The organism is Hydrogenophaga sp. PML113 (assembly GCF_001777155.1).
GTDB lineage: Bacteria > Pseudomonadota > Gammaproteobacteria > Burkholderiales > Burkholderiaceae_C > Hydrogenophaga > Hydrogenophaga borbori.
In genome coordinates this window covers 1-55,827 of record NZ_MIYM01000015.1, presented here as the reverse complement: position 1 = coordinate 55,827, position 55,827 = coordinate 1, and the positions used below count along the sequence as shown (strand labels likewise).

54 protein-coding genes and 1 pseudogene (1 of these 55 only partly in view) are annotated in these 55,827 nt (G+C 69.4%); 20 read left to right on the top strand and 35 right to left on the bottom strand.

Annotated elements, in window-relative coordinates; translation table 11 throughout:
• The 6 genes from gspD to BHU06_RS20175 form a co-directional block, all read left to right on the top strand.
• Positions 1-1,792, top strand: partial view of a type II secretion system secretin GspD gene (gspD, locus tag BHU06_RS20200; protein ID WP_070401025.1) — the 3' portion only. It extends 443 nt beyond the left edge of the window; only the last 1,792 of its 2,235 coding nucleotides appear in the window; its start codon lies beyond the left edge, outside the window; it ends in the stop codon at positions 1,790-1,792.
• Between the two features lie 10 nt (positions 1,793-1,802).
• Complete coding sequence (gspE, locus tag BHU06_RS20195) at positions 1,803-3,245, top strand: type II secretion system ATPase GspE (protein WP_070401024.1); 1,443 nt, start codon at positions 1,803-1,805, stop codon at positions 3,243-3,245.
• Between the two features lie 57 nt (positions 3,246-3,302).
• Positions 3,303-4,532, top strand: a complete 1,230-nt coding sequence (gene gspF, locus BHU06_RS20190; RefSeq protein WP_070401023.1) for a type II secretion system inner membrane protein GspF — start codon at positions 3,303-3,305, stop codon at positions 4,530-4,532.
• Positions 4,533-4,622: 90 nt separating this feature from the next.
• Complete coding sequence (locus BHU06_RS20185; protein WP_070401022.1) at positions 4,623-5,519, top strand: 5'-nucleotidase; 897 nt, start codon at positions 4,623-4,625, stop codon at positions 5,517-5,519.
• 10 nt (positions 5,520-5,529) lie between these two features.
• A complete protein-coding gene (locus BHU06_RS20180) occupies positions 5,530-6,435 on the top strand; it encodes a D-hexose-6-phosphate mutarotase (protein WP_070401021.1) in 906 nt (301 codons plus the stop codon).
• The gene (locus BHU06_RS20175; RefSeq protein ID WP_070401020.1) at positions 6,432-8,210 is read left to right on the top strand and encodes an ABC transporter ATP-binding protein/permease; all 1,779 of its coding nucleotides are present in this window, start codon (positions 6,432-6,434) and stop codon (positions 8,208-8,210) included. Before BHU06_RS20180 ends, BHU06_RS20175 begins: the two co-directional genes overlap by 4 nt.
• Positions 8,211-8,219: 9 nt before the next feature.
• On the opposite strand, the gene bla is transcribed toward BHU06_RS20175, so the two are convergent.
• A complete protein-coding gene (gene bla / locus BHU06_RS20170) occupies positions 8,220-9,098 on the bottom strand; it encodes a class A beta-lactamase (protein WP_070401019.1) in 879 nt (292 codons plus the stop codon).
• Between the two features lie 96 nt (positions 9,099-9,194).
• Between bla and BHU06_RS20165 the strand changes: the two genes are divergently transcribed.
• Entirely contained in the window at positions 9,195-10,061 is an 867-nt protein-coding gene (locus tag BHU06_RS20165) for a transcriptional regulator GcvA (RefSeq protein ID WP_070401018.1), read from the top strand.
• 9 nt (positions 10,062-10,070) lie between these two features.
• Here the strand turns inward: BHU06_RS20165 and queC are convergent, their stop codons facing one another.
• The 10 genes from queC to BHU06_RS20115 form a co-directional block, all read right to left on the bottom strand.
• On the bottom strand, positions 10,071-10,808 hold the full coding sequence (gene queC, locus BHU06_RS20160; RefSeq protein ID WP_070401017.1) for a 7-cyano-7-deazaguanine synthase QueC: 738 nt from the start codon (positions 10,806-10,808) through the stop codon (positions 10,071-10,073).
• Positions 10,809-10,825: 17 nt separating this feature from the next.
• A complete protein-coding gene (locus BHU06_RS20155) occupies positions 10,826-11,329 on the bottom strand; it encodes a GNAT family N-acetyltransferase (RefSeq protein WP_070401016.1) in 504 nt (167 codons plus the stop codon).
• The gene (locus tag BHU06_RS20150) at positions 11,326-11,913 is read right to left on the bottom strand and encodes a hypothetical protein (RefSeq protein ID WP_070401015.1); all 588 of its coding nucleotides are present in this window, start codon (positions 11,911-11,913) and stop codon (positions 11,326-11,328) included. The genes BHU06_RS20155 and BHU06_RS20150 overlap by 4 nt, the downstream gene beginning before the upstream one ends.
• Positions 11,910-12,440 carry a GNAT family N-acetyltransferase gene (locus BHU06_RS20145; RefSeq protein ID WP_070401014.1) on the bottom strand — a complete coding sequence of 177 codons (531 nt, stop codon included), beginning with the start codon at positions 12,438-12,440 and terminating at the stop codon, positions 11,910-11,912. Before BHU06_RS20145 ends, BHU06_RS20150 begins: the two co-directional genes overlap by 4 nt.
• 46 nt (positions 12,441-12,486) lie before the next feature.
• Positions 12,487-13,692, bottom strand: a complete 1,206-nt coding sequence (locus tag BHU06_RS20140) for an HDOD domain-containing protein (protein ID WP_083293341.1) — start codon at positions 13,690-13,692, stop codon at positions 12,487-12,489.
• An 18-nt stretch (positions 13,693-13,710) separates the two neighbouring features.
• Entirely contained in the window at positions 13,711-14,934 is a 1,224-nt protein-coding gene (gene flgL, locus BHU06_RS20135) for a flagellar hook-associated protein FlgL (RefSeq protein ID WP_070401013.1), read from the bottom strand.
• Positions 14,935-14,939: 5 nt separating this feature from the next.
• Positions 14,940-16,853 (bottom strand): flagellar hook-associated protein FlgK, encoded by a 1,914-nt coding sequence (gene flgK / locus BHU06_RS20130; protein ID WP_070401012.1) that lies wholly within the window; start codon positions 16,851-16,853, stop codon positions 14,940-14,942.
• Positions 16,854-16,868: 15 nt separating this feature from the next.
• On the bottom strand, positions 16,869-17,711 hold the full coding sequence (flgJ, locus tag BHU06_RS20125) for a flagellar assembly peptidoglycan hydrolase FlgJ (RefSeq protein WP_070401011.1): 843 nt from the start codon (positions 17,709-17,711) through the stop codon (positions 16,869-16,871).
• Between the two features lie 5 nt (positions 17,712-17,716).
• Positions 17,717-18,832 carry a flagellar basal body P-ring protein FlgI gene (locus BHU06_RS20120; RefSeq protein ID WP_070401010.1) on the bottom strand — a complete coding sequence of 372 codons (1,116 nt, stop codon included), beginning with the start codon at positions 18,830-18,832 and terminating at the stop codon, positions 17,717-17,719.
• Between the two features lie 115 nt (positions 18,833-18,947).
• On the bottom strand, positions 18,948-19,649 hold the full coding sequence (locus tag BHU06_RS20115; protein ID WP_070401009.1) for a flagellar basal body L-ring protein FlgH: 702 nt from the start codon (positions 19,647-19,649) through the stop codon (positions 18,948-18,950).
• 253 nt (positions 19,650-19,902) lie between these two features.
• Here BHU06_RS20115 and BHU06_RS20110 point away from each other — a divergent pair, with 253 nt between their 5' ends.
• Positions 19,903-21,027 carry a hypothetical protein gene (locus BHU06_RS20110; RefSeq protein WP_070401008.1) on the top strand — a complete coding sequence of 375 codons (1,125 nt, stop codon included), beginning with the start codon at positions 19,903-19,905 and terminating at the stop codon, positions 21,025-21,027.
• Positions 21,028-21,064: 37 nt separating this feature from the next.
• Here BHU06_RS20110 and flgG read toward each other — a convergent pair whose 3' ends face one another.
• The 7 genes from flgG to flgB form a co-directional block, all read right to left on the bottom strand.
• Positions 21,065-21,847, bottom strand: a complete 783-nt coding sequence (gene flgG / locus BHU06_RS20105) for a flagellar basal-body rod protein FlgG (protein WP_070401007.1) — start codon at positions 21,845-21,847, stop codon at positions 21,065-21,067.
• 14 nt (positions 21,848-21,861) lie between these two features.
• Positions 21,862-22,599 carry a flagellar basal-body rod protein FlgF gene (gene flgF / locus BHU06_RS20100; RefSeq protein ID WP_070401006.1) on the bottom strand — a complete coding sequence of 246 codons (738 nt, stop codon included), beginning with the start codon at positions 22,597-22,599 and terminating at the stop codon, positions 21,862-21,864.
• Positions 22,600-22,784: 185 nt separating this feature from the next.
• Positions 22,785-23,384: a hypothetical protein gene (locus BHU06_RS20095; protein ID WP_070401005.1), complete on the bottom strand. Its 600-nt coding sequence runs from the start codon at positions 23,382-23,384 to the stop codon at positions 22,785-22,787.
• A gap of 155 nt (positions 23,385-23,539) precedes the next feature.
• Positions 23,540-24,754: a flagellar hook protein FlgE gene (gene flgE / locus BHU06_RS20090; protein WP_070401004.1), complete on the bottom strand. Its 1,215-nt coding sequence runs from the start codon at positions 24,752-24,754 to the stop codon at positions 23,540-23,542.
• A 29-nt stretch (positions 24,755-24,783) separates the two neighbouring features.
• Complete coding sequence (locus tag BHU06_RS20085) at positions 24,784-25,449, bottom strand: flagellar hook assembly protein FlgD (protein ID WP_139147139.1); 666 nt, start codon at positions 25,447-25,449, stop codon at positions 24,784-24,786.
• 22 nt (positions 25,450-25,471) lie between these two features.
• On the bottom strand, positions 25,472-25,876 hold the full coding sequence (flgC, locus tag BHU06_RS20080) for a flagellar basal body rod protein FlgC (protein WP_070401003.1): 405 nt from the start codon (positions 25,874-25,876) through the stop codon (positions 25,472-25,474).
• Between the two features lie 122 nt (positions 25,877-25,998).
• Positions 25,999-26,397 (bottom strand): flagellar basal body rod protein FlgB, encoded by a 399-nt coding sequence (gene flgB / locus BHU06_RS20075; protein WP_070401002.1) that lies wholly within the window; start codon positions 26,395-26,397, stop codon positions 25,999-26,001.
• A gap of 190 nt (positions 26,398-26,587) precedes the next feature.
• Between flgB and flgA the strand changes: the two genes are divergently transcribed.
• From flgA to BHU06_RS20060, 3 genes are all read left to right on the top strand, one after another.
• Positions 26,588-27,316, top strand: coding sequence for a flagellar basal body P-ring formation chaperone FlgA (gene flgA, locus BHU06_RS20070; protein WP_070401001.1), 729 nt, complete (start codon positions 26,588-26,590; stop codon positions 27,314-27,316).
• 112 nt (positions 27,317-27,428) lie between these two features.
• The gene (gene flgM, locus BHU06_RS20065; RefSeq protein ID WP_070401000.1) at positions 27,429-27,737 is read left to right on the top strand and encodes a flagellar biosynthesis anti-sigma factor FlgM; all 309 of its coding nucleotides are present in this window, start codon (positions 27,429-27,431) and stop codon (positions 27,735-27,737) included.
• 5 nt (positions 27,738-27,742) lie between these two features.
• On the top strand, positions 27,743-28,084 hold the full coding sequence (locus tag BHU06_RS20060) for a hypothetical protein (RefSeq protein ID WP_070400999.1): 342 nt from the start codon (positions 27,743-27,745) through the stop codon (positions 28,082-28,084).
• 27 nt (positions 28,085-28,111) lie between these two features.
• Here the strand turns inward: BHU06_RS20060 and BHU06_RS20055 are convergent, their stop codons facing one another.
• Complete coding sequence (locus BHU06_RS20055; RefSeq protein ID WP_070400998.1) at positions 28,112-29,230, bottom strand: acyltransferase; 1,119 nt, start codon at positions 29,228-29,230, stop codon at positions 28,112-28,114.
• Between the two features lie 262 nt (positions 29,231-29,492).
• Here BHU06_RS20055 and BHU06_RS20050 point away from each other — a divergent pair, with 262 nt between their 5' ends.
• Entirely contained in the window at positions 29,493-30,257 is a 765-nt protein-coding gene (locus BHU06_RS20050; RefSeq protein WP_070400997.1) for a hypothetical protein, read from the top strand.
• Positions 30,258-30,291: 34 nt separating this feature from the next.
• On the opposite strand, the gene BHU06_RS20045 is transcribed toward BHU06_RS20050, so the two are convergent.
• The 12 genes from BHU06_RS20045 to flhD form a co-directional block, all read right to left on the bottom strand.
• Positions 30,292-31,011 (bottom strand): RNA polymerase sigma factor FliA, encoded by a 720-nt coding sequence (locus BHU06_RS20045; RefSeq protein WP_070400996.1) that lies wholly within the window; start codon positions 31,009-31,011, stop codon positions 30,292-30,294.
• A 2-nt stretch (positions 31,012-31,013) separates the two neighbouring features.
• Positions 31,014-31,775 carry a hypothetical protein gene (locus BHU06_RS20040; protein ID WP_070400995.1) on the bottom strand — a complete coding sequence of 254 codons (762 nt, stop codon included), beginning with the start codon at positions 31,773-31,775 and terminating at the stop codon, positions 31,014-31,016.
• Positions 31,768-33,258 (bottom strand): flagellar biosynthesis protein FlhF, encoded by a 1,491-nt coding sequence (gene flhF, locus BHU06_RS20035; protein ID WP_070400994.1) that lies wholly within the window; start codon positions 33,256-33,258, stop codon positions 31,768-31,770. Before flhF ends, BHU06_RS20040 begins: the two co-directional genes overlap by 8 nt.
• A 40-nt stretch (positions 33,259-33,298) precedes the next feature.
• A complete protein-coding gene (flhA, locus tag BHU06_RS20030) occupies positions 33,299-35,377 on the bottom strand; it encodes a flagellar biosynthesis protein FlhA (RefSeq protein WP_070400993.1) in 2,079 nt (692 codons plus the stop codon).
• Positions 35,374-36,528, bottom strand: a complete 1,155-nt coding sequence (locus tag BHU06_RS20025) for a flagellar biosynthesis protein FlhB (RefSeq protein ID WP_070400992.1) — start codon at positions 36,526-36,528, stop codon at positions 35,374-35,376. Before BHU06_RS20025 ends, flhA begins: the two co-directional genes overlap by 4 nt.
• Before the next feature lie 80 nt (positions 36,529-36,608).
• Positions 36,609-38,012, bottom strand: coding sequence for a sensor histidine kinase (locus BHU06_RS20020; RefSeq protein ID WP_070400991.1), 1,404 nt, complete (start codon positions 38,010-38,012; stop codon positions 36,609-36,611).
• A 199-nt stretch (positions 38,013-38,211) separates the two neighbouring features.
• Positions 38,212-38,832: a protein phosphatase CheZ gene (locus BHU06_RS20015; RefSeq protein ID WP_070400990.1), complete on the bottom strand. Its 621-nt coding sequence runs from the start codon at positions 38,830-38,832 to the stop codon at positions 38,212-38,214.
• Between the two features lie 22 nt (positions 38,833-38,854).
• Complete coding sequence (cheY, locus tag BHU06_RS20010) at positions 38,855-39,241, bottom strand: chemotaxis response regulator CheY (protein ID WP_070400989.1); 387 nt, start codon at positions 39,239-39,241, stop codon at positions 38,855-38,857.
• A 41-nt stretch (positions 39,242-39,282) separates the two neighbouring features.
• Positions 39,283-40,281: a flagellar motor protein MotB gene (gene motB, locus BHU06_RS20005; protein ID WP_070400988.1), complete on the bottom strand. Its 999-nt coding sequence runs from the start codon at positions 40,279-40,281 to the stop codon at positions 39,283-39,285.
• A gap of 102 nt (positions 40,282-40,383) precedes the next feature.
• On the bottom strand, positions 40,384-41,247 hold the full coding sequence (gene motA, locus BHU06_RS20000) for a flagellar motor stator protein MotA (protein ID WP_070400987.1): 864 nt from the start codon (positions 41,245-41,247) through the stop codon (positions 40,384-40,386).
• A 127-nt stretch (positions 41,248-41,374) separates the two neighbouring features.
• The gene (gene flhC, locus BHU06_RS19995) at positions 41,375-41,914 is read right to left on the bottom strand and encodes a flagellar transcriptional regulator FlhC (protein ID WP_070400986.1); all 540 of its coding nucleotides are present in this window, start codon (positions 41,912-41,914) and stop codon (positions 41,375-41,377) included.
• Between the two features lie 26 nt (positions 41,915-41,940).
• Positions 41,941-42,282 (bottom strand): flagellar transcriptional regulator FlhD, encoded by a 342-nt coding sequence (gene flhD / locus BHU06_RS19990; protein WP_070400985.1) that lies wholly within the window; start codon positions 42,280-42,282, stop codon positions 41,941-41,943.
• A gap of 376 nt (positions 42,283-42,658) precedes the next feature.
• Here flhD and BHU06_RS19985 point away from each other — a divergent pair, with 376 nt between their 5' ends.
• The 8 genes from BHU06_RS19985 (at position 42,659) to BHU06_RS19950 (ending at position 51,419) form a co-directional block, all read left to right on the top strand.
• Positions 42,659-43,858: a flagellin gene (locus tag BHU06_RS19985; protein WP_070400984.1), complete on the top strand. Its 1,200-nt coding sequence runs from the start codon at positions 42,659-42,661 to the stop codon at positions 43,856-43,858.
• Between the two features lie 26 nt (positions 43,859-43,884).
• Positions 43,885-45,300, top strand: coding sequence for a flagellar filament capping protein FliD (gene fliD / locus BHU06_RS19980; protein WP_070400983.1), 1,416 nt, complete (start codon positions 43,885-43,887; stop codon positions 45,298-45,300).
• A gap of 183 nt (positions 45,301-45,483) precedes the next feature.
• Positions 45,484-46,671, top strand: a complete 1,188-nt coding sequence (locus BHU06_RS19975; protein ID WP_083293340.1) for a flagellin — start codon at positions 45,484-45,486, stop codon at positions 46,669-46,671.
• Positions 46,672-46,698: 27 nt separating this feature from the next.
• On the top strand, positions 46,699-47,853 hold the full coding sequence (locus BHU06_RS19970) for a flagellin (protein ID WP_070400982.1): 1,155 nt from the start codon (positions 46,699-46,701) through the stop codon (positions 47,851-47,853).
• A gap of 262 nt (positions 47,854-48,115) precedes the next feature.
• The gene (locus BHU06_RS19965) at positions 48,116-49,288 is read left to right on the top strand and encodes a flagellin (RefSeq protein ID WP_070400981.1); all 1,173 of its coding nucleotides are present in this window, start codon (positions 48,116-48,118) and stop codon (positions 49,286-49,288) included.
• Positions 49,289-49,320: 32 nt separating this feature from the next.
• Positions 49,321-50,502, top strand: coding sequence for a flagellin (locus BHU06_RS19960; protein ID WP_070400980.1), 1,182 nt, complete (start codon positions 49,321-49,323; stop codon positions 50,500-50,502).
• A 202-nt stretch (positions 50,503-50,704) separates the two neighbouring features.
• Entirely contained in the window at positions 50,705-51,112 is a 408-nt protein-coding gene (gene fliS, locus BHU06_RS19955) for a flagellar export chaperone FliS (protein ID WP_070400979.1), read from the top strand.
• 1 nt (position 51,113) lies between these two features.
• Complete coding sequence (locus BHU06_RS19950; RefSeq protein WP_070400978.1) at positions 51,114-51,419, top strand: flagellar protein FliT; 306 nt, start codon at positions 51,114-51,116, stop codon at positions 51,417-51,419.
• Positions 51,420-51,476: 57 nt separating this feature from the next.
• Here the strand turns inward: BHU06_RS19950 and BHU06_RS19945 are convergent, their stop codons facing one another.
• The 4 genes and pseudogenes from BHU06_RS19945 to BHU06_RS22660 form a co-directional block, all read right to left on the bottom strand.
• Positions 51,477-52,664, bottom strand: a complete 1,188-nt coding sequence (locus tag BHU06_RS19945; protein WP_139147138.1) for a hypothetical protein — start codon at positions 52,662-52,664, stop codon at positions 51,477-51,479.
• Positions 52,665-52,811: 147 nt separating this feature from the next.
• Entirely contained in the window at positions 52,812-54,356 is a 1,545-nt protein-coding gene (locus tag BHU06_RS19940; RefSeq protein ID WP_070400976.1) for a hypothetical protein, read from the bottom strand.
• Between the two features lie 223 nt (positions 54,357-54,579).
• Complete coding sequence (locus BHU06_RS22665; RefSeq protein ID WP_139147137.1) at positions 54,580-55,578, bottom strand: type II toxin-antitoxin system VapC family toxin; 999 nt, start codon at positions 55,576-55,578, stop codon at positions 54,580-54,582.
• A gap of 124 nt (positions 55,579-55,702) precedes the next feature.
• A pseudogene (locus BHU06_RS22660) lies at positions 55,703-55,827 on the bottom strand (IS481 family transposase); the annotation flags it as partial.

Here is a 55,827-nt window from a genome sequence, read left to right as displayed (position 1 = left end):
GAACGCGAACAACCTGGTGCCGGTGCTGCGCCCGCTGATCCCGCCCAACAACACCATCAACGTCAACCCGGGCAACAACTCGCTGATCATCACCGACTACGCCGAGAACCTGCAGCGCATCGGCCGCATCGTCGCCGCGCTGGACGTGCCCGGCGCAAGCGACGTCGAGATCATTCCGCTGCAGCACGCGGTGGCGGCCGACATCGTGCCGCTGATCCAGCGCCTGATCGACCCCACCGCCACCGGCGCCGCGGCCGGTGGCGCCGCCGCGGGTGACGCCTCCTTCCGCACCACCATCGTGGCCGAGCCGCGCAGCAACGCGCTGGTGCTGCGCGCGGCCAATCCGGCGCGCCTGGCCCTGGTCAAGTCGCTCGTGGTGCGGCTCGACCAGCCCTCGGCCAGCGTGGCCAGCGGCAACATCCACGTGGTCTACCTCAAGAACGCCGACGCGGTGGCCCTGGCCACCACGCTGCGCGCGGCCATCGCGGCGGGCGACGGTGGCGGCAGCGGCGGCGCCCTGGGCGGCGGCGGCAGCGGCGGCGCGTCCACCGGCGGTGGCCTGTCGCGCGCCAGCACCGGCGGCCTCAACCTGGGCGGCGGCGCCACCAGCGGCATGGGGGCCAACAGCGCCGCCAGCACGCCGGTGGCGGCCAGCGCCCAGCCCTCCACCGGCGGCATGATCCAGGCCGACCCGGCGACCAACTCGCTCATCATCACCGCGCCCGAGCCGCTGTACCGCCAGCTGCGCGCTGTCATCGACCAGCTCGACTCGCGCCGCGCCCAGGTGTATGTGGAAAGCCTGATCGCCGAGGTGAACGACGACAAGGCCGCCGAGTTCGGCATCCAGTGGCAGGGCGCCTCCGGCCAGTCGGGTGACCGCGTGATCGGCCTGCTCGGCACCAATTTCGGCGAGGGCGGGCGCAACATCTTCAACCTCGCGCAGGGCGAGACGGCGCCCGCCGCCGGCCTGAACATCGGCCTGGCGCGCCGCACCGGCGGCGTCTACGTGCTGGGCTTCCTGGCGCGCTTCCTGCAGGAGAACGGCGCCGGCAACATCCTGTCCACGCCCAACCTGCTCACGCTGGACAACGAAGAGGCCAAGATCGTCATCGGCCAGAACGTGCCCTTCGTCACCGGCCAGTTCACCAACACCGGCGGCGGCAACAACGGCTCGGTCAACCCCTTCCAGACCATCGAGCGCAAGGACGTGGGCATCACCCTGCGCGTGAAGCCGCAGATCAGCGAGAACGGCACCATCAAGCTGACCATCTACCAGGAGGTGTCCAGCGTCGCGCCGGCCTCGATCAACTCCAGCACCGGCCTCATCACCAACCTGCGCAGCATCGAGAGCACCGTGCTCGTGAACGACGGCGCCATCGTGGTGCTCGGCGGCCTGCTGCAGGACGAGTACGCACAGAACCAGGACAAGGTGCCCGGCCTGGGCGACGTGCCCGTGCTCGGCGGCCTGTTCCGCAGCGAAACCCGCAGCCGCAAGAAGACCAATCTGATGGTGTTCCTGCGCCCCGTGGTGATGCGCGACGAGCGCGACACCGCCAACCTCGCGCTCGACCGCTACGAGCAGATGCGCAGCATCCAGCGCGGGCTGCAGCCCGAACGCAGCAGCGTGCTCAAGATCAACGAGTCCCCGGTGCTGGGTCCGCAGGCCCTGCCCTACGAGCGCCTGGCGCCGCGGCCCACGCCGCTGGGCGCGCCCGAAGGTTCACCCAACGCCGTTCCCGCGCCCACGCCGCCGGCGGGCGCCCCGGCGCCCGCCCCTGCCCCGCAGCAGTGAGGCCGCGCCCATGAAGTACCCGCTGCCCTACGCCTTCGCGCGCGAGCACCAGTGGCTGCTCGAGGAAGACGCGGGCCGGCTCACCCTGGTGGGCAGCCGCACGCCCGCGGCCGATCCGCAGGCCCAGTCCAGGCGCCTGTCGGCCCTGTCCGAGATCCTGCGCCTGCACCCGCTGCTGGACCTGCAGTGGGAAGACGCCGAGGGCCTGCGCCAGCGCATCAGCTCGGCCTATTCGCAGGGCGAATCCAGCGCCGCCGCCGTGGTGAGCGAGGTGCAGAGCGATGCCGACCTCAGCCGCATGATGCAGGAGCTGCCGGCCATCGAGGACCTGCTGGAAACCGCCGACGACGCGCCCATCATCCGCATGCTCAACGCCCTGCTCACGCAGGCCGCGCGGGATGGCGCCAGCGACATCCACATCGAGCCCTTCGAGCGCCACTCCAGCGTGCGCTTCCGCGTCGACGGCACGCTGCGCGAGGTGGTGCAGCCCAACCGCGCCCTGCACGCGGCCCTGATCTCGCGCCTGAAAATCATGGCCGAGCTCGACATCTCCGAAAAACGCCTGCCGCAGGACGGCCGCATCAGCCTGCGCATCGGCACGCGCGCGGTGGACGTGCGCGTCTCCACCCTGCCCAGCGCGCACGGCGAGCGCGCCGTGCTGCGCCTGCTCGACAAGAGCGAGAGCAAGCTCGACCTCGAATCCGTGGGCATGCAGGGCGATGTGCTGGCGCGCTTCCTGCGCCTCATCCAGCAGCCGCACGGCATCATCCTGGTCACCGGTCCCACCGGCTCGGGCAAGACCACCACGCTCTACGCCGGCCTGCAGCGGCTGGACGCCGGGCGCCAAAACATCATGACGGTCGAGGACCCGATCGAGTACGAGCTGCCCGGCATCGGCCAGACCCAGGTCAACCCCAAGATCGAGCTGACCTTCGCCAAGGCCCTGCGCGCCATCCTGCGCCAGGACCCGGACGTCATCATGATCGGCGAGATCCGCGACCACGAAACCGCGCAGATCGCCATCCAGGCATCGCTCACGGGCCACCTGGTGCTGGCCACGCTGCACACCAACGACGCGCCGAGCGCCGTCACCCGCCTCACCGACATGGGCGTCGAGCCCTTCCTGCTCAGCAGCTCGCTGCTGGGCGTGCTGGCGCAGCGCCTGGTGCGCAAGCTCTGCGTGCACTGCCGCCGCCAGGACGCGCAGGGCCGCTGGCACCCGGTGGGCTGCGAGCACTGCAGCCACAGCGGCTACAAGGGCCGCACCGGCATCTACGAACTCATGGTGGCCGACGACCAGATCCGAGCCCTGGTGCACCAGCGCGCGGCCGAGAGCCGGCTGTTCGCCGCCGCCGAGAAGGCCGGCATGCGCACCATGCGCGAGGACGGCCAGCGCCTGATCGAGACGGGCGTGACCTCGGTGGAAGAGGTGATGTCGGTCACCCGCGAATGAACATGAAGCCCCCACGCTCCACCGCTGCGCGGCCCGGCGGCCAGGCGGCCTGCTGACATGCCGGCCTACACCTTCGAGGCCGTTGACGCCAACGGCGTAACGCACAAGGGCGTGATCGACGCCGACACCGCGCGCGCCGCGCGCGGCCTGCTGCGCGCGCGCTCGCTGGTGCCGCTGGCCGTGGAGCCGGCCGCGCAGTCGGCGCAGGCCGGCGGCGGCCAGGGGCTCAACGTCACGCTGTGGGGCGGGCGCGTGTTCAGCAACACCGCGCTGGGCGTGTGGACGCGCCAGCTCGCGGGCCTGGTGGCCGCCGGCATGCCGCTGGAGCGCGCGCTCAGCGCCCTGGCCGACGAGGCCGAGAACGACAAGCTGCGCAACCTGGTGGCCACGCTGCGCAGCGAGGTCAACGCCGGCGCGTCCTTCGCGCGCGCCCTGTCGCAGTACCCGCGCGAGTTCGCGGCCAGCTACAGCGCCGTGGTGGCCGCCGGCGAACAGAGCGGCCAGCTCGGCACCGTGCTGGAGCGCCTGGCCGACGACCTGGAAGCGCGCGAGGCGCTGCGCAACAAGCTCATCGCCGCGGCCCTGTACCCGGCCATCGTGACCCTGGTGGCCATCGTCATCGTCGTTTTCCTGGTCAGCTACGTGGTGCCGCAGGTGGCGGGCGTGTTCGAGGGCAGCAAGCGCGCCCTGCCCACGCTCACGGTCATCATGATGGGCATCAGCGCCTTCGTGCGCACCTGGGGCTGGGCCGTGCTGCTGTTGCTCGTGCTCGGTCTCATAGGGCTGGTGTTCGCGCACCGGCAGGAGGGCCTGCGCCTGCGCATGGACGCCGCCGTGCTGCGCCTGCCCGTGCTGGGCCGCCTGGCGCGCGGCTTCAACGCCACGCGCTTCGCCGGCACGCTGGCCATGCTGGCGGGCGCGGGCGTGCCCATCCTGCGCGCCCTGCAGACCGCCGCCGAAACCCTGAACAACCGCGCCCTGCGCGAAGACGCGCTCGACGCCCTGGTGCGCGTGCGCGAGGGCGCGCCCCTGGCCTCGGCCCTGGCCAGCAAGAAGCGCTTTCCGCCGCTGCTGAGCATGTTAGCGCGCCTGGGCGAACAGACCGGCCAGCTGCCGCAGATGCTGCAGCGCGCGGCCGACCAGCTCGGCGCCGAGGTGCAGCGGCGCGCCATGTCCCTGGCCACGGTGCTGGAGCCCCTGCTCATCGTGGGCATGGGCCTGGTCGTCATGCTCATCGTGCTGGCAGTGCTGCTGCCGATCATTCAGCTCAATCAGCTCGTCACCTGAAACCATGAGCCCCCACGCTCCTCACTTCGTGTATCCGCTGCCCCCCAAGGGGGCGCAGACCGCCCTTGGGGCGGCCCGGCGGGTGGTCTGATGGCAGTCACCCTGGACGGCAAGCTCGTCGTCGCCATTTCCTCGCGCGCCCTGTTCGATTTCGAAGAAGAGAACCGCCTCTTCGAACAGGGCGACGACAAGGCCTACATGCGGCTGCAGCTGGAGCGGCTGGACACCCCCGCCGCGCCCGGCGTGGCCTTCTCGCTGGTGCACAAGCTGCTCGCCTTCAACGACGCCCACGCCCAGCGCGTGGAGGTGGTGATCCTCTCGCGCAACGACCCGGTTTCGGGCATGCGCGTGTTCCGCTCGGCCCAGCACTACGGCCTGCCCATCCAGCGCGGCAGCTTCACGCGCGGCCAGTCGCCCTGGCGCTACCTGCGCCCGCTGCGCGCCAACCTCTTCCTGTCGGCCCACCTGGCCGACGTGCGCGCCGCACTGGACGCCGGCGTGCCCGCCGCGCAGGTCTACCCCACCTCGGTGCGCGCCAGCGACGCCCACCCGACCGAGGTGCGCATCGCCTTCGACGGCGACGCCGTGCTGTTCTCCGACGAGGCCGAGCGCATCTACCAGTCGCAGGGCCTCTCGGCCTTCCAGTCGCACGAATCGAGCAAGGCCGGCACGCCGCTGGAGGGAGGCCCTTTCAAGCCGCTGCTGGAAGCCCTGCACCGCCTGCAGAGCGAGGGCACGCCGCTCATGCGCATCCGCACCGCGCTGGTGACCGCGCGCAGCGCGCCCGCGCACGAGCGCGCCATCCGCACGCTGATGAACTGGAACATCGAGGTCGACGAGGCCATGTTCCTGGGCGGCCTGCCCAAGGGCGAGTTCCTGCGCGAATTCGAACCCGACTTCTTCTTCGACGACCAGACCGGCCACATCGAATCCGCCGCGCAGCACGTGCCGGCGGGCCATGTGGCCTCGGGCATTTCAAACCCCTGAGCCCGCGCCCGTGCCCGACCGCCCCGCCCCCACCGCCAGCCTGAGGCCCGTGGACGGCCCGGGCGGCCTGCCCCTGCTGCGGGTGCACAACCCGCTGGCCCGCGCCACGGTCTCGCTGCAGGGCGCGCAGGTCTTGTCCTTCCAGCCGCACGGCCAGCCCGACTGGCTGTTCCTGAGCCCGCGCGCGCGCTTCGAGGCCGGCCAGGCCATCCGCGGCGGCGTGCCGCTCTGCTGGCCCTGGTTCGGGCCCGATCCCGACGGCCTGGGCCGCCCCGCCCATGGTTTCGCGCGCCTGCGCCGCTGGTCCCTGCGCGGGGCCCGCGACGGCAGCGATGGCGCCACCGCGCTCGAGCTGGTCCTGCGCGACGACGAGGCCACGCGCGCCCTGTGGCCGCACGCCTTCGAGCTGCGGCTCGACATCCGCGTGGGCGCCACGCTGCGCCTTAGCCTGAGCGCCCACAACATCGGCGACAGCGCCTTCACCCTCACCCAGGCGCTGCACAGCTACTTCGCGGTGGACCGCCTCGACGCGGCGCAGGTACTGGGCTTGGAAGGCTGCGGCTTCATCGACCAGGTGCCCGGCGCGCCCCCGGCCGGCAGCGCCACCCAGGAAGCCCTGCGCTTCAGCGGCCGGCTCGACCGCCTCTACCAGGGGGTGCCCGATCGCCTGCAGCTGCTCGGCGCGGCCGGCGGCCAGCGCCTGACGCTGCACAGCGCGGGCAGCCGAACCGCCGTGGTGTGGAACCCGGGCGCCGAACTGGCCGCCGGCATGGCCGACCTGGGCCCGGGCGCGCACCAGCACTTCGTCTGCGTCGAAACCGCCAACGCGGGCGACGAGCGCATCGCGCTGCCGCCCGGCGGCCGGCACCGCCTCACCGTCGAGATCGCGGCTCAGGCCGCCGGAGCTTTTCCATGACCGAGAAGATCAGCAAGTGGCGCGCCCTGCGCGAGTTCGCCGGCAAGGCCTGGCGGCTGTCCATGCCCTACTACCTCCACTCCGAGGACAAGTGGAAGGCGCGCGGCCTGCTGCTGGCCATCGTGCTGCTCAACCTGGGCGCGGTCTACATGCTGGTGCTGCTCAACGAGTGGAACCGCGTGTTCTACGACGCGCTGCAGAACAAGGACGCCGCGGTGTTCTGGCGCGAACTGGGCCGCTTCACCTACCTGGCCTTCAGCTTCATCGTCATCGCGGTCTACCGCTTCTACCTCACGCAGCTGCTGCAGATGCGCTGGCGCGAGTGGATGACCCGGCACTACATGGACCGCTGGCTCGCCAACCACCGCTTCTACCAAATGGAGCTGGCGCGCTACTCGCGCGAAGGCAACGCGCCGCCCGACAACCCCGACCAGCGCATCGCCGAGGACATGAACCTCTTCACCAGCTACACCGTGGGCCTGTCCATGGGCCTGCTCAACGCGGTGGTCACGCTGCTGAGCTTCATCGGCATCCTGTGGACGCTGTCGGGCAGCTTCGGTTTCACGTTCCAGGGCCGGCACGTCGACATCCCGGGCTTCATGGTCTGGATGGCGGTGCTCTACTGCGTCATCGGCAGCGTGCTCGCCCACTACATCGGCCGCCCTCAGATCGCGCTCAACTTCAAGCAGCAGCGCTTCGAGGCCGACTTCCGCCACCACCTGGTGCGCGTGCGCGAGTACAGCGAGTCCATCGCGCTCGACAAGGGAGAAGGCGTGGAGCGCCGCCAACTCGGCCTGCGCTTCGCCGACGTGCTGGGCAACTACCTGCGGCTCATCCGCACGCAGAAGCGCCTGGTCTGGTTCACCAACGGCTTCGGCCAGGCCGCCACGGTGTTCCCCTTCATCGTGGCGGCGCCGCGATTCTTCAGCGGCGCCATCCAGCTCGGCGAACTGATGCAGATCGCCTCGGCCTTCGACCGCGTGCAGGGCGCGCTGTCCTGGTTCGTCGACAACTACGACCAGATCGCCGCCTGGCGCGCCACCACCGACCGCATCACCAGCTTCGATGAGAGCTTCGCCGCGCTGCAGGCCGGTGACTCCGCCACCGCCAGCGAGACCAACGCCGAGGACGCGATCGCGCTCGACGCCATGGACCTCGCCCTGCCCGGCGGCGCGGCGCTGCTGGCGGTGCACGGCGCGCGCATCGCGCCCGGCGATTCGGTGCTGGTCCAGGGACCCTCGGGCAGCGGCAAGTCCACGCTGTTCCGCGGCCTGGCGGGCATCTGGCCCTGGGCGAAACGCCGCCTGCGCCTGCCGGCCGACTTCGACGCGCGCGCCATGTTCCTGCCGCAGCGGCCCTACTTCCCCAACGGCCGCCTGCGCGACGCCCTGGCCTACCCCGAGCCCGCCGCGCGCTATGGCGACGAGGAACTGCAGGCCGCGCTGCGCGAGGCGCTGCTGCCCGACCTGGTGGCGCGGCTCGACGACCCCGACGCCTGGGGCCAGAAGCTCTCGGGCGGCGAGCAGCAGCGCCTGGCCATCGCGCGCGCCCTGCTCAAGAAGCCGCGCTGGCTGTTCGTCGACGAGGCCACCAGCGCGCTCGACGAGGCCGCCGAGGCCACCATCTACGAGCGCCTGCAGGCCCTGGTGCGCGCGCAGAACGGTGCCCTGGTGTCGATCGCGCACCGGCCCGGCGTGGCGGGCTGGCACGCGCGGCGCTGGGTGCTCCAGCCCGGCGCCGCGGACGGTCCGCGCTACCGGGTCGCCACCGGCTGAAGCGCGGCCTCACCAGGCCGCCAGCAGCCGGCCCACGCCGGCCAGGGCCTGCTCGCGCGCCGCCGCGCCCGCCGGGCTGTCGGCCAGGTAGGCGCTCACCAGCAAGGGCGCCCGCCCCGGCGGCCAGACGATGCCGGCGTCGTTCGCGCTCTCGCCCGCGGTACCGGTCTTCTCCCCGATGCCCCAGATCGGCGGCACACCCGCGCGCAGGCGGCGGTCGCCCGTGGTGTTGGCCTTGAGCCAGGCCGCCAGCTGCTCGCGCGAGGCCGGCGACAGCGCGTCGCCGAGCAACAGCGTGCGCAGGGTGCGCGCCATCGCGCGCGGTGTGGTGGTGTCCAGGTCTTCCCCGGGCGAGGGCTCGTTGAGTTCCGGCTCCATGCGGTCCAGCCGTGTCACCGGGTCACCGATGCCGCGCAGGAACGCCGTCAGGGCGGCCGGGCCGCCCACCTCGCGCAGGATCAGGTTGGCCGCGGTGTTGTCGCTGGTGGTGATGGTGGCCTCGCACAGTTGGGCCAGGCTCAGGCCCCGGCCGCCCACGTGCTTTTCCGTCACCGGCGACCACTGCACCAGATCGCGCTGGCGGTAGCGCACGCGCTTGGACAGCGGCGCCTTGCCCTGGTCGGTGCGCCGCAGCACCAGCGCCGCCGCCAGCGTCTTGAAGGTGCTGAGCATGAGGAAGCGCTCGTCGCTGCGGTGGCCCCATTCGCGTCCGTCGGCCGTGTCGAGGATGTGCACGCCCAGACGGCCCCGGGACTTCGCCTCCAGCGCGCGCGCCGCGGCGTCGAGGGCGTCCGTGCCCTCCTGACCCCAGGCAAACTGGGGCATCAGAAGCGCCGTCAGGGCGGGAGCGGTGGCGGCGAAGCCGAGCAGTTGTCGTCGATGGATCATGGTTTCTCCTGTGGAAAGCGCGAATGCTAGGGACGCCACCCGCGCCGTTCAAACGGAAATAATCTGCCCCAGCCCAAAGAAAAACTTCTATCGACCATGGACCTTCCGCTCAATGCCCTGCGCGCCTTCGAGGTCTCGGCGCGCCACCTCAGCTTCACGCGCGCCGCCGAGGAACTGCACCTGACCCAGACCGCGGTAAGCCAGCACGTGCGCAAGCTCGAGGACCGCCTGGGCCGCCGCCTGTTCCGCCGCCTGCCGCGCGGCCTGGCGCTCACCGACGAGGGACAGGCCCTGCTGCCGGTGCTCAGCGAGGCCTTCGAGCGCCTGTCGGCCACGCTCGCCAGCCTGCAGACGCGCCAGCGGCGCGAGGTGCTGTCCATCGGCGTGGTGGGCACCTTCGCGGTGGGCTGGCTGCTGCCGCGCCTGCGCGACTTCCAGGCCCGCCACCCGCTGATCGAACTGCGCCTGTTCACCCACAACAACCGCGTGGACCTGGCGGCCGAAGGCCTGGACGCGGCCATCCGCTTCGGCGACGGCCAGTGGCCCGGGTGCGAGGCCGTGCCCCTGCTCGACGCCCCGCTGGCGCCGGTCTGCTCGCCCGCGCTGGCGCACCGCATCCGCGGCCCGGCCGACCTGGGCCGAGAAACCCTGCTGCGCTCCTACCGCGGTGACGAGTGGCCCGCCTGGTTCGAGGCGGCGGGCGTGCGCGCGCCCCTGCTCACGGGGCCGCAGTTCGATTCCTCGCTGCTGCTGGCCGACGCGGCGGCGCAAGGCGCGGGCGTGGCCCTGCTGCCGCTGCGCCTGTTCAGCCGCGACCTGCAGGCCGGCCGGCTGGTGCGGCTGTTCGACGTGGAGGTGGCGGTGGGCCGCTACTGGTTCACCCGCCTGGCCCGGCGCCGCGCCTCACCGGCCGTGCAGGCGCTGCGGCGCTGGCTGGAAGAGCGGCTGGGTGAGGCCGGCTGACACCGGCCCTCAGCCCGCGGCGCGCGCGCCGGGCGCGAGGGACATGCGGTAGGCCTGCCAGCCCCGCTCGCGCAGCTCGCAGGCGGGGCACTGCCCGCAGCCCCAGCCCCAGGCGTGGCGGTGTTCGCGGTCGCCCTGGTAGCAGGTGTGGGTGTGCTCCACGATCAGGTCCACCAGGGCCTCGCCGCCCAGCTCGCGCGCCAGGCGCCAGGTGCCGGCCTTGTCGATCCACATCAGCGGCGTGTCGACCAGGAAACGCTGGTCCATGCCCAGCGAGAGCGCCAGCTGCATGGCCTTCATGGTGTCGTCGCGGCAGTCGGGGTAGCCGGAGAAGTCGGTTTCGCACACGCCCGTCACCAGCACTGTGAGCCCGCGCCGGTAGGCCAGCGCCGCGGCCAGGGTGAGGAACAGCAGGTTGCGCCCCGGCACGAAGGTGTTGGGCAGACCGTTGGCCCCCATGCGAAAGGCCATGTCGCGCGTGAGCGAGGTCTCGGACACCGCGCCCAGCACCGCGAGGTCGAGCATGTGGTCCTCGCCCAACCGGGCGGCCCAGGCGGGAAAGGCCGCGCGCAGCTCGCGCAGCACGGCCTGGCGCGCGTCGAGTTCCACGCGGTGGCGCTGGCCGTAGTCGAAGCCGACGGTCTCGACGCGCTCGAAACGCGCCAGCGCGTGCGCCAGGCAGGTGGTGGAGTCCTGGCCGCCGGAGAACAAAACCAGGGCGTGGGTGTGGCGGATGGATTCGGGCATGAGCGGGATGGTAGGGCTCAGTGGCCGCCTTCGCGCAGCAGCGCCATGGCGTGGCTGTCGACGGACACCCCGTCGACCCGGAAGGCGCCGCGCTGCAGGCCTTCGTGCGCGAATCCCATGCGCTCGTACAGCGCGCGGGCATTGGGGTTGTCGGCCCGCACCGTCAGCTCGATGCGGGTGAGGCCCTTGGCCCAGGCGGCGGCGATGGCGGCCCGCATCAGGGCCGCGCCCAGGCCCTGGTGGCGCGCGCGGCGCACCAGACCGATGCCCAGGGTACCGACGTGGCGCCGGGCCTCGCCGAACACGGGCAGCACGTCGCACCAGCCCACCACCTCATCGTCGAGCAGGGCCACGACGTGCGGATGGCCCTGGTCCAGGCTGTCGCGAAAGAAGGCGAAGGTCTGCTCGCGCGGCGGCGCCTGCAGCAGGGCCAGGTAGCGCTTCTCGCGCGCCACCTCGTCGAGCACCTGGTGCAGGCGCTCGAAGTGGGCTTCGGTGAGGGGCAGGATGCGGGTGTTCATGGGCGCGGGGGTCGGGGACCGGGGGCGGCCGAGGCACCCGCCTGCAGAAGGCGCAGGAGGGCATCGGCCTCGTGGGGGGTGCGCGCTTCGCACCAGCGCAGGTGGGCGAAGGTGCCGGCGTCCCGCAGGGCCTCGAACTCGCGCCGACGGCGGTGGAACGTGCTCAGGATCCACCACAGGATGGACTCGCGCGACAGGAACGACTGGCGGAAGGACTCGCGGTTGCCCTGAAACAGTTGCTCGCCGGAGACCACGCGCGCCACGGTGCGCCGCAGGCCGCGCCAGAACACCCGGGGCAGGCCGAAGTTGAGCCAGACGATGGTGGTGGCACGGCCCCACAGCCGCTCGCGCGCGAGCCCGTAGTTGCCCGCCGCCACCCAATGTTCGCCGGCGCTGGCCTGCTCGACCAGCCGCAGAAACTCGGCCGGCGGCTTGGGCGTCCAGGCGGGCGCCCAGTACAGCTCGTCCAGTTCGATGAGCGCGCAGCCACGCGACGCGGCGAGCGCGCTGGCGAAGGTGGATTTGCCGGCGCAGCTGGAGCCAATGACCACCACGCGGTCGGTGCCGGCGCGGGCCTCGCTCATGGTCGCTCGCCTTGCGGGTCCGCGCCCGGTGGCAGCCGCTTGCGCATCAGCGCGTTCGGCAAGGCCAGCCCGCGCCGCACCGGCAGGCGCCGCTCGACCACCTCGAAACCGAAGCGGCGAAAAAAGGCCTCGGCGCTCAAGCTGACGTGGGCGTGCAGCTCTGAGAGCCCCAGCAAGGCCGCTTCCTCGTGCACCCGCCACATCAGCGCGGCGCCGATGCCGCGACGCGGGTGCTGCCCGGACACGAAGAATTGGTCGATGAGGCCGTTGGCCTGGAGATCGGCGTAGCCCACGATCCGATCGCCATCGAGCGCCACGAACGGCGCCAGGGCGCGCACGCGCTGGGCCCAGGCGTCCCGCTCCCCCTCCTCGGGCAACCAGGCCTGGATCTGCTCGGGCGTGTAGTCCCGGCTGGCGATCGACTGAATGGCCGAGCGGTGCACGTGGAACAGGGCGAACTCGTCGCCGGCTCGAAAGCGGCGGGTGCGCAGGGTGCTGGAAAGCGGCTTGTCTGTCGGGGCGGTCATGGGACGAGTGTGCACACTTTGGCGCACCCCACCCACGAACCCGGCTTCAGTGCGCCAGCCGCTCCGAGCGCCGGCCCGCGTGGTCGCGGCTGGTGGCCAGCATGCGCAGCAGGGCGCGGTTCACCTGCTCCAGCGTCAGCTCGTGGCGGCGGCACAGGGTTTCCATGCGGTCCAGCCGCTCCGGGTCGCCCATGGCGCGCGCGATGTCCAGCAGCGGGAAGTAGGGGCCATCGTGGCGCAGCACCGCGTCGGTCACCCGGCCCGCCAGGGGCAGGCGGTGCAGCAGGTCGGCCAGGGGCTGGTGCAGCAACAGGTCGAGCTGCGAGAGCGCCGCGGTCGTGTAGACCTCGGCGCGCAAGAGGTCATCCGAGCCGGTGGCCAGCAGGTGCTGGGCCAGGCGCGACCGCATCACCATGGCGTAGCGCACGGGCTGCAGGTCGACGTCGGGCTCGGCCTCCGGCACCTGCTCGGTGAGCCAGCGGCCCAACTCGCGGAAGCCCAGCATCATGATGGCGTGGCGCAGCGAGCCGATCTCGCGCCGCAGGCCGTAGGCCGCGGAATTCACCAGCATGAGAATGCGGTAGATCAGCACCGGGTCCTGGCGCACCACGCGCTCCAGGTACTCGACCGAACATTCCTCGTCGTCGATGGCCTGCAGCACCTGGCGCACCACGCGCGCGTCGTAGTGCAGCGGCTGGCGTTTGTGGGCGCGCAGCACGTCAACCGCAGGCCAGCCGAGCACGGCGGCGGCCTGGGCCTGGTCCAGCACCTGGCGCAGGCGCTCCTGGGTGTCCACGCCTTCCACCATCTGGCCGGGCATGGGCTCGATGCGGTCAAGGGGCTCCAGCGTGAACAGGTTGCGGTGGTCGACGCCCGGCGTGGGCCGCCCCCGCAGCGCGCTCCAGTCGCCATGGCGCACCAGCAGGTGGCCGTTGCGCCGCGCGAGCGACAGGCGCGCCAGCGTTTCCTGCGCGCCGAACAGCGCGGCCGGCACCTCCAGCAGGGTGTTGAGCACGGGCGGGCAGGCCAGGGCCTGCTGCAGCAGGCGCGGCGTCTGCAGCGACAGCAGCAGCGGCGGCGCGCCCTCGGGCCAGTCGTCGCCGATGGCCTGCAGCAGGTGGTGGGCGTCCACGCCCTCGGGGTGGATGGCGCGCACGCACAGGCGCACGCCCGCGAGCTCGCGCGCGCGGTTCCACAGCGGCACATAGGCCATGGCGACGCTGTCGAGGACGGTGTGCGCTTGCATCAGCATGGGGGTTCGTCGGCGCGCTTATTTGATGTAGTCGAACAGGGACATGCGCTGCACGGTGGCGTAAGCCTGCAGGCCGGCGTTGAGCGCGAGCTCCTTGTTCTTGAAGTCGGAGATGCCCTTGACCATGTCCAGGTCGACCAGGCGCGACTCCTCCAGCTCCAGGTCGGTGCTGCGGTTGTTCATCAGCAGGTCCATGGAGTCGGCGCGGTTGAGCCATTCGCCGGCGCGCCCGCGCGCCAGCAGCACGCGGTCGTGCCCGGCGTCCACCTCGGTGAGGGCGCGCCCCAGCGCTTGGGTGCGCAGCGCCGATTCGCCCGCGCCCTGGTAGCGCAGGGCGTCGATCGCGCCCTGCACGACGGAGAAGATGTCGGTGGTGCCGGTGGCGGGGGCGAGGTCGATGCGGTCGCCCGCGGCCGGCTGGCCGTTCATTTCGAAGGACAGGCCATCGAAGGCCACGGTCTTGCCGGCCTCGTAGGGCACGCCCGCGTGGCCCGCCACGGGGGTGCCCGTGGTGGTGTTGGTGATGGTGTACTGGATGACGCCGCCCACGTCGGCGAAGTCCACGCGGTAGTCGTCGCCGGTGAGCGCCGTGGCGTCGGTCACCTGCCCCAGGCTGGTGTTCACGCCACCGGTGTTGCTGGTGGGCAGGCTCAGGGTGAAGCTGCCATTGCCCTGCGGGATGCGCATCCAGATGGCGTCACCGTCGAGCGATTGGGGCAGGGTGCCGTTGCCCGCCGCGGGTTGGCCGCGCTGGCCCTCGAACTGCACGCCGGTGCCGCTGGGCCCGTACAGGTCGACGAAGGGCGTCGGCGCGCCGCCCAGGCCGCCGAACAGGGTGCGGCCGTTGTTGTCGGTGCGGTTGGCCACGGCCAGCAGCTGCTCACGCAGGCCTTCGAGCTGGCGCGCCACGTCCTCGCGCTCGGCGTCGGCGAAGCTGGGGTTGCCGGCGGACACCAGCAGGTCGCGCACGCGCTGGATCAGCTCGCCCGATTCGGCCAGGCCGGACTCGGCCTGCTGCAGGCTGGTGCGCGAGGCGTCCAGCGCGCGCAGGTCGGCCTGCACCCGCGTCATGCGGTTGCGGGCCGACTCGGCCAGCGTGGCGGCCACGGGGTCGTCGCTGGCCTTCATCACGCGCTTGCCGGTGGAGATGCGCTCCTGCTGCTTGGCCAGGTCGTACTGGCGCGTGGCAAGCTGGTCGATGGTGCGGTCGAACTGGTTGGCGGTGGCGATGCGAAAGCTCATGGCGGTCAACGTCCCACGGTTTGCAACAGGCTGTCAAAGGTGCTCTGGGCGATCTGCAGGAACTTGGCCGAGGCCTGGTAGGCCTGCTGGAACTGCAGCAGCCGCGCGGCTTCTTCGTCGAGGTTGACGCCGGCCACGTTGCTGCGCGCCTGCTCGGCCGCCGTGGCCACGCCGGCCGAGAAGTCGGCCGCGAACTGCGCGCCCTGCACGCGCGTGCCCAGGTCGGAGAACAGGCTGACGTAGCCGTCGGACAGTGGCACGCCGTCGAAGGTGGCGAGGTCGCGCAAGGCCAGCATGCCGCTGGCGTTGCCGGCGCTCTGCGCGATGGCGTTGGACGGCGAGGCGCCAATGGAAAAGCTGTCGCCAGCGGTGGGGTTGCCGCGCAGCGTGAGGCTCCAGCCATTGAGCACGATGGCCTGGCCGGGCTTGAAGTTGTAGCTCGGCGGCGGGCCGGCGTTGTCGGGCGGGGGGTTGCCCGGGCCCAGGCCGGTGGCGCTGAAGCTGCCGTCGGCGTTGAAGGTGATGGTGACCGGGTCGGTGAGGTTGGCCGAATTGTCGACCGCGTAGAGCTTCTCCACGCTCAGGCTGCCCGAGTTGCCGGTGCCGGGGGTGACCATGACGGGGCTGGCCACGGCCAGCTGCTCGGGGGCGTCGATGGCCACCTGCAGGTTGCGCGCCGCCGCCTCGAATGGCCGGATGCGGAAGCGGTCGCCCGGCACGGCGCCGGCCGCGTCCACCTGGAAGCTCAGGCCATCGACCTCGGCGGGCAAAGCGCCCACGCTGGTGGTGTTGCCGTCGCTCAGGCGCACGATGCTGAAGCCGCCGGCCTCCACGCGCAACTCGTAATCGGAGGCGATCAGCGCCTGCGGGTCGCTCACCACGGCGCTCACCTGGCCGGTGCCACCGTTGGCGGGCGAGGCCAGGCCCTTGGCGGCCGCGGGCGGCACGAAGAAGTTCTGTCCCGGGTTGCCCTTGAGGTCCAGGCCCAGCGCGTGCTGCTGGTTCACCAGATTGGCCGTGGCCAGGGCGATGCGGCCGAGCTGGTTGGCCGCGGCCGCCAGGTCGTCGTTGAGGAAACGCACCACCCCCGCCAGTTCGCCGCCGCCCAGCGAGCCATCGGCCAGCGCGGTGGACACACCGCCCTGCACGAAGTTGATGGTGATGCGCGACGAATCCATGGGATCGGTCTGGTCCGCCAGCTTCGCGGCCTGCGCCCCCAGCACCAGCGGCTGGCTGCCGGCCACGAACACATTGACCGATCCGGCATCGCCGGGCACGGTGCTGATCTGAACCTTGTCGCTCAGCTGGCGCAGCAGCTGGTCGCGCTGGTCGTACAGGTCGTTGGGTGTGTGCGCGGTGCCGGCCGTCTCGATGATGCGCTGGTTGACCTTGGCCAGGTCCTGGGCGATGCGGTTGATGTCCTCCGTGACCGACTTCACCTGCTGCTGCGTGGTGTTGCGCATCAGGTCGAGCTGGCCCGCGCTGTCGCGCAGCCGGCTGGCGAATTCGTCGGCGCGCGCGATCACCACCGTGCGCGCCGTGAGGTTGCCCGGCGCCGAGCTCAGGTCGGTCCAGGCGTTGAGCATGTCGTTGAGCGCCGTGCCCAGGCCCTTCTCGCCGGTGGGGAACACGGTTTCCAGCTGCTCCAGGCGGGCCAGGCGCGCCGCGTCCGCCGCGGCCACCGAGCCGGTCTGGCGCGCCTCGCGCGTGAGGTACTCGTTGTGGGCGCGCTCCACCGTGGTCATCTCCACGCCCTTGCCGAAGTAGCCGCCGCCGGTGAACTGGTAGCCCGCGCTGGACAGCACCACCGTCTGGCGCGAGTAGCCGGGCGTGTTGACGTTGGCGATGTTGTGGCCGATGACCTGCAGCGCCGCCAGGTTGGTGTTGAGCGCGCGGGTGGCGATGTTGAGTGAGGACATGGCTCAGGCTCCCCTTCAGCCTTGCGCACGCTGAAGGCTCAGCGTGGTGTTGATGGCCCGGCCGAGCTTCTCGGCGTAGGACGGGTCGGTGGCGTAGCCGGCGCGCTGCAGGCCCTTGGCGAAGCCCTGAACGGAATGCAGCTGATCCATCACGCCCTCGTAGCGTGGGCTGTTGCCGATCAGGCGGGCGTAGTCGCGGAACGACTCCTCGTAGGAGTCGTAGGCGCGGAACTTGGCCGTCACCTTGCGCGGCTCGCCATTGATGTACTCGGTGGTGGTGACCTCGGCGACCTTGCCGGTCCAACCGCCCGTGGCCTTGATGCCGAACAGGTTGTGCGCGGGCGAGCCGTCGGCGTGGCGGATCTCGCCACGGCCCCAGCCGCTCTCGTGCCCGGCCTGGCCCAGCATGAAGGCGGCGGGAATGCCCGATTCGCGCGCCACCGCCAGCGCGGCGGCGCCATGGCGCTCGACAAACGCGCTCTGGCGTTCGCCGGCGCTGGCGCGGCCCACGGTGCTGGGCGTGGCGGGCGCGTCGGGCAAGGCCTGCGTGCCGGACATGCGGCCGGCGAGCTGGCGCTCGATGGCTTCCGACAGGCCGCCCGGCAGGCCGGTGAGCTTCTGCGCGAACTGCTGGTCCAGCAGGTCGGTGCCCAGGTTCTCGCCCTCGCTGTCGAACAGGCCGCTCTTGCTGGTGGCTTCGCGCATGCTCTTGATGAGCTCGCGCATGAACAGGGCCTCGAACTGCTTCGCGGCCTCCTTGAGCGCGGCCTTGCTGTCGCCCGCGCCCTTGAGCGCGTTGAGCGCGTTCGGGTCGGCGGCGAGGCCGCTCGGGGAGGTGAAGGCGCTGCTGCCGATCATGGCCGTCAGATGATTTCGAGTTCGGCGTTGAGCGCGCCGGAGGCTTTGATGGCCTGCAGGATGGCGATCAGGTCCTGCGGCGTGGCGCCCAGGGTGTTGAGCGCCTTGACCACCTCGCTGAGCTGCGCGGCCGGGCCCATGTGGATGAGCGAACCCTTGTCCTGGCTGATCTGGATGCTGGCCTGCTCGCGCACCACCGTTTCGCCGCCCGAGAACGGCGCGGGCTGGCTGATGACGGGCGTGCTGCTCACGCTCACCGACAGGTTGCCGTGCGCCACGGCCACGGGGCCGAGCGTGACCGCCTGGTTCATGACGATGGAGCCGGTGCGCGCATTGATCACGACCTTGGCGCTGGGCACGCTGGATTCGATGCGCACCTCTTCCACGCGCGCCAGGAAGGCCACGCGCTGGGAGGGGTCGGTGGGCGCGTTCAGGCGCACCACGCGACCGTCGACGGCGCTCGCGGTGCCGGCGCCCAGGGCCTTGTTGATGGCGTCGGTGACGCGGCTGGCGGTCTGGAAGTCGTTGCTGTTGAGGCCCAGGTCCAGCGTGTCGCCCGCGTGCAGGGAGGTCGGCACGGCGCGCTCGACCTGGCCACCGCCGGGGATGCGGCCGGCGCTCAGGTGGTTGATCTGCACCTTGCTGCCGCCGGCCGACGCGCCCGCGCCGCCGACCATGAGGTTGCCCTGCGCGAGCGCGTAGATCTCGCCGTCGGCGCCGCGCAGCGGCGTGACGATGAGCGTGCCGCCGCGCAGCGACTTGGCGTTGCCCATGGAGGAGACGGTGACGTCGATGGGCTGGCCCGGTTGCGCGAAGGGCGGCAGCTCGGCCGTCACCATCACGGCGGCCACGTTCTTGAGCTGGGGGTTGGCGCCGGGCGGCAGCGTCAGGCCGTACTGCTGCAGGAAGTTGGCCAGGCTCTGCCCGGTGTAGGGCATCTGCGTGGTCTGGTCGCCGCTGCCGTCCAGGCCCACCACCAGGCCGTAGCCCGTGAGCATGTTGCTGCGCACGCCCTGCACCGCGGCGATCTCTTTCACGCGCACGCTTTGCGCGGTGACGGAAAAAGTCGCCAGCGCAACGCAAATCAGCATCAAGTGGCGCAGGCGGTGGACGATATTCATGGCATCGGCAAGTGGTCAAACCCAGGGAGGCCGCGGAGCCGGCTGTGCCGGGTCGCTGGTGCCGCCCCGTGGGGGTCGCGCGAAGCGCGGCGGGGGAATTGCATGATCGCGTCCTCTAGAACGGCAGAACGCTCAAAAAGAAGCGCGCCAACCAGCCAATTGACATGGCTTCGCCCTGCGCGCCACGGCTGCGCGACTCGATGCGCGCGTCGGCCACCTGGGTGGAGGGCACCACGTTGCCGGGGCGGATGCTGCGCGGATCGACCGTGCCGGAGAAGCGCATCACGTCCACGTTGGCGTTCACGCCGATCTGCTTCTCGCCGACGATGCGCAGGTGGCCGTTGGGCAGCACCTCCTGCACGGTGGCGGTGATGGAGCCGCTGAAGTTGTTGTTGCTCGAGGTCGCGCCGTCGCCCTTGAAGTTGTTGCTGCTCTGGGCGCCGAGGTTGGCCTTGCTCCAGGGCGTGGTGCCGCCGAACAGGGGGATGGCGTTGATGCTGGCCGAGGCATCGGCGCTGCGGTCGATGGAAGCCGAGGAGTTCTGGCTTGCGGTCACGCGCTCGGTGATCTGCACCGTGATGATGTCGCCCGGCAGGCGCGCGCGCGGGTCTTCGAACGCGGGGCGGTAGGTGGCGGCGCGAAACAGGCCGCCGGTGGGCGCGGCGGCGGCCACCTGAAAGGCCTGTTCCTGCTGCACGTACCGCACCGGCTGGGCGGGCGCCAGGTCCACCACGGGTTCGTTGCGCAGGGTTTGGCAGCCGCTGGCCAGCACGGCCAGGGTGGAGAACAACACCCACAACGCCAATCGACGGCACATGACGAGTCCTTGAACAGCGGCCCCCCAATGGGACCTTGCGAGGATTGTCAAAAAACTTGAGGGTGGCCAATGGCCGGAACAAGGCGCCGCAGCCTGGCCTTTTCCAAGGTTCGGCCCCTGGAGCAGGCGATGGCCCGTACCTATGGCCGATGCGGTCATTTGGCCGAGAACTCAGGCGCGCGCCGCGCCACCCAAGCAGCATCGGACGACCGCGCAGGGCAGTCGCCCCCCTCCCCATCCCGCCGAGGTGCCTATGCCGTCGCTGACCAGCTTCTTTTCTCGCAACAAGCTCAAGGAGGAAGCCTGCCATTGGAACAGGAAGGACCTCAATCTCAAGAAGCTGGATGAGCTGCTGTCCCAAGACAAGGTGAAAAGCGGCGCGGTGCTCTACCTCAACACCAGCCGCTCGCCGCTCGGGAAGGGGGTGGACTTCCTGTCGACACGAGCAAGCACCACGTCGCATTCCCTGCTCACCCCCCGCGGCTCCAGCGCGGAGACCGCACGGCGCTTGGAAAACACCCTCACGACGCAGTTTGCCGATCGCTACTACGGGCCCGAGGTGGAAGCGGCTCGGCAGTATGTGCTCAATGCCCTCGCCCAGAACCGGCAAGTGGTCAAGAACCCCCCATTCGCCCAGGCGATCCACACGCTGGCCCATGCCAGAGAGATGCCTCGCCCCACGGGGGCCGCCCAGACCGAGCTCCCACTGGACGTCAGCCGCCCAACCCAACCGGCTTCCCCCTCTGGCACCCGGGCCATCGGCCCGTTTGCGAAAGTCATTGACCATTTGGTCCCCGGCATCTCGAAAGACACGCCGGTGGACCGCGTGATCGAAGCCATGAACGCGCTGCCTGATGACTTGAAAGAGACCCTCCACGAGGTGCTGAACTTTCGGATCAAGCACCACCGCGATGACATTGACCCTGGCATGCGCGAAGCAGCCATCGCACTCTGCGTCGGGCTTCAGCGCCCCGCAGCCGAGGACACCGCCCCCTCCGTCGGCGACACCTCGCAGGCCATCGGCGCTTTTGCCGACACGCTCAAGCGGGCCGCGCTCGCCCATCTGGGTTATGCGGAGTTCGCCGAAATCGATGAAACCACCTCGCTTGATGAGCTCCTGGACAACATCCACTCGCGATCCATCGAGTGGAGGCACGCCATCCGGAACGTCCTCCTTCAGATCATTGACCTGAAGGCCCCGAGCGACAGGAAATCGGAGTGGCCCGTGCTGTTCGGCGATGCCCACATGGCCGCACGGGTGTTGCAAGGCATCGAGCAGAACCCACCCGCCGACCCCTACGCCGACATCGACGGCGCCGACCTGTTCGACTACCGCGGCAACAACGGCTTCGGGTCGCTGACCAGCAGCAGCGTCTGAACCCCGCTCCCCGGCGCCAAGGCGCCGCCCGCGGTCCTCACAGCTGCGCGAGCTTCTGCAGCATCTGGTCCGAGGTCTGGATCGACTTCGAGTTCATCTCGTAGGCGCGCTGGGTTTGGATCATGTCCACCAGCTCCTGCACCACGTTCACGTTGGATTGCTCGGTGTAGCCCTGCATGAGCACGCCCATGCCGGTGGTGCCCGGCGCGCCATTGACCGGCGCGCCCGAGGCCACGCTTTCGCGGAACAGGTTCTGGCCCATGGGCTCCAGACCGGCCGGGTTGACGAAGTTGGCGAGCTCGATCTGGCCGACCTGCTGCGGCTGGGTCTGGCCCGGCAGCTTGACGGTGACGATGCCGTCGCTGGAGACCGTGACGCTCTCGGTCTCGGCCGGCAGCGTGATGCCCGCGGTGAGCGGGAAGCCGCTGCTGGTGACCATGCGGCCCTGCGCGTCGCGCTGGAAGCTGCCGTCGCGCGTGTAGGCCGTGGTGCCGTCGGGCATCTCGACCTGGAAGAAGCCGGCCCCGTTGACGGCCACGTCCAGCGCGTTGCCCGACTGCTGCAGGCTGCCCTGCGTGAAGTTGCGGCTGGTGGCCACGGTGCGCACGCCCAGGCCGATCTGCAGGCCCGTGGGCAGCTCGGCCTGCTCGGCCGCGTTGGCGCCCACCTGGCGCAGGTTCTGGTACATGAGGTCTTCGAACACCGCGCGCGAGCGTTTGAAGCCGTTGGTGCTGACGTTGGCCAGGTTGTTCGAGATGACGTCGAGCTGGGTCTGCTGCGCCGTCATGCCGGTCTTGGCGATCATGAGGGAGTTGATCATGGGGGGCTCCGTGCTTAGCCGTTGACGTTGAGCAGCTGCGAGGCGCTGCGGTCGTTGCCTTCGCCGTTTTGCAGCATGCGCATCTGGTATTCGAACTGCCGCGAGGCCGCGATCATGCCGACCATGGCCTCGACGGGATTGACGTTGGAGCCTTCGAGCGCGCCGTCGTGCAGGCGCGCCACCTCGCTCGTGGGCAGGGGGTTGCCTTCGGGGCCGCGGAACAGGCCATCGTCACCGCGCTTGAGCGGGTTGTCGGCGTCGGGCACCACCATCTTCAGGCGGCCCGCCACCTGGCCGGGTTCGTTGCCCACGCGCGTGCTGACGCTGCCGTCGGCACCGATGTCCACGCGCGCGTTCTCGGGGATCACGATGGGGCCGCCGTCGCCCAGCATGGGCAGGCCGCTGGCGTTCACCAGCGTGCCGTCGGCGTTCACCTGCAGCGCGCCCGCACGGGTGTAGGCCTCGGTGCCGTCCAGGCCCTGCACCGCGAACCAGGCGTCGCCTTGTGCGGCAACGTCCAGGTTGCGGCCGGTCTGCTGCACGGAGCCCGCCAGGTTGGAATGGCCGGCCGTGGCCTCGAGCGCGAACACGCGGGTGCTGGCGCCGTCACCGCGGATGGGCACGGCGCGGAAGGTGGACAGCTCCGCGCGAAAGCCCGTGGTGGACACGTTGGCCAGGTTGTTCGACAGCACCTGCTGGCGGTGCGCCGCCGCGCTGGCGCCCGTCATGGCGGTGTAGATGAAGCGGTCCAAGCACAAGTCCTTTCACTCGCCTGCCGCGCCAGCAGCGCTGGCCACGGCGGCTTGAAAGGATTGTGGAAATTCTTGAGGGGGCGCAATGCCGGGAACAGCGCGGATCGCGCCCTTCAATTCCTCGCTTCAGCCCCCGGCTTCGGCGGCGCGGCGAGCGGACCGCCTTGGCCGCCCGCGCCGGGCCTTCAGTCCGGCGTGCGACGCTGCCAGCGCAGGCCGGGCACCGCGATGCGGTGCTCGACCGTGCCGTCCCACTCGGTGCGCAGGCCCTCGCGCTGCAGGGCCTCGCAGACCCGCCGGCCGATCCGCACGGCGTCCGCCTCGGTCTCGGCGTCCACCGGGCCAAAGGCCAGCATCAGGCCCTCACCATCCAGGGCGTGGTCCATGTCCTGGCTGTGGAAGAAGCAATAGCCCGTGTACCGGCCCTGCGGCACGCCATCAGCGTTGATCTGGTCGCCCACCGGCGCCAGGCCTTCGTCCAGCGTGTCGCCGGCCCATTGCACCGCGCAGACGCCTTGCTCGTGCAGCGCGGCGAACGCGCGGTCGAGCCGGTCGCAGTCGGTGTCCTCGGGCCACCGGGTTTCGGCGGCGCGCTTGCGGGCGAAAGCGGCGGCGGCGAAATCTTTCACCCGTTCGAGGTCGACGCCCGCGTCGGCGGCGGCGTTCTCCTCGATCCAGCCATCGATCGCGTCGGCGGCGTGGTAGCCGTAGCCGATCCAGCGCTCGACCAGCTGCAGCTGTTCGTTGGTGGCGTCGTTGGCGTCGTTGGCGTTGGCATCGGTCATGGTGCGGCGTTCCGTGTGGCGAGGCCGGCCATGCTAGCCAGGGCGCGCGCGACGGGCACTCGGCCTGTTGCCGGAGGCCAACCGCTACTGCCCTTGCGGTATTGCGCTGCGCGCCGCAGGCGAGTCAACGCCGCGCGCCACCATTTGGCCCACGCTCAGCGCATGTTCAGCAGCGTGCTCAGCACCTGATCCTGCGTCTTGATGGTCTGCGCGTTGGCCTGGTAGGCGCGCTGCGCGGTCATCATGTTGACCAGCTCGGCGGTGATGTCGACGTTGGAGTCCTCGGTGGCACCGGCGCGCAGCGCGCCGAAGTTGCCGGTGCCGGGCTCGCCGCGCAGCGGTTCGCCCGACGAGTAGGTGGCCGTCCAGTTGCCGCCGCCGGTGGGTTGCAGGCCCTGCGCGTTGCGGAAGTTCACCAGCGCGATCTGGCCGGCCGCGCGCGTCTCGCCGTTGGAGTACTGGCCGGTGATGACGCCGTTCTCGCTGATCTTCAGGCCCAGGAACTGGCCGGGGCGGTAGCCGTCCGGGTCCAGCTCGGTGACGCCGAAGGCGGTGCCGGTCTGCGTGACGTTGACCAGGTCGAGTGCGGCGGTGAAGGTCAGCGCCGGGTCGTTGGGGGAGGCCAGGCCCAGCGGCGGGATCACCGAGGCCGGGTCCAGCGAACCATCGTCGTTGAAGGTCAGCGTGAAGGGCGTGGACAGCGCGGGGTCGGCGCCATTGACGCCGGTGTAGACCTCCCAGGTGTTGTTGGCCACCTTGCGGAAGGCCATGGACACGGGGATCTCCAGGCCTTGGTCGTCGAAGGCGACGAAGGAGGTGCCGTAGGTGGACAGCGGCGTGGGCGGCGTCACCGTGTTCCACACCGGCGCGCGCGCGTCCAGGTTGAACTCGGCCGTGACGTTGCTGGTGCGCTGGGCCGGGATCGGCGCGCTGGTGGGCAGGGTGAGCGGCTGGGTGTCGAAGCTCAGGCGGTTGCCCTGGGGGTCCGTGGGATAACCCATGAGCTGCGCGCCCTGGTGGTTGACGATCTCGCCCTGGTCGTTGAGCTTGAACATGCCGGCGCGGCTGTAAGCCGTGCTGCCGTTGGGCATGGTCAGCTCGAAGAAGCCGGCGCCGTTGATGGCCACGTCCAGGTCGTTGCCGGTGATGGTGATGTTGCCCTGGGTGAAGCTCTGTGTGACGGCCGCGACCGACACGCCGATGCCCATGTTCACGCCGCCCGCCGCGTTGACCGAGCTCGCGTAGACCTCGGCGAACTCGGCGCGCGAGGATTTCATGCCCACCGTGTTGCCGTTGGCGATGTTGTGGCCGATCACGTCGAGGTTCTTGCTCGCGCTGTTCAGGCCGGAGAGTCCTTGCTGGAATGCCATGGTGTGTCCTTGCGTTGCGGAATCGCGGGTTACATGAACGTGGTGATCTTGTCGTAGCCGACCGTGCTGCCGTTCTGCAGCTGAAGCTGCATCTGGCCGTCCTTCATGCCGACCGAGGTCACCGTCAGGCGGCTGTACATGAACGAGCCCACGGGTGCGCCGCCGTTGGAGGCGCGCACGCGGTAGCTGGCCACCTCGTTGGGGTTGAACTCGCTGCCGTCCCAGTTGAAGGAGTGCTGGCCGGCGGTGAGCGCGCCGAAGTCCAGGGTGTCGATCACCTGGCCCGACTTGTCGAGCACGTCGACCTGCACGCTGTCGGCCGGCGCGTCGAGGCGGAACGCGGCCTTGCCGACGGTTCCGTCGAAGCCGAAGGTCTTGCCCTCCACCAGGGCCTCGCGGCCGATCAGCGACAGGCCCTGCAGGTTCTGCATGGCCGTGAACTGCGTGGCCATGCCCTTGAGCGTGGTGTTGAGCGACTCGATGCCCGCGACCGTGTTGATCTGCGTCATCTGCGTCGTCATCTGCGCGTTGTCCATCGGGTTCATCGGGTCCTGGTTGTTCAGCTGCGCGACGAGCAGCTTCAGGAACCGGTCCTGCGTGGCCTCGGCGCCGGTGGCGGCCGTGGCGGACTTGGCGGTGGAGCTGCCCGGCGTGTTGCCGAGGCCGGACAGGTCCAGGGGATTGGAAAACATCATGGTGGGGCGTCCTTGAACGGAATCACTGGCCCATCTGCAGCGTCTTGAGCAGCAGGCTCTTGGCGGTGTTCATCACCTCGATGTTGTTCTGGTACGAACGCGAGGCGGAAATCATGTTGACCATCTCTTCCACCGGGTTGACGTTGGAGTGCGTCACGTAGCCCTGCGCGTCGGCGTTCGGGCTCAGGGGGTCGTGCACCCGGCGTCCCGGCGTGTCGCTCTCGGTGATGGTCTGCACCTTCACGCCCGCGCTGCCGGCATCGCCCATGGCGACGGTCTGGAAATGGATCTGGCGGGCCTTGTAGGCCTGGCCGTCCGGGCCGGCCACGGCGTCGGCGTTGGCCAGGTTGCTGGCCACCACGTTCAGGCGCTGCTGCTGCGCGCTGATGGCGCTGCCCGAGACGTTGAAGATGTTGAACATGGACATCGAAAACTCCTTTCAAGCGCCAAGGACACCACCGAGGAACACCACGGAGCCGGCTTTGCCGGGCCGTTGGTGTTGTCCCCCTGGGGGGAAGGCGCCGAAGGCGACGCAGGGGGGTTTCATGGCTATTGGCCGGTGATGGCGCTGAGCATGGTCTTCACATGCCCATTGATGAAACGCAGCGTGGACTCGTAGCGGATGGTGTTGTCCACGAAGTTGGCGCGCTCGCGGTCCAGGTCGACCGAGTTGCCGTCCTGCGCAGGCTGCGTCTGCACGGCGTAGGCGAGCTGGGGGTCACCCGGGTGCGCGCCCACGCTGCGGAAGTGCCGCGCATCGGTGGTGGCGGCGCCGGCGGTGCCGCTGCCCGTGGCGTCCTTGAGCGCGGCGGCGAAATCAAAATCGCGCGCGACGTAGCCGGGCGTGTCCGCGTTGGCGATGTTGCTGGCCAGCACCTGCTGGCGTTGCGAGCGCAGCGACAGCGCCTGGGCGTGGAAGTCCAGCCGGCTGGTCATCTGTTCGAACATGCTCACCCCCTGGAGCGGGTTGTCGGGGCCGGCCTCGGGACGAGCCCAGGGCCGGGGCGTGCAGCGATTGTCAAAAGACTTGAGGGCCGCAGAAGCGCGGAACAAACGGGTGCGAATCGGGCAATTCGCGGCTTTGCCCGTGCGCAGGCCGGCCTACAGTGCCCCCTGACACCCTGTCCGTGGAGCCGCCATGAACCCACCCGCCCTGCGCCTCTTGATCGCCGTCGTCTTCGGCCTGAGCCTGCTGGCCGCGTTCTCCTCGTCCGCCCACGCGAACGACAACAGCGGCCTGGAAAAGCTCGCGCGCGATTTCCTGCAGCCCGCCGTGGACCAGGCCCTGGCCGAGCAGGCCGGCACGCCGCTGCGCGCCGAGGTGCAGATGGGCTCGCTGGACAGTCGACTGCGCCTGGCGCCGTGCAACGCCATCGAACCCTTCCTGCCGCCCAACGGCCGCCTCTGGGGCCGCAGCCGCGTGGGCTTGCGCTGCGTGGACGGCCCCACGCGCTGGGCCGTCTACCTGCCCGTCACCGTGCAGGCCTTCGGGCCGGCCTGGGTGCTCAAGGCGCCGGTGCAATCCGGTGAGACGCTGACTCAAGAACACGCCGAGCGCGCCGAAGTGGACTGGGCGGCCCACCCCTCGATGGTGCTGGCCCTGCCCGAGCGCTGGGTCGGCCAGCAGGCGGCCTATGCCCTGACGCCGGGCCAGGTCATCCGCGAGAACATGGTCCGCGCCCCGCAGGCCTTCGAGGCCGGCACCCCGGTGAAGGTGAGCGCGGGCGGCAAGGGTTTTGCCATCACCGTGGTGGGCCAGGCGCTGAACGCCGGCCTGGTGGGCCAGAACGCCCGGGTGCGCCTGCCCAGCGGCAAAGTGGTCAGCGGCGTGGTGCGGGCCGATCAGGTGGTAGAAGTACCCCTGTGAGGCGGACCCACGCCGATGAGCGGTAGAAATAGCGCCTTAAAACACTAAAGTTCCAGGGATCGAGGTCGATACAACGTGCACAGGACCCTGCCATCAGGGTTTGGAGCGTGACATGAAAGTCGATTCGTCAACGGATTCCTATATTGGCTCCGTGGCCGGTGGCCCCGCCAAGGCGCCCGTGGGCCCGAGCGAGGCCGCGGCCAAGCCGGCCGGCGCCAGCGCGCCGCAGCCCGGCGTGACCGTGACCCTGTCCTCGGCCGCCGCCGTGGGCGGTGCCACGGGCAGCGAGGTGTTCAACGCCGAAAAAGTGGCGGCCGTGAAGCAGGCCATCGCCGACGGCACCTTCCAGGTGAACCCCGAAGCCATCGCCGACAAGCTCCTGGCCAACGCGGCCGAGATGCTCAACGCCGCCCGCGGCTGATCCCCATGAACGAGGCCCGCGCCCCGCACCCCTGGATCGTGCTGCTGCACGAGCGGCTCGACGCCCTGGAGCGCGCGCTGCTGCAGGGCGACGCCCTGGGCGCGGAACACGCCAGCGGCGCGGTGCAGGCCGCGTTGCAGGAAGCGCCGCGCACCCTCGAACTGAAAGACGGCCACGCGCGCGAGCTGCACCAGGCCGCCCAGCGCTTCGCCCAGCTGCGCGCCGCCACGGTGCGCGCCGCCGCGCTCAACGAGCGCGCCCTGGGCAGCCTGCTGCCCGACCACCTGCAAAAGCCCACCTACCAAGGCCTGGGCAAGCCGGGCGCGCGCCGCTACGCGGGCGCCTGAGCCCTCCTCCCTTTTTTCTCCCCGCCTTCAGCGCGTCGGCGCCACCGCGTCGCGCGGCCTGGGCGCGCCGGGCGCCAGCGATAACGGCCGCTCGACCGCGAGGAACAGCGCCGCCGATGGCAGCAGCGTGAGCGCGAACATCACCGGCATCAGGGCCCAGAAGAACCACGAGCCGAACGCCGCGCCCGGCATGAGCACCGACATCGCGAGGAAGGCGGCTTTCAGCGCGAGACCGTGGATCAGGTAGTACGAGTAGCTCATGTTGCCGAGCCAGCGCAGGGGCGACCACGAAAACAGGCGCGCCAGCGGGGCCTGCGGCACGCGAAAGCACGCCAGGCACAGCAGGGAAAAACCCAGGCACAGCGACAGGGCGTCGAGCGCGGCGCCGACGGTTCCGTCCCAGGGGAACAGCGTGCTCAGCAGGCCCAGCGCCAGGGCCAGCCCGCCCACCAGGCTGGACGGCGTGGGCACGCGCGGGGCGGTCATGGCCTCGAACAGCAGCATGCCGGCGATGAACAGGGCCAGCCGCACAGGGCCGCCGGCCAGGGCGCAGTACACCAGCAGCGCCGCGCCGGCGCCCACGAACAGCGCCGAGCGCCACCGCCCGCTGCGCTCGCGCAGGCCCAGGCCGGCGATCACCAGCGGCAGGACCAGGTAATAGAAGAGCTCGTAGCTCAGCGACCAGGCCACCGTGATCATGGGCTCGATGGGGAACAGACCGGGCAGCAGCAGGAAGTTCTGCAGCAGGTAGACCAGGGCCTCGCCGGACTCGGGCGGGATCTTGCTTTCGGCCGGGAACAGGTAAGACAGCGCCACGTAGAGCACGAACACCACGGTGAAGGCCGGGTACAGCCGCTCGATGCGCCGCGCCATGAAGCGCATGAAGGGCTGGCGCCGCGAGATCAGCGAACCGTAGATGAGGTAGCCGCTGAGCACGAAGAACAGGTCCACGCCGGCGTTGCCGACGGTGTGCAGGGCCTCGGCCAGCGGCAGCGCGGCGGCCCCGTCGATCAGCCAGTCCACCACCAGCGTGGCGTAGTGCACCAGGAACACCAGGAACACGGCGAAGCCGCGCAGGCCCTCCATGGGCCGCACGTTGTGGGCGCTGCCGCGCGACAGCTCGAAATAGGGGCTTAGCCAGGGCAAGGGGCGTTCCAGTCAGGACCAACCGGTCTGGGGCGCGATTGCACCAGCATTCGCCCGCCCGCGGCAGGGGCATCACCCCCAGGCCGGGGGATTCGGCGGCACCCGGGCGTGAATTGCGTCACACCCAAACGGTTCGATTGGACGAATCGGGATCAGAAAACCCAAACCACGCGACCGCAACGCTCACCGAACGGGTCGCCACTCAGCGCCCGGCAGTCCACCTGCACCGGACGCCAACCCCAGCTGCCCACCCTTCGCGCCCATGATTTCGAAAAGCCCGTTCCTGTCCTGCCCCAAAGCCCAACAGCTCGACCAATTCCTGGCCACGCCCACGCCCCAGAGCCTGCTCGAGCCAACGCCCAAACGCAGCCGCGACCAGCAACCCGTTTACGCGACCCGCCGCGAAGACGGCCGCTTCCAACTCTATGCGCTGACCTCCATTGCGCCGATGGGCCATTCGCGCCCGCGCGGGGGCGACCTGGGCGAGTTCCTGGACGAGCTGGCCTCCGACATTCGAGCCCAGAAAGGCAGACAGGCCGACAACGCCGTGCGCGAAATGCGCCTCATGCTGCGGCAACGCGATTGGCGCACCCACCCACCGACGGTGCGGGACTTGCGCCAGCTGAATGCCAAGATGAAACAAGCGCTGAACGACAGGCCCGACATCCCACCGGACGAAGCGGGCTTCCGACAACGAGCGCGCTCGACGATCGCGATCAACACGCTTCAGGACGCCCTGAGCCAGGGGCTGAGGGCCTTGTCCCAGGACGATCCTCGGCGCGAGGCCCTGATGCAGGCGGGCCAGTTGCTGCTGGACATGCTGGTTCAGCCGGACGCCACGCTCTCGCTCAAGGGCCTCGCCGTCGACAGCATCCGCTGGCTGCACGGCAGCGGGCTCCTGACCCGCTTTGCGCATCTGCGGGACGGCATGGATCCGCCGCCGGAACGCCTGATCGCGCCCGAGGCCGCGCAGCACCTGCTCGATCCATTGCAGTGGCCCACCATCCGAACGCTGGTGCTGGTCTGACCGGGGGCGCCCACACCCGGCCCAGCCCGGCCCTTCAATGCTCCCGCAGCTTCGAGCGCAGCCGCGCGATCGACTGGCTGTGCAGCTGGCACACGCGCGATTCGGTCACGCCGAGCACGGCGGCGATTTCCTTCAGGTTCATATCGTGCTCGTAGTACATGCTCATGATGTGCTGCTCGCGCTCGGGCAGGGTCTTGATCGCCCCCACCAGGGCCATGCGCATGCGCTGGTCCTGCAGCACGGATGAGGGGTCGGCCTCGTGGTCGCCCATGTGGCGGTCCAGGAAACCGTCCTCGTCGTCGCCACCGCCGCCGCTGATGTCCTCCAGGTACACCAGCTGCGTGCCGCGCACCTTGGCCAGCAGGGTCTGGTAGTCGGCCAGGGTCAGGCCCATCTCGGCCGCGATCTCGCTCTCGCGCGGCGGGCGGTGCAGCTTCTGCTGCAGGCGGTGCACGGCCTGCTCGATGTCCTTCTGGCTCTTGCGCGAGCCGCGGCTCATCCAGTCGCCGTCGCGCAGCTCGTCGATCATGGCGCCGCGGATGCGCTGGCTCGCGAAGGTCTCGAACTGCACACCCTGCGAGGGCTCGTAGCGGGCAATCGCCTCGGTCAGGCCGATCATGCCGACCTGGATCAGGTCGTCGAGCTCCACGCTCGGGGGCAGCTTGGCGATCATGTGGTGCGCCAGGCGACGGACCAGGGGGCTGTACTTGCGCAGCTGGTCCTCGCGGTTGAGCGTGCCTTTGGCGGTGTACATCGTCAGCTCCAAAAGGGAATGGCGGCCCCGGCGTGCGCGCCGCGGGCGGGAGAGCGGTAGGGAGCGAAGGCCGGCGCGTCGGCGCAGACGAGGGCGGCGTCGGGCACGCGCTGGCCCCAGGCCGGGCGCGTCCACACCGGGGCCTTCAGCTCCAGGTGGCGGCGGGCGCAGTCGACCACGTTGGCCAGCACCTGCGACTGCGCCTCCAGCGGCGCGAGCACCGGGTGCAGGCCCGCGCCGTGCAGCCACTTGAGCGCGCCGTAGGCGTCGATGCTGGCCTGCGGCTGCGGCACCACCGGCACCATCACGCGCGCTTTCACGCCGGCCAGCAGGCTGGCCAGCATCTGGGCGGGCGCGTACAGCAGCAGCAGCGCGCCGGCCGCGAAGGGGGCGAACAGGCGGGTGAGCGCGGTGTCCGCGCCGGCGGCGGCGGCCGTTGCCAGAAGGCTCTGCAGGCCTTGCGCGGCGGGCATCACCAGCCAGTCGGTGGGATCGCCCGGGCGCGCGTCGGCGCCGAGGTTCACCACGCCGCCGTCGGCCAGCGCGTGGCTCAGGCCACCGCTGTCGCCGCGCTCGGTGGCGCAGGCGTCGATCACCACCACGCGCTGGCCGGCCTCGGTGAGGTCCATGGCCAGGCGGCAGAGCCACTCGAAGCCATGCGAGGGCATCGCCGGGCTGGCCAGGGGCATCAGCGCGGGTCCGCCATGGCGGGCCTGGGCCTCCAGCCGCAGGCCGGCGGCCTGGTCGACGCCGAAATCAAACATGCAGACCCCCGAGCGGCATGCCACGGCCACCGGACTGGGCGAAGTAGAAGCCCATGTCGGTGCTCGCGGGGTCGAAGGCGGATTTGCCGGCCGTGCCCATGCTGAGCTTGACCAGCGTGGCGGGGTCGGCGCCCTGCCAGTCTTCCGGCACGCGCTGGCCATTGGCCACGCCGCGCACCGTCACCTGGTGGCGGATGGCCGCGTCCAGCGCGGGGCCCAGTTTCACGGCCTCGTCCACCTTGGACAGCACCACGCCGTGCAGCTTGTCGGCCTTGAAGGCGGCCAGGGTTTCGTCGATGGCGTCACCCTGCGCGCCAGCGTTGAGTACCAGCACCTTTTTGAGCGCGGGCACTTCCAGCACGTCGAGCATGTCCTGCACGCGCTGGTCGCGCTGGCCCAGGCCGGCGGTGTCGATGATGACCAGGCGCTTGCCCGAGAGCAGGCCCAGCAGGTCCTTGAGCGCCGCGCGGTCGTGCGCCAGGTGGGCCACCACGCCCAGCATGCGGCCGTAGGCGCGCAGCTGCTCGTAGCCCGAGACGCGGTAGCTGTCCAGCGTGATGAGGCCCACGCTGCCGGCGCCGAACTGCTTGACGCACTGCGCGGCCAGCTTGGCGGCGGTGGTGGTCTTGCCCACGCCGGTGGCGCCCACCAGGGCGACCACGCCGCCCTCTTCCGTGAGGCCGGCACCCGCCGCGCTGACGCGCAGGTTGCGCTGGATCGCGTCCATCACCCAGCGCAGCGACTCGCCAGCGCCGGCGTCGGCGGGCAGGCGCTCCAGCAGGGCGCGCGCGAGCTGCGGCGAGTAGCCGGCGCGGATGAGCTTGTGCATCAGGCTCGACTGGATCGGGTTCTGCTTGCTCGACCCCAGCCAGGCCAGGGTGTTGAAGCGCTCCTCGATCATGTCCTTGAGGGCGGAGATCTCCACCGCCATGCGGTTGTCTTCCTGCGTGGCGAAGCGCGCGGGCGGCGCGGTGTCCTCGAAGGCGTTCTCGCGCGTGCGGATGGGCGGCTGCGCGCGGCGCGCCGGCTGGGCCATCTCGGCCGGCTCGTTGTAGCGCTGCACCGGCACCATGATGGGGTCGGCCGGCTCGGCGATGAGGGGCTTGGCCGGGGCCGCGGGCGCCACGCTCGCGCTCTGCGCGGCGGCGGCCGGCGCGGCGGCCTCGCCCATCTGCTCGCGGCGCTTGCGCAGCATGCGCTCGCGCACGTACTCCTGGAACGACAGGGTGCTCATCGCCATGGCCTCGGTGTCGCTGCCCACCGAGCTCTGCGCCACGGCCGCCTTCGCGGCGCTGGCGGCCGGCGCGGCGGCGGGCTGGGCCGCGGACGCGATGCCCGCCAGGCTTTCCTCGGCCGCGGCCATCACCTCGAAGCCGTCCGCCGTCTGGCGGGTGGAGAGGATCACGGCGCTGTCGCCAAACTGGCGTCGCGCCTTGGACATGGCCTCGCGCGAGGTGGGGGCGATGAAGCGTTGAATGTTCATGTGGGCGGTCCCAGGGAAGTGCTATCGGGATTCGGAAGGATCAGGCGGCGAGCTGGCCCAGGATCGGGCCGATGCGGATCAGGTGGGTCTCGGGGATTTCGCTGTGCGCCAGCACCTGCAGGCGCGGCGCGGCGCGGCGCAGCAGGCGGGCCATGGCGCTGCGGATGGCGTCGGGCACCAGCAGGCAGGCGGGCACGCCCTTCTCTTCCTGCTTGTTGGCGATGTCGGTGGCCGACTGGCTCAGCATCTCGGCCACGCCCGGGTCCAGCGCGCCGGCGTTCTGGCCGGACAGGGCCTGCATCAGCAGCCGCTCCAGGCCGGGCTCGATGGCGATCACCTCGAGCTCTTTCACCGGGCCGTAGATCTGCTGCACGATGGCCGGCGACAGCGCCATGCGCACGCGGCGCGCCAGCTCGTGCGGGTCGGTCACGTGCACCGCGTGCTCGGCGATGGATTCGATGATGCTGCGGATGTCCCGCACGTGCACGCCTTCCTCCAGCAGCAGCTGGAGCACTTTCTGGAAGGTAGCAACCGAGACCATCTTGGGCACGACTTCTTCGATCAGCTTGGGGGCCAGGCGGGTCACATGTTCGACCAGTTCCTGGGTCTCCGTCCGGCTCAGCAGCTTGGCCGCCTGGACTTGCATCAAGTGTGAAAGATGGGTCGCCAGCACGGTCTCGGAATCAACCACGGTGAAACCGGCCATTTGCGCCGTTTCCTTCTGGCGCTCGTCGATCCAGTGCGCGGGCAGGCCGAACGCCGGGTCGGTGGTGGGCGTGCCGATCAGGGGCGTGTTGATGCCCCCCGGGTCGATGGCCAGCCACATGCCGGGGAAGACTTCGCCCTCGCCCACCACCACGCCGCGCAGGGTGATGCGGTAGACGCTGGGGTGCAGCTCCAGGTTGTCGCGCACGTGCACGGGCGGGGGCAGGAAGCCCACGTCCTGCGCGAACTTCTTGCGCACACCCTTGATGCGCGTGAGCAGGTCGCCCTGGCGGTTCTTGTCCACCAGCGCGATCAGGCGGTAGCCCAGCTCCAGACCCAGCAGGTCCACGGGCTGCAGATCGTCCCAGCTGGCCTCGCCGTCGTTGGCGGGGCCGGCCGCGGCGGCGGCGGCCGGGTCGGCCTTGGGCGCGCGCTCCTGCTGGCGGCGCCAGTAGGCCAGGCCGCCCAGCAGGGCCGCGAACAGCAGGAAGAACAGGTGCGGCATGCCCGGGATGACGCCCAGCAGGAACAGCACCGAGGCCGTGATGCCCAGCACGCGCGAGGACAGGAACATCTGCTGCGCCACCAGGCCGCCCAGGTCCTCGTCCTTGCCCACGCGCGAGACCACCATGGCCGCGGCCACCGAGATCAGCAAGCCCGGGATCTGCGCCACCAGCGCGTCGCCCACCGCCAGCAGGATGTAGTTGTCCGCCGCCTGGCCCACCGACAGGCCGTGCTGCGCCATGCCGATCGCGAAGCCGCCGATGATGTTGATGATCAGGATCAGGATGCCGGCGATGGCGTCGCCGCGCACGAACTTGGAGGCGCCGTCCATGGAGCCGAAGAACTCGGCCTCCTCGCCCACCTCGGCGCGGCGGCGCTTGGCCTCTTTCTCGTCGATCAGGCCGGCGCCCAGGTCGGCGTCGATGGCCATCTGCTTGCCGGGCATGGCGTCCAGGGTGAAACGCGCCGACACCTCGGCGATGCGCTCCGAGCCCTTGGTGATGACGATGAAGTTGATCACCACCAGGATCACGAACACGATCAGGCCGACCGCGAAGTTGCCGCCGATGAGGAAGTGGCCGAAGGCCTCGATCACCTCGCCGGCCGCGCCGGGACCCGTGTGGCCCTGCAGCAGCACCACGCGCGTGGAGGCCACGTTGAGCGACAGGCGCAGCAGCGTGGTGAGCAGCAGCACCGTGGGGAAGACCGAGAAGTCCAGCGGCCGGCGCATGTAGGCCGCCACCATCATCACCACCAGCGCCAGCGCGATGTTGAGCGTGAAGAAGGTGTCGAGCAGCCAGGGCGGCAGCGGCAGCACCATCATCGAAAGGATGGTCATCACCAGCATGGGCGCGGCCAGGCCACCGGCCAGGGCGCCGTGGCGCTTGAACCATTGCTGCAAGGCGTTCATTGATCAGCCTCCTGGGGCTTCTTCTTGAAATGCGGGTCGAGTTCGGGCGGCACCTGCGGCTGCGGATCGGCCGGCATGCGGCCCTGGCCGTTCATGGCCGCCTTGAACTGGTAGACCCAGGCCAGCACCTGGGCCACGGCGGTGTAGAGCGCGCCAGGGATTTCCTGGTCGATCTCGGCGTGCGCGTACAGCGCGCGCGCCAGCATGGGCGACTGCAGCACCGGCACGGCATTGGCCTTGGCCACGTCGCGGATCTTGAGCGCCAGCAGGTCCGTGCCCTTGGCGATGACTCGCGGCGCGGTCATGGTGGCGTCGTCGTAGCGCAGGGCCACGGCGTAGTGGGTCGGGTTCATCACCACCAGGTCGGCCTTGGGCACCGCGCGGATGCTCTGGCGCTGGGCCAGTTGGCGCTGGCGCGCCCGGCGCTGGCTCTTGACGTGCGGGTCGCCCTCGGCCTCTTTGTGCTCGCGCTTGATCTCGTCGTGCGACATGCGCAGGCGGTGCTTGTGCAGGAAGCGCTGGGTGGGCACGTCAATGGCGGCCACCACGCCGATGACCAACAGCAGCAGGCCCACGCCCATGGCCAGCCACTGCGCGAGCTGGCCGATGCCGGCTTCCAGCGGGCGCATGAGCAGCGTCGCGAAGGCCTCGGCGTGGCCGGCGATGAACTGGCTGGCCACGATCAGCACCACGGTGGTGACACCAACCAGCTTGAAGGTCTCGACGACCTGCTGGCGCGAGAACAGGCGCTTGAAGCCTGAGAGCGGACTGATGTTGCTGAGCTTGGGCTCGATCGGCTTGGTGCTGAGGGCGACGCTGCCGGCGGCGATGAGGGCCACCACCGCCAGGGCGATGACCAGCAGGCCCAGGGGCAGGTAGACGATCAGGGCCTGGGCGGCGTTGTCCGACAGGCGCTGGAGCATGAGCTCGGGCGTGCGCACGCTGGCGTTGTCGAAGCGCAGCTGGCCGGCCAGCGTGTCGCGCATCCGGGCGAAGCCGGTGGGCGCCAGGCCGAACAGCACCAGCATGCCGCCGCCGAGCACGGCGAGGTTGGACAGGTCCTTGGAGCGCGCGACCTGGCCGTCATCGCGCGCCTTTTTCAGGCGCTGCGGCGTCGCTGGCAGGTTTTTGTCTTGGCTCGAGGAGTCCACGGTTCAGGCTCTGGGAAGTGAGCCCGATTGTGGAAAGCGGGACGGAAAACTAAAGGGCGATAAGGCGGGGGGAAAGGGGGCTATTTGATCCCGTGGGCGAAGGGCGGCGGAGCGGACACATCGACGACAGGGAGCCGCAGCCGAAAGCAGGTGTACTGCCCCTCCACCGATTCGCCATCGAAAGTACCGCCAAAGGACTCAATCACCCGACGACAGAACGGCAAGCCAAGCCCCGTGCCATCGGACGACTTGGTCGTGAAGAATGGATCGAAGATGGTCGACATGTCGGCCGCCCGGATGCCGGTTCCACTGTCACGAATGGCCAGAACATGGTGCCCGTTCTCCGTCGACATGGAGATCTTGACGTCCCCCTTGCCAGCGACTGCAATCGCCTGCAGGGCGTTCTTGAGCAAATTGAAAAGCACGCAAACCATGAGCGGTTCGGAGCCGATGAACTCAAACCCTTGGCCTGGCACGACCACCACCTTGTCCCATTCACCCGCCCTGTAGGGATAGCGTTCGGCGGCTTCCTTGACACAAGCCTCCATGGAGCAGCGCGTGAAGGTTGATGGCTCAATCATCTTCTGGCGCGCCGACGCCAGAATCACGTCGATGACCACGTTGGATCGTTCCACCTGGTGAGCGATGCTCCCGACGAAGGACGACATTTTGGGCAAATCCGGCACCACTGATGATCCCTTCAGTAGCCCTTTCTCAACCGCCAGTCTGTAGCCACGATGCAGTTCCGGCACCCACAGCTTCAGGACTTCTGCCTGCAGGCGAATGCTGGTCAATGGCGTGCGCATTTCGTGGGCAATCGAGGCGGCCACCGCCAGAGAATTGACGGAGTTTCGGTGTGTGACGGCAATAAGCCCCAGGCTGATCGTGATGAAGAACACCCCCGGCGGATAGAAACCGAATCCATAGTTGCACAGGTAGTCCACTGCCGCCAGGAAATAGATCCACAGGCTGGCCACACACAGGTTCAAGCGGAAACGCCGATCGGTCGACGCCCGACGCGATGCCCGCCAGGTCACGAACAGGCCACGGCTGACCACGACCGCCGTCTGCAGCACGTGCACCGCATGCAAGGGCCCCGCCTTCGGGTAGTGGCCGAAGAAGTACTCGTAGTAGCCGTCGACGAACAGGTCGGTGCCCAGGTTGAACCCACCTAGAACCAGCGCCACGCCGTATGACAGCATCACCCAGCGCCGATCCTCCGGTTGATCAGATACCTCCACCAGGAAGTGGTAGAGGCTGGTCGGCAGAAAGATGATCAGCAGGTAGCCCAGGCGAACCAGCATCTCCGTCCAAAACGGGTCGCTCACCTGAAACAGCACCGCCCAGGTGGCCTGCCAGAAAAAAGTCGTCAGACACAGCGCGAAGAAGCAAAGGCTGACGCGGTTGAGCCCTTTGGCGGCCAGGACGTAGATGCCATAGCCCAGGAATAGCCCGGAGGCCAAGGCCGGAAGCAAGGAATACACGAAAACCCCTCCTGCGGCCGGCAAGGGAGCCGGCTTCGCGCGGGGCAGCTTACTGGCCGCCCAGGCGACCAACCTCTGCAGAAGTCAAACCAAAAACCACCATCACTTCTTCAGCAGAAAGAGCCCGGCCTCTGCGCCTGCCTGCGTGGCGGCAACAGGCGCTGCGGCGCCGACCGGCTCCTGCCCAATACAAGGGTGTTCAGAACCCCAGGCTGGCGAGCAGGTCGTCCACCTGCTTCTGGTCGGTCACCACGTCGGTGCGGCCTTCGGCGTTGACCACCGGCCCAGCCAGTTCGTGGGCCTTGTCCTGTCCCGGCTGGCCAGTCGGCACCGATTCGAGCAGCAGCCCCAGCAGTTGCTCTTCTATCGTGCCCGCCAGGCCCACCACGCGCGCGATCACCTGGCCGGTGAGGTCGTGGAAGTCCTGGGCCATCATGATTTCGGTCAGGCGCGCGTCGGTCTTCTCGGCCAGCGCCACCACGTCGGTGGACCACTCCAGCAGCTCGGGCATGGCCTTGGCCAGCGCCGGCACGCGCCGGATGGTGTCGGCCAGTTCGCGGCCGCGCTGCGCCAGCTGCTCCTGTTCCTTCTTGCCTTCTTCCACCTGGCTCAGCACCTTCTCGGCGGCTTCGCCGGTCAGGCGGGCGATGTAGGACAGGCGGCTCTGCGCGTCGGGCAATTGTTCCACCGTGCCCTGGAGCTTGTCGGCGTAGCCCAGCTCCTTGAGCGCGTCGTGCAGCTGGCGCGTGATCGCGCCCAGCTTGCGGAACATGTCCGGGTTGGCGGCCTGGCTGTCCGGCGTGTCGGGGGTGTGGTTCATGACCTGGTTCTCCCGACGCCGGTCACAGACCGAGCTTCTTGAAGATGTTCGCGAGCTTCTCTTCCAGCGTGGCCTTGGTGAAAGGCTTGACGATGTAGCCGGCCGCGCCGTTCTGCGCCGCCAGCACGATGTCTTCCTTGCGCGCCTCGGCCGTCACCATCAGCACCGGCAGGTGCTTGAGCTTTTCGTCGGCCTTGATCGCCGCCAGCAGCTCGAAGCCGTTCATGTTCGGCATGTTGATGTCGGTGACGACGAAGTTGAAGGCGCCGGCCTTGAGCTTGCCCAGCGCGATCGCGCCGTCCTCGGCCTCGTCGGCGTCGGCGTGGCCGATCTCCTTGAGCAGGTTGCGCACGATGCGGCGCATGGTGGAGAAGTCGTCAACGATCAGGAATTTCATCGGCGTGGACATGGCAGCCTCCGCAGAGGTGGGGTCGGGAAAGGTCGGGCCGCTCAGCGCGTGCTCGTCTCGCTTGTTTTCGTCAGGTCGGGGGAAATCTGTAGGGCCGTGGTGGCCACCGGCGCGGCCGGGGCCGGGACCGAGGCGGCCGGCGGCAAGCCCAGCACCGGCGCGGCTGGCAGGGCCGGCGGGAACATGCGGCCCTCGTAGTCGCGCGTCATGATCATGATGCTGATGCGCCGGTTGCTCGGGTCCAGGGGCCGGTCGGGCAGCAGCGGCACGCTGGCGGCCAGGCCCTCCACGCGGCGCAGCTTGTCGTCGGGCAGGCCGCCGGCCACCAGCTCGCGGCGCGAGGCGTTGGCCCGGTCGGCCGAGAGCTCCCAGTTGCTGTAGCCGCGGTCGCCACTGCCATAGGGCGTGGCATCGGTGTGGCCGGCGAGCGAAATGTGGTTCTCCACGTTCCCCAGGGAGCCGCCGATGGCGCGCAGGATGTCGCGCATGTAGGGCTTCACCAGCGCGCTGCCGGTGTCGAACATGGGCCGGTTCTGGTCGTCCACGATCAGGATGTGCAGGCCATCGGGGGTCTTGACCATGCGGATCTGCGACCGGTATTCGCCCAGCTTCTGGTCGGTCTCGATCAGCGCGTTGATCTTGCGCTCCAGCGCGTCGATGCGCTCCTGGTCTTTGCGCGCCAGCTCGGCGCGCGCCATCTGGGCCCCAAGTTCCTTGACGGTGCGCTCGGTGTCGCCCGAGTCGCGCTGGCCGTTGGCCGCCGACAGGTCGCGCCCGCCGCCGGGGATGATGCTGGTGCTGTTGCCGGTGCCGTCGCCCCCCATGAGCGAGACCTTGACCGGGTTGGTGAAGTAGCTGGCGATGCCCTGCAGGTCGCCCTTGGCGGTGGAGCCCAGCAGCCACATGAGCAGAAAGAAGGCCATCATGGCCGTCACGAAGTCGGCGTAGGCGATCTTCCACGCGCCGCCGTGCGCCGCGTGGCCCGCCTTCTTCACCCGCTTGATGACAATCGGCTGGAGTTTCTTGCCGTCACCCGCCATATCAGGATCTCCCCTGCCGCGCGTCGCGCGTTCCCCCCAAAGGGGAGACGGCCCCTGCGGCCTGGCAAAGCCAGTTCCGCGGCGCCACTGGGTTCTGCGGCATCACGCCTTCTTCCCTTTCACATGGCCTTCGAGTTCGCTGAAGCTGGGTCGCACGTCGCTGAACAGCACCTTGCGGCCGAACTCCACGGCGGTGGCGGGCGCATAGCCCTGCATGCTGGCCAGCAGCGTGGTCTTCACGCACAGCAGCTCCTTGCCGCTCTCCTCCACCTTCTGCTCCATCAGGCCGCCCAGGGGCTCGAACACCCCATAGGCCAGCAGGATGCCGAGGAAGGTGCCGACCAGGGCCGAGCCGATCATGGCGCCCAGCACGGCGGGCGGCTGGCCCACCGAGCCCATGGTGTTGACCACGCCCAGCACGGCGGCCACGATGCCGAAGGCCGGCAGGCCACCGGCCAGTCGGGCGATGGCGGCCACGGGCGCGTGCGCTTCCTGGTGGTGGGTTTCGATCTCGCTGTCCATCAGCGACTCGATCTCGTGCGCGTTGAGGTTGCCCGAGACCATCATGCGCAGGTAGTCGGTGATGAACTCGACCACGTGGTGGTCGGCGGTGATGGTGGGGTACTTCTGGAACACCGCCGACTCGTGCGGGTTGTCCACGTCCTGCTCGATGGCCATCAGGCCCTCTTTGCGGGCTTTCTGCAGCAGGTCGTACAGCAGGGCCATGAGCTGCAGGTAGCGCTCCTTGGTGTAGCGGCTGCCCTTGAAGCAGCCGGCCATGCCTTTGAAGGCGGCCTTGACCACCTTCATCTGGTTGTTGATCAGGAAGGCGCCCATTGCCGCGCCCAGGATGGTGGTCATCTCGAACGGCAGGGCCTTGAGCACCACGCCGATGTTGCCCCCGTGCGCGATGAACACGCCGAAGATGCAGAGCATCGAGACCACGAAGCCGATGATGACGAACATGTTCTGGGTCGAATGAATGGATACAGGACTTATCGACCGACTCTAGGGGCGATGAAGGCCCGTCAGAAACGCGAAAAGGGCCCTTGGGGGGGCCCTTTTCCGGCTTTGACCGCCTGAACCGGCGCTGTCAGTGCAAGCGGAGCGAACCCGCCGCGCTGCCTTTGCCGGCGCGGGCCGGGGGCTGGCACAGGCCACAGACGAAATGGCGGGCGTTTTCGTACGGCTCGGTGACGAAGCGGCCGCCGCAGCAGGAGCACTTGGTCAGCGTGAGCATGCCGCTGTCGACGAACTTGATGAGGCGCCAGGCGCGCGTGATGGACAGCAGCGGCTCGATCGCGCTGGCGGTCATCTGTTCGCTGTAGAGGCGGAAGGCCTTGATGACGGTGTCGATGTCCTCCAGGGCGCTGGCCTTGGAGAGGTACTCATGGATATTGAGGAACAGCGACGCGTGGATGTTCGGCTGCCAGGTCAGGAACCAGTCCGTGGAGAACGGCAGCTGGCCCTTGGATGGGCTCTTGCCCGCGACTTCCTTGTACAGGCGCAGCAGGCGCTCGTAGGACAGGCTGGTCTCGTACTCCAGCACCTGCAGGCGCGCGCCCAGCTGGATCAGGGCCACCGCGCGCTCGATGTCGCGCGACTCGTTGAGGATGCTTTTGCCTGTGGCCATGTCGAACTCCAGATGCGAGAGAGGGGTCAGTGAGCGGTGGTGGCCATGGACTCGGCGTACTTGCCGGCCATGAGGATGCTGGCGTGCAGCTGCGTGGTGGTGCTGTTGTCCACCTTCTTCACGTTGTGGCTGGTCAGCAGGTTCCACACCAGGTCGTCGTCGACGCGGAAGCGGCACAGCAGCATGTTGCTGGAGGCGATCTTGAGCAGCTGGGCGGTGGAGAGCATGGCCAGCAGGTCGGCGGCCTCTTCCGTCATGCCCAGGCGGAACAGGGCCTCGGCGCGGTCCTTGCGGATCAGGTTCTGCGCCAGCATCAGGTAGGTCAGGTTGGCTTCGCGGATCTCGGCCAGAAGTTGTTCGCTGTCCATCACTCGCTCCTTCACGTATCGGTCGTCGGTGGGAGGTCTTCGCCTGGACTGGGCTGGACCCGATGTGAGGAATTGTGTCGATCGGTGAACAAACTTGAATCGGGAAACGTCTGTGCGTGCTGTCGGGATTTCCGGCACCCGGTGTCGGCGTAATGCCTACAACCTTGGTTCTAAAAGCCCGGAATTGGCGATGTTCGGCGGCGCTTATCCGACCGTTCGCCATCGGGCAAATCTAAAGAATTCCCGGTCATCACCGAAATTGACGGAGCGAGCTTCCCGATGGAGTTCGTCGCCGGGCCAGCCAGGGCGGCGATCAGTGGCGGTGAGACCCGGAATCTGCCGGGCCAACTTTCACAGTCCATCACAGGAGTGAGTTATGACCACCATCAACACCAACATGATGTCGATGACCGCCCAGCGCAACCTGGCGACGTCGGCGGGGTCGCTCGCGACCTCCATGCAACGCCTGTCCTCGGGCCTGCGCGTCAACTCCGCCAAGGACGACGCCGCCGGGCTGGCCATCTCCGAGCGCATGAACACGCAGGTGCGCGGCCTCAACGTCGCCGCCCGCAACGCCAACGACGGCATCTCCCTCGCGCAGGTGGCCGAAGGCGCCCTGGGCAAGGTGGGCGACATGCTGCAGCGCATGCGCGAACTGGCCGTGCAATCGGCCAACGCGTCCAACAACGCCGATGACCGCAAGGCCCTGCAGGCCGAGGTGACCCAGCTGCGCCAGGAAGTCGAGCGCGTGGCCAAGACCACCGCCTTCAACGGCACCAAGCTGCTCGACGGCACCTTCGCCAACGTCACCTTCCAGGTCGGCGCCAACGCCGGCGAGGGCATCTCCATCGAGTCCATCGTGAGCGCGCGGGTCAAGGACATCGGCGCGACCGATTCGAACATCACGGCCGCGGTCAACAACCTCACCGACCCCGTGGCGCCCGCCGTGCTGGCCGCCGTGCCCGCCGGCACGCTGGAGATCCTGGACGCCGACGGCAATGCCGTGGCCCTGGGCCCCATCGGCGATGCCACCACCGGTGCGCAGCGCACCGGCCAGGTGATCGACGCGATCAACGCCAAGTCCTCCGACACGGGCGTGTTCGCCCGCCCGGTGCTCGACGCCACCGGCGCCGTGACCGGCTATGAGATCTTCTCCGACCGCGCGCTGACCGCCACCGCCGGCGGCGCCCTGGAAAGCCTGGCCGGCGCGGCCGCCGACGTCGGCACCGTGGGCGCCACCACGCCCACCGCCACGCCCCTCACGCTCGAGGACATCAACATCGAGAACTTCGGCGACAGCCAGCTCGCGATGAAGGTGATCGACAACGCCATTGACGCCATCAACAGCTCGCGCGCCGACCTCGGCGCCCTGCAGAGCCGCTTCGAAAGCGCCGTGGCCAACATCAACATCACCGGCGAAAACCTCTCCGCCGCGCGCGGTCGCATCGTCGACGCCGACTTCGCCAAAGAGACCTCCAACCTCTCGCGCGCCCAGATCCTGCAACAGGCCGGCACCGCCATGGTGGCGCAGGCCAACCAGATCCCGCAGAACGTGCTGTCGCTGCTGGGCCGCTGACCAACCACTGACCCCGAAGGAACCCCATGGCGACCATCACTTCTCCCGGCATGGCCTCCGGCCTGCCTATCAAGGAAATGGTCGCGCAGCTCGTGGCGCTGGAACGCGCGCCGCTCACCGGGCTGCAGACGCAGGTCAGCAAGGCGCAGAGCAAGCTGTCGATCTACGGCACCATCAACTCGCTCGTCACCACGCTGGGCGACGCGGGCGCGAAGCTGGCCGAAGCGAACGCGTTCAAGGCCGTCAAGGCCAGCTCCTCGCTGCCCGATGTGGTGGGCGTGACGGTAAAGGCGGGCACGCCACCCACCGGCTTCTCCCTGGAAGTGCAGCGCCTGGCGACGGCACAGAACACGTCCAGCGCCGTGGTGCCAGCCGGCAGCGGCATGGGCGCGGGCACGCTCACCATCACCCTGGGCAACTGGGGCAGCGGCAGCTTCGTGGCCAACGGCGAGGCAGAGCCGGTCTCGATCACGGTCGAGGAAGGCAAGGACACGCTCAAAGACATCGCCCAGCAGATCAACGAATCCGACGCCGGCATCACCGCCACCGTGCTCAAGGACGCCAATGGCGAACGCCTGCTGCTGCGCTCCAAGTCCACCGGCGCCGAGATGGGCTTCCAGGTGGAGGCTGCCGACGCCGACGCGGCCGACGGCAAGGACCTGGGCCGCCTGGCCTACCTGGGCGCGGGCTCGCCCAGCACCCTCACGCAGGCCGGGCTGAACGCGCAGGCCACCATCAACGGCGTGGCCATCGAATCGGCCAGCAACACCGTCGACGGCACCATCGACGGCCTCAGCTTCGAGCTCAAGCAGCTCACCACCACGCCGGTGAACGTGACCGTGAGCAACGACAAGGACGCGATGAAGAAGACCGTGCAGGGCTTCGTGGACGCGTACAACGCCGTCATGGACCTGCTGGCCACGACCACCAAGTACGACCCGGAAACCAAGGTCGCCGGCTCGCTGCAAGGCGACAGCACCGCCACGGGCCTGCGCAACGCCATCCGCGGCATGATGCGCTCCAGCACGCCGGGTGGCGAGTTCACGCAGTTGCTGGACATCGGCATCGAGATCAAGTCCGACGGCAAGATGAGCATCAACAGCACCAAACTCGACGCCGCGCTGAACAAGCCGGCCGAACTGGGCAAGCTCTTCGGCGCCACCAGCGACGACCCCACGCAACGCGGCTTCGGCCTCAAGCTCGATGCCTTCGCCGATGGCCTGGTGGCCTCGGGCGGCACCATCAGCAACCGCACCGATTCGCTCAACGCGAGCATCAAGCGCACCAACCAGGAAATGGACAAGGTGGTGGACCGCGCCGCGCGCGCCGAGACCCGCTACCTCGCCTACTACAACGCCATGGACGCCAATGTGGCGCGGCTGAATTCGCTCAACGCCTACATCACTCAGCAGATCTCGATGTGGAACAAGAACAGCGGCTGAGCCGAAGCGCGGCTGACAAGGCATGACGGGCGGTGGGTATCCACCGCCCGTTTTGCTTTAGGCGGCGCGTGGCTCAAGTAATCGAGCGCCTGGCCGAAACACCCTGCAACGGACCACGGATCGCGGTTCGTGATCCGGCTCAGGCGCCGGTTGCCTTCCACAACCATTTCACAGGAGTCCGCCGTGACCACCATCAACACCAACGTCATGTCGATGACCGCTCAGCGCAACCTGAGCAGCTCGGCCAACTCCCTGGCCACCTCCATGCAGCGCCTGTCCTCGGGCCTGCGCGTCAACTCCGCCAAGGACGACGCCGCCGGCCTGGCCATCTCCGAGCGCATGAACTCCCAGGTGCGTGGCCTCAACGTCGCCGCCCGCAACGCCAACGACGGCATCTCCCTGGCCCAGACCGCCGAAGGCGCCCTGGGCAAGGTCGGCGACATGCTGCAGCGCATGCGCGAGCTGGCCGTGCAGTCGGCCAACGCCTCCAACAACAGCGACGACCGCAAGGCCCTGCAGTCCGAGGTGACCCAGCTGCGCCAGGAGATCGACCGCGTGGCCAAGACCACCAGCTTCAACGGCACCAAGCTGCTCGACGGCTCCTTCGCCAACGCCACCTTCCAGGTCGGCGCCAACGCCGGCGAGGGCATCGCCATCGACTCCATCGTCTCCGCCAAGTCCAACACCCTGGGCACGACCACGGTGAGCTCGTCCGACGTGATCGCGGTGGACGTGGAAACCGACAACGCCACCGACGGCGTGGCCCTGGCCGCCGGCGACCTGACCATCACGGACGCCTCGGGCACCGCCGTCGACCTCGGCCCCATCGGCGCCGCCACCACCAATGAGCAGCGCACCTCCCAGATCGTCGACGCGATCAACGCCAAGTCGTCGGACACGGACATCTTCGCCAAGATCGAATACGACGCCACGGGCGCCGTGACCGGCTACTCGGTGTTCTCGTCCTCGCGCACGCTCGACGGCAGCGAGTTCGGCGGCTCCTTCGCGGCCGACCCCACCGGCGACGTCGGTGGCGCCACCTACGCCGACGCCGACTTCGCGCTCGAGGACATCGACATCAACAGCTTCGGCGCCGCCCAGTTGGCGATGAAGGTGATCGACACCTCGATCGACTCGATCAACAGCTCGCGCGCCGACCTCGGCGCCCTGCAGAGCCGCTTCGAGAACGCCGTGGCCAACATCAACATCACGAGCGAGAACATCTCCGCCGCGCGCGGGCGCATCGTCGACGCCGACTTCGCCAAGGAAACTTCCAACCTCTCGCGCGCCCAGATCCTTCAGCAGGCCGGCACCGCCATGGTCGCCCAGGCCAACCAGGCGCCGCAGAGCGTGCTCTCGCTGCTGCGCTGATCGCTCCCACATTCCAAGGACACCACCATGACCACCATCAACACCAACGTCATGTCGATGACCGCTCAGCGCAACCTGAGCAGCTCGGCCAACTCCCTGGCCACCTCCATGCAGCGCCTGTCCTCGGGCCTGCGCGTCAACTCCGCCAAGGACGACGCCGCCGGCCTGGCCATCTCCGAGCGCATGAACTCCCAGGTGCGTGGCCTCAACGTCGCCGCCCGCAACGCCAACGACGGCATCTCCCTGGCCCAGACCGCCGAAGGCGCCCTGGGCAAGGTCGGCGACATGCTGCAGCGCATGCGCGAGCTGGCCGTGCAGTCGGCCAACGCCTCCAACAACAGCGACGACCGCAAGGCCCTGCAGTCCGAGGTGACCCAGCTGCGCCAGGAGATCGACCGCGTGGCCAAGACCACCAGCTTCAACGGCACCAAGCTGCTCGACGGCTCCTTCGCCAACGCCACCTTCCAGGTCGGCGCCAACGCCGGCGAGGGCATCGCCATCGAGTCCATCGTCTCCGCCAAGTCCAACACCCTGGGCGACACCGAACTGATCACCGCCGCCGGCACCCTGACCACCACGGCCGGCGCCAACGCCGCGCTCGACGCCGGCACGCTCACCGTCAAGGGCGTCGACCTGGGCCCCATCGCCGCCGCCGCGGACGCGTCGGAGCGCACCACGCAGGTGGTGGACGCGATCAACGCCAAGTCGTCCGACACCGGCGTGTTCGCCCGCGTGGTGACCGACGCCGCGGGCGCCATCACCGGCTGGACCACCTTCTCGGACGACGCCATCGCCACCGCCGACTTCACCGGCTTCACCGCCGCCACCACCGGCGCCTCGCCGGCCGCCGCGGGCGCCGCCGTGGCCTCGCAGCTCGACGACATCTCCATCACCTCGTTCGGCGAATCGCAGCGCGCGCTCAAGGTGATCGACTCGGCCATCGACGCCATCAACAGCTCGCGCGCCGACCTCGGCGCCCTGCAGAGCCGCTTCGAGAACGCCGTGGCCAACATCAACATCACCGGCGAGAACATCTCCGCCGCACGCGGGCGCATCGTCGACGCCGACTTCGCCAAGGAAACCTCCAACCTCTCGCGCGCCCAGATCCTGCAACAGGCCGGCACCGCCATGGTCGCCCAGGCCAACCAGAACGGCCAGAGCGTGCTCTCGCTGCTGCGCTGAGCGACCGGTTTCTCGAACGACACATCCGTCGTTTTGCGGCGGTGGCCTCCGGGCCACCGCCGCTTTTTCTTTTGGGGGACAAACACCGCCCATTTCCGGCTTGACCACCGGGCACCCGACCGATGGAAGCCCCTAAAGAAGCCGTGAGGCGCACCGAAATAGACGCCAACGGATCCCGAAAAGGTTCGTGACCGGCACTGGGCCCTCGACATGGACACGCGCCGGATCGTTCAGACGGTTCCACCTTTCAAAGGAAACAGCGATGACCACCATCAACACCAACGTCATGTCGATGACCGCTCAGCGCAACCTGAGCAGCTCGGCCAACTCCCTGGCCACCTCCATGCAGCGCCTGTCCTCGGGCCTGCGCGTCAACTCCGCCAAGGACGACGCCGCCGGCCTGGCCATCTCCGAGCGCATGAACTCCCAGGTGCGTGGCCTCAACGTCGCCGCCCGCAACGCCAACGACGGCATCTCCCTGGCCCAGACCGCCGAAGGCGCCCTGGGCAAGGTCGGCGACATGCTGCAGCGCATGCGCGAGCTGGCCGTGCAGTCGGCCAACGCCTCCAACAACAGCGACGACCGCAAGGCCCTGCAGTCCGAAGTGACCCAGCTGCGCCAGGAGATCGACCGCGTGGCCAAGACCACCGCCTTCAACGGCACCAAGCTGCTCGACGGCTCCTTCGCCAACGCCACCTTCCAGGTCGGCGCCAACGCCGGCGAGGCCATTTCCATCGACTCCATCGTCTCGGCCAAGTCCGACTCGCTGGGCGAACTGGACAACACCGAGTTCTTCGTCGCCACCGTGGCCGCGCCGAGCACCGCCGCCAACGCCGCCATCCCGGCCGGTACCACGGGCTGGACCATCAAGGACGCCGCCGGCAACGACGTCGACCTGGGTGGCATCGCCGCCTCGACCACCGCCGCCGAGCGCACCACGCAGGTCGTGGCCGCGATCAACGCCAAGTCCTCCGACACCGGCGTGTTCGCCCGCGAGCTGGCCGCTGGCGGCTACGAGATCTTCTCGGACCGCGACCTGACCGCCGCCACCACCTTCGGCGCCGCCTTCACGGCCGCCGCCACCGGTGCGCCTGGCGACACCGCGCCCCCCGCCACGCTGCGCAACCTGAGCGACGTGAGCATCGAGAGCTTCGGCGATTCCCAGATCGCCCTGAAGGTGATCGACAAGGCCATCGACGCCATCAACAGCTCGCGCGCCGACCTCGGCGCCCTGCAGAGCCGCTTCGAGAACGCCGTGGCCAATATCAACATCACCGGCGAGAACATCTCCGCCGCGCGCGGTCGCATCGTCGACGCCGACTTCGCCAAGGAAACCTCCAACCTCTCGCGCGCCCAGATCCTGCAGCAGGCCGGCACCGCCATGGTCGCCCAGGCCAACCAGAACGGCCAGAGCGTGCTCTCGCTGCTGCGCTGAACCCCGCCTGAACCGCCCAACAGGAGCCCCCCATGACCACCATCAACACCAACGTCATGTCGATGACCGCTCAGCGCAACCTGAGCAGCTCGGCCAACTCCCTGGCCACCTCCATGCAGCGCCTGTCCTCGGGCCTGCGCGTCAACTCCGCCAAGGACGACGCCGCCGGCCTGGCCATCTCCGAGCGCATGAACTCCCAGGTGCGTGGCCTCAACGTCGCCGCCCGCAACGCCAACGACGGCATCTCCCTGGCCCAGACCGCCGAAGGCGCCCTGGGCAAGGTCGGCGACATGCTGCAGCGCATGCGCGAGCTGGCCGTGCAGTCGGCCAACGCCTCCAACAACAGCGACGACCGCAAGGCCCTGCAGTCCGAGGTGACCCAGCTGCGCCAGGAGATCGACCGCGTGGCCAAGACCACCAGCTTCAACGGCACCAAGCTGCTCGACGGCTCCTTCGCCAACGCCACCTTCCAGGTCGGCGCCAACGCCGGCGAGGGCATCGCCATCGAGTCCATCGTCTCCGCCAAGTCCGACACCCTGGGTGAAACGCCGGTGCACATGACCGCGCAGATCAACAACGCGGCCGACCCCGTGGCGCCCGCCGTGCTGGCCTCCATGGCCGCTGGCACCCTGAAGGTGGACGACGCCTCGGGCACCGCCGTCGACCTCGGCCCCATCGGCGAGGCCACCACCGGCGCCCAGCGCTCGCAGCAGATCGTGGACGCGATCAACGCCAAGTCCTCCGACACCGGCGTGTTCGCCTTCACCACGCTCGACGCCAACGGCGCCGTCACGGGCTACCGCGTCTGGGCCGAGCGCGCCCTGACCGCGGCCGGCGATTTCACCGGCTTCGGCGCCGCCACCACCGGCACCGTGACCGACACCGCCGCCGTGGCCAACGCCGCCATGGACGACGTGAGCATCACGAGCTTCGGTGAGTCCCAACTGGCCATCAAGGTGATCGACTCGGCCATCGACGCCATCAACAGCTCGCGCGCCGACCTCGGCGCCCTGCAGAGCCGCTTCGAGAACGCCGTGGCCAACATCAACATCACCGGCGAGAACATCTCCGCCGCGCGCGGTCGCATCGTCGACGCCGACTTCGCCAAGGAAACCTCCAACCTCTCGCGCGCCCAGATCCTTCAGCAGGCCGGCACCGCCATGGTCGCCCAGGCCAACCAGAACGGCCAGAGCGTGCTCTCGCTGCTGCGCTGAGCGGCCAGGCCCCCGGGCCGCCCCACGCCCGCCACGGCGGCGGCCCGCAAAGGCCGCCGCCGTTGTCGTTTGAAGCGGACAACACCCCTCTCAGGTATCCCGGGAAACGGCCATGAAACCCACCTCTGATCGCCCACCAAATACCTACAGTCCGGCGCGCGACGGCCGATACAAAGAACATAGCCAGCCAGGAGCCCCCACCATGTTCACCTCCGTCAACACCCGTTCCGCCTCCGTCTACAAACGCGTCGCCGTGGAAACCGGCGTCCAGGCGGCCGACTCGCACCGGCTGGTGGGCATGCTGTTCGACGGCCTGCTGCAGGCCGTGGCGGCCGCGCGCGGCGCCATGGAGCGCGGCGACCTGGTCGCCAAGGGCGAGCAGATCGGCAAGGCGGTGCGCATCGTCGAGGAAGGCCTGAAGGCCGGCCTGGACCCGGCCGGTGGCGAGATGGCGCGCAACCTGGGTGCGCTGTACGCCTACAGCGTGCGCCGCCTCACCGAGGCGAATCTGCGCAACGACGCCAAGGCCCTGGCCGAGGTGGCGGGCCTCATCGAGCCCGTGGCCCAGGCCTGGCAAGACATCCGCGCCCAGGCGCTGCAGGGAGCCTGACATGGGCCAGCATGGTTTGATCGACTACTACATGGCCATCGAGCGCACCAGCGACCAGATGCTGGCCGCCGCCCAGGCCGAGGACTGGGACCGCGTGGTCCGGCTCGAAGGCGCCTGCGCGGTGCTCATCGCCCAGCTGCGCGCCAAGTCGCGCGACACCGAGCTCGCGCCCGAGGAGCGCAAGGAGAAGGCGCGCATCATGCAGCGCATCCTGCGCACCGACGCCGAGATCCGCTGCCTGGCCGAGCCCTGGCTGAACGACCTGGCGCAGATCATCGACCGCAACAGCGCGGCGCCCACGCACTGAGCGCGGTGCCGCCTCCCCATAGAAACGGCCCCCAAGGGCCGTTTCTCTTTGAGGGCATCAGCCCGGGAGCCGCAGGCGCTCGTAGGCCCGTTTCGCTTCGCGATAGGCCGCCAGCCGATGCTGGAGCCGGTCCGCCAACGCTTGCACCACCTCCAGGTTTTCCCGGTGCATGTCGTCCATTTCCTCCCGCAGCGTCTGGGCGTGCAGGCGCAACAGCTCGTCGAACACCAGGGGGTGCAGATGCGCGGTGAACACCGGCCTCTCCAGCAGCAGGCGCTCGACGAAATCGTCCGGTGACACCCCGGCCTCCTGGGCCAAGGCCTGGAGCGTCAGCGACAGGGCTTCCCTGTCCAGCGCCACCGCCGCCGCTGGCATAGCTTTCTTCTTGGGCGCGCGGAGGGCCATGGGCCCCGGCGCCCCCTGGACTTCGGTCTTTGCTGCCTTCGACGGACGGGGTGTCCATCCGCCAAGAACGGCTCTCAGCTGGGCCAGCGGCCTTGCCTTCCCACCCGAGGTCTTGCCCGGAGTGTGGTCCGGGGTCTTGCCCGGCGAAGCCTGGCCAGGCGCGGCGCGACCTGGCTTGAACGGGGAGGCCACGGGGACTGGCACGAGCGCGCGCCGGTTGAACTCGATCGCGTCCTTCTCCTGTGGGGCATTCGCTTCGCCGAGGCCCGCCGCTCGGCGCCGCCGTATCTCGCGCAAGCGTTCGTCGAATGCCCGCTGCGCGCCCGCGCGATGGAATTCGACATCCGCCTCCGCGAGCGCCAGGTCGTCTTCGGCACCGTTCCGTGCGGCGATGGCCTCATCCAGAACCGCTTTCGCCGCCAGCATCCGCTGCGCGCGGGCCAGGCTCTCGAGGTGTCGGCGCGACGCCGTGCTGTCCACCACCCGCTTCTTCGAAAAATGGTCGCATGCCTGGGTCAGGTCGTCCGGGAGACCGTCGGCCGGCGCCGACCGCAGTTCCGCGATCGTCGGCGCCATCAGCTCGCGAAAGCTGCAGGGCTCGACGCGCCCATGCCACCGACCCACCGGTTTGCGGGTGGGCATCACCCGATCGGGATCGCCTTCGTCCGCATGCACACGCCACTCTTTCCCGGTCGGCCTGGGTGACTTCTCATACAAGGTCTTTGCAAACCCTTCGACATCGAAGCGTTCACCCCGCCGGATCGGCGAGAACGCCGGGACTGGCCTGGCCGGCGGGACGGGCTTCGGGATCGGCGGTGCTTTGGGGCTGACGCGGCGCATGCGAACTCCTGGGGCTGTGGCGGTGGTACAGAAGCGGCATCGGGCAAAACCGATGCGGCCTGTGGGTAACAGCCACACACCAAAGCGTTCATGAGATGGAACTAGGCCATCTCAACCCTGGCCTCGTGCGCGCCCCGGAGAAAAGGCTCAGAGCGGCGCTTGCGCCGCCTCCTGCAGTTGCGCGCGCATGCAATACCGCGCCAGGGCCTGGAACACCGGAGGGCTCAGATACCGGGGCACCAGGGTCTCGGTCAACCACAGGTGCAGGATCTGGTGCGGGGCCGGCGAGGGGTCGTTGTCGGTGGTGTAGGCGGCGACAAACGCCTCGACTTCATCGGCTTCCACATCGAGGGGGCCCTCGGGGGCGTCCTTCGGTGTGAAGGCCTTGTCCAGCCGCGCCGCGATGGCCGCGTACGCCCGCCGCTGATCGCCATCCCCCCACTCCCGCCAGATGTCGAGCCCGTCCAGAGCAAGCACGCGCTCGCGGTGGCCAAGGTACGCCGCTTCCAGCCGGCGGGCCAGGCGCATCAAGGGCTGTTCCCTCGCCTGGACAGCGACCCGTTCGTTCTTCACCCGCACCAGCCGGGCCAGGGCACCGCGGAACTGAGGCGTGTCGAGATACACGCCGTCTACCTGGCAGCACAAAACGCCTTCGATGCACCGGCGCCATTGCGCCTCCTCCGGCAGTCCATCGTCGACCGGCTCGCCGGACAACTCGGCCAGCGGCCCATGCAGGGTGGCGCTCAGCGCCGAGGCGAAGGCGCGGGCGCTCATGGGCGCCAGTCCGCCTTCGGCGTCCTGGGTCATGGCCGGCGCCAGAGGCTGGCCCTGGGGCACCACCGGCGCGAGCCACTCCAGCAGTTGGTCCAGGCTGTCCCCCCGCTGGGGGTCGACAGCGAGCGCCATGTCGCCCTGCACCCCCCGTTCGACGAAGTACGTCAGCAAGGCCTCGAACACCCGGGGCCGCAGGTTGAAGGAGGCCGTGCCCAGCAGGAGGACATGCCGCAAGAACTGCAGCGGCGTCTGCCCCCGCGCCTGGCTGCGTTGATCGATGAAGCGGCGCAGGGCGACGGTGCGCGCCCGTCCTGCGCCGCCAGACGCACCGTCCGGTACCGCCTGCGCCCAGGCGCAGTTGCATGCGCACGCTTCGTCGCGATCGGCGGTGCGCGCTGCCGAATGGCCATCCTGTTGCCGGACGCTGGCGCGCAGTTCCGAAGGCGCCATGGCCTTCATGGCGTCCCTGTGGGCCCGCATCGCCTTGACGCTGCCGCTGATGTCGAGGAACCGCCCCTGGGCGGCCTTGAGCACCTGCAAAGCGGCATGCAGTTGCACCGTGTTGAGGCACCGATCCGGGCTCGCGGCGCGCTCCGATTGCAGCAGTTCCAGCGCCGCGCCCACCTCCGGCCAATGCCCGAGGTGCTTCTCGCACCAGGCGATCTCCCGGCCCAGCCGCCTCTGCAGGCGCGCCTGCTCCCGCCCATGGATCAGGCGCCCGATCCAGCCAGTGCGCGAGGAGGATTTGACCGAAAGGTCGACGCCGTTCTTCCTTTTTTTGCACACCAACACCCGCGGCTGGGTCGTGGCCGCCGTCGGCTTCTGGGCCAGTACTTGGCTGATCACGGGCAGGCCTTGGTGGCCTTTGGACCGGTGGGGCCTGACAAAGCAAGGGAAGAACGGCACGAGGATGGGCATGGCGCGACTCAAAGCGCAGAGGCAGACGGACCCTTCGGCGGAACGGGCCGCGGACGGACACAGGCCCCGGGCGGGGCAGGCGGCGGATGGGTAACCCGCTGCCGCCCCAGGTTCACGAATCGCTTATCGGCCAGTCGGCCAACGGCGCGCCCGCCGGGGGCATCGGGGCAGCCGCCTCGGGCGCTCGGCCACCGGCCCAGCGGCCAGGTGGGGGCGGCGGCCCCTACAGGAGCGGCTGAAACACCGGGTCGAGCGCGCAGGCACCGGTGCTGGGGTCGACCGCCGCCGCGAACCGCAGGGCGTTCGCCAGCGCCCCATGTTCCGGCCCCAAGGCCGCCAGGCTCCCGCCCACCAGCGCTTGGCGGACAGCCGCACGCCTCTCAGACGGCGGCAGTGCCTGCGCATCGCAGAGGTTCTGGATCGCCTTCAGCGCACCGAGGCGCGCCGGACCGTAGCGCTCATGCAAGGGCGGGCTCAGGCCTTTCAAGTGATGGACCAGGAGCTGGGCATTGGCGCTCACGGCCAGCGCGGGGGGGAGTGTTCTGGCGTGGGCCTGCAGCCGCGCCAACACCCCGGGATCGCCCCGCAGCGCCTCGACCACCGGTTCCGGCCAGCGCCCCTCCCTCTGCGCGAGGTACGACAGGGTCTTGAGGATCGCCGATCGGGCGGAACCCTCGGGATCACCCAGGCGCACCTGCGTGGCCAACTGGGACACCAGCGCCTTGGCCGCGTCGGCGCCCCCGGCGATGGCCACGAAGGTCGGCCAATCGATCCGAGCCCCGGCCAATTGCTTGAGCACCTCGCCCATGCCCACGATGGCCGCCAGATCGGACGGGCGCACGCTGGGATGGCGGTCGACCAGCACGCCGACATCGAAGGGCGGTGGCACCGGGAACTGCCGGCCGAACAGACCGCTCACCACCCTGTTCGCCATTTCTTCCTTGCGCCGGACGCTCGCCTGCCACCAACCCAGACGCGCCAACAGGCGCTGCGGCGAATAGGGCTTGCGCTCCGGCACATACAGCACGACCAGCCGCGCTTGGCTGCCCGGCACGCGCACGGTTTTGGCCCGCAGCGCCTCACCCGATTGAACGGCCCTTCTGACAAGTGCTCGGGCGGCCGCGCTCAGGTCGGTGTCGTGCGTGACCACCACCGCATTCCGGTACGGCAGCGGGACACGCGCCAGCGTCGCCCCGATGGGGCGATCAGATGTACGGTGCATGGTGAGGGTCCATCGGATGCATGGGTGCCAAGCCCTAGACGGCCCATAGGGGCCGCTTCGCGGCGCATGGGCTTCGGTGACGCTTCTGTGAAGCCGGTTCGAACCATCGGCCCTTCCCAGTGGCCTAGGTGTTGAGTCTCAGGAGGTTGTTCATGCCCGGGATGCGGGTCATGGGCGGCTGATGGTGCAGAGCGGAGTGTGGCCGCAGCCAGTTGTAGTGGTCAATGAAGGGCTGCAGGGCGGCGTGGC

Coding starts and splice junctions, on each gene's coding strand:
- BHU06_RS20150 (WP_070401015.1), bottom strand. CDS start 11,913: ATGAGCGAGGCCCGCGCCGGCACCGACCGCGTGGTGGTCATTGGCTCC.
- fliS (WP_070400979.1), top strand. CDS start 50,705: ATGTTCACCTCCGTCAACACCCGTTCCGCCTCCGTCTACAAACGCGTC.
- BHU06_RS20085 (WP_139147139.1), bottom strand. CDS start 25,449: ATGATGTTTTCCAATCCCCTGGACCTGTCCGGCCTCGGCAACACGCCG.
- cheY (WP_070400989.1), bottom strand. CDS start 39,241: ATGTCCACGCCGATGAAATTCCTGATCGTTGACGACTTCTCCACCATG.
- BHU06_RS20140 (WP_083293341.1), bottom strand. CDS start 13,692: ATGCTGATGCAAGCGCACACCGTCCTCGACAGCGTCGCCATGGCCTAT.
- BHU06_RS20050 (WP_070400997.1), top strand. CDS start 29,493: ATGATTTCGAAAAGCCCGTTCCTGTCCTGCCCCAAAGCCCAACAGCTC.
- BHU06_RS19950 (WP_070400978.1), top strand. CDS start 51,114: ATGGGCCAGCATGGTTTGATCGACTACTACATGGCCATCGAGCGCACC.
- flgG (WP_070401007.1), bottom strand. CDS start 21,847: ATGATCAACTCCCTCATGATCGCCAAGACCGGCATGACGGCGCAGCAG.
- flhD (WP_070400985.1), bottom strand. CDS start 42,282: ATGGACAGCGAACAACTTCTGGCCGAGATCCGCGAAGCCAACCTGACC.
- BHU06_RS22665 (WP_139147137.1), bottom strand. CDS start 55,578: ATGCACCGTACATCTGATCGCCCCATCGGGGCGACGCTGGCGCGTGTC.
- gspE (WP_070401024.1), top strand. CDS start 1,803: ATGAAGTACCCGCTGCCCTACGCCTTCGCGCGCGAGCACCAGTGGCTG.
- flhA (WP_070400993.1), bottom strand. CDS start 35,377: ATGAACGCCTTGCAGCAATGGTTCAAGCGCCACGGCGCCCTGGCCGGT.
- flgL (WP_070401013.1), bottom strand. CDS start 14,934: ATGAGCTTTCGCATCGCCACCGCCAACCAGTTCGACCGCACCATCGAC.
- BHU06_RS20175 (WP_070401020.1), top strand. CDS start 6,432: ATGACCGAGAAGATCAGCAAGTGGCGCGCCCTGCGCGAGTTCGCCGGC.
- BHU06_RS20110 (WP_070401008.1), top strand. CDS start 19,903: ATGCCGTCGCTGACCAGCTTCTTTTCTCGCAACAAGCTCAAGGAGGAA.
- BHU06_RS19965 (WP_070400981.1), top strand. CDS start 48,116: ATGACCACCATCAACACCAACGTCATGTCGATGACCGCTCAGCGCAAC.
- flgE (WP_070401004.1), bottom strand. CDS start 24,754: ATGGCATTCCAGCAAGGACTCTCCGGCCTGAACAGCGCGAGCAAGAAC.
- fliD (WP_070400983.1), top strand. CDS start 43,885: ATGGCGACCATCACTTCTCCCGGCATGGCCTCCGGCCTGCCTATCAAG.
- flgM (WP_070401000.1), top strand. CDS start 27,429: ATGAAAGTCGATTCGTCAACGGATTCCTATATTGGCTCCGTGGCCGGT.
- BHU06_RS19945 (WP_139147138.1), bottom strand. CDS start 52,664: ATGCGCCGCGTCAGCCCCAAAGCACCGCCGATCCCGAAGCCCGTCCCG.
- BHU06_RS20015 (WP_070400990.1), bottom strand. CDS start 38,832: ATGAACCACACCCCCGACACGCCGGACAGCCAGGCCGCCAACCCGGAC.
- BHU06_RS20115 (WP_070401009.1), bottom strand. CDS start 19,649: ATGTGCCGTCGATTGGCGTTGTGGGTGTTGTTCTCCACCCTGGCCGTG.
- flgJ (WP_070401011.1), bottom strand. CDS start 17,711: ATGATCGGCAGCAGCGCCTTCACCTCCCCGAGCGGCCTCGCCGCCGAC.
- motB (WP_070400988.1), bottom strand. CDS start 40,281: ATGGCGGGTGACGGCAAGAAACTCCAGCCGATTGTCATCAAGCGGGTG.
- queC (WP_070401017.1), bottom strand. CDS start 10,808: ATGCCCGAATCCATCCGCCACACCCACGCCCTGGTTTTGTTCTCCGGC.
- BHU06_RS19985 (WP_070400984.1), top strand. CDS start 42,659: ATGACCACCATCAACACCAACATGATGTCGATGACCGCCCAGCGCAAC.
- BHU06_RS19960 (WP_070400980.1), top strand. CDS start 49,321: ATGACCACCATCAACACCAACGTCATGTCGATGACCGCTCAGCGCAAC.
- bla (WP_070401019.1), bottom strand. CDS start 9,098: ATGATCCATCGACGACAACTGCTCGGCTTCGCCGCCACCGCTCCCGCC.
- flgC (WP_070401003.1), bottom strand. CDS start 25,876: ATGTCCATGTTCAACATCTTCAACGTCTCGGGCAGCGCCATCAGCGCG.
- flgA (WP_070401001.1), top strand. CDS start 26,588: ATGAACCCACCCGCCCTGCGCCTCTTGATCGCCGTCGTCTTCGGCCTG.
- BHU06_RS20060 (WP_070400999.1), top strand. CDS start 27,743: ATGAACGAGGCCCGCGCCCCGCACCCCTGGATCGTGCTGCTGCACGAG.
- BHU06_RS20165 (WP_070401018.1), top strand. CDS start 9,195: ATGGACCTTCCGCTCAATGCCCTGCGCGCCTTCGAGGTCTCGGCGCGC.
- motA (WP_070400987.1), bottom strand. CDS start 41,247: ATGTTCGTCATCATCGGCTTCGTGGTCTCGATGCTCTGCATCTTCGGC.
- BHU06_RS20120 (WP_070401010.1), bottom strand. CDS start 18,832: ATGAATATCGTCCACCGCCTGCGCCACTTGATGCTGATTTGCGTTGCG.
- BHU06_RS20045 (WP_070400996.1), bottom strand. CDS start 31,011: ATGTACACCGCCAAAGGCACGCTCAACCGCGAGGACCAGCTGCGCAAG.
- flgK (WP_070401012.1), bottom strand. CDS start 16,853: ATGTCCTCACTCAACATCGCCACCCGCGCGCTCAACACCAACCTGGCG.
- BHU06_RS20185 (WP_070401022.1), top strand. CDS start 4,623: ATGGCAGTCACCCTGGACGGCAAGCTCGTCGTCGCCATTTCCTCGCGC.
- BHU06_RS19940 (WP_070400976.1), bottom strand. CDS start 54,356: ATGCCCATCCTCGTGCCGTTCTTCCCTTGCTTTGTCAGGCCCCACCGG.
- BHU06_RS19970 (WP_070400982.1), top strand. CDS start 46,699: ATGACCACCATCAACACCAACGTCATGTCGATGACCGCTCAGCGCAAC.
- gspF (WP_070401023.1), top strand. CDS start 3,303: ATGCCGGCCTACACCTTCGAGGCCGTTGACGCCAACGGCGTAACGCAC.
- BHU06_RS20145 (WP_070401014.1), bottom strand. CDS start 12,440: ATGACCGCCCCGACAGACAAGCCGCTTTCCAGCACCCTGCGCACCCGC.
- BHU06_RS20155 (WP_070401016.1), bottom strand. CDS start 11,329: ATGAACACCCGCATCCTGCCCCTCACCGAAGCCCACTTCGAGCGCCTG.
- BHU06_RS20040 (WP_070400995.1), bottom strand. CDS start 31,775: ATGTTTGATTTCGGCGTCGACCAGGCCGCCGGCCTGCGGCTGGAGGCC.
- BHU06_RS20095 (WP_070401005.1), bottom strand. CDS start 23,384: ATGACCGATGCCAACGCCAACGACGCCAACGACGCCACCAACGAACAG.
- flhF (WP_070400994.1), bottom strand. CDS start 33,258: ATGAACATTCAACGCTTCATCGCCCCCACCTCGCGCGAGGCCATGTCC.
- flgB (WP_070401002.1), bottom strand. CDS start 26,397: ATGTTCGAACAGATGACCAGCCGGCTGGACTTCCACGCCCAGGCGCTG.
- flhC (WP_070400986.1), bottom strand. CDS start 41,914: ATGGCCACAGGCAAAAGCATCCTCAACGAGTCGCGCGACATCGAGCGC.